General features: G+C 72.0%; 47 protein-coding genes (2 of these 47 running past the window's edge). 21 read left to right on the top strand and 26 right to left on the bottom strand.

What is annotated here, in order from left to right:
• The 3 genes from OHB01_RS22025 to lepA form a co-directional block, all read right to left on the bottom strand.
• On the bottom strand, positions 1-516 hold the 5' portion of the coding sequence (locus tag OHB01_RS22025; RefSeq protein WP_142650586.1) for a hypothetical protein. Its footprint begins 48 nt before the window's first position; the window shows 516 of its 564 coding nt (coding positions 1-516); the start codon lies at positions 514-516; its stop codon lies beyond the left edge, outside the window.
• Between the two features lie 55 nt (positions 517-571).
• A complete protein-coding gene (locus tag OHB01_RS22020) occupies positions 572-1219 on the bottom strand; it encodes an MOSC domain-containing protein (protein WP_142650585.1) in 648 nt (215 codons plus the stop codon).
• A 68-nt stretch (positions 1220-1287) separates the two neighbouring features.
• Complete coding sequence (lepA, locus tag OHB01_RS22015; protein ID WP_261985804.1) at positions 1288-3111, bottom strand: translation elongation factor 4; 1824 nt, start codon at positions 3109-3111, stop codon at positions 1288-1290.
• Between the two features lie 119 nt (positions 3112-3230).
• Here lepA and OHB01_RS22010 point away from each other — a divergent pair, with 119 nt between their 5' ends.
• Both OHB01_RS22010 and rpsT read left to right on the top strand, forming a co-directional pair.
• The gene (locus OHB01_RS22010) at positions 3231-4265 is read left to right on the top strand and encodes a hypothetical protein (RefSeq protein ID WP_328709535.1); all 1035 of its coding nucleotides are present in this window, start codon (positions 3231-3233) and stop codon (positions 4263-4265) included.
• 333 nt (positions 4266-4598) lie between these two features.
• The gene (gene rpsT, locus OHB01_RS22005) at positions 4599-4871 is read left to right on the top strand and encodes a 30S ribosomal protein S20 (RefSeq protein WP_142650582.1); all 273 of its coding nucleotides are present in this window, start codon (positions 4599-4601) and stop codon (positions 4869-4871) included.
• Positions 4872-5193: 322 nt separating this feature from the next.
• Here rpsT and OHB01_RS22000 read toward each other — a convergent pair whose 3' ends face one another.
• Positions 5194-6399: an MFS transporter gene (locus tag OHB01_RS22000; RefSeq protein ID WP_147943526.1), complete on the bottom strand. Its 1206-nt coding sequence runs from the start codon at positions 6397-6399 to the stop codon at positions 5194-5196.
• A gap of 66 nt (positions 6400-6465) precedes the next feature.
• On the opposite strand from OHB01_RS22000, the gene OHB01_RS21995 reads away from it, so the two are divergent.
• Positions 6466-6963 (top strand): MarR family winged helix-turn-helix transcriptional regulator, encoded by a 498-nt coding sequence (locus OHB01_RS21995; protein ID WP_328853913.1) that lies wholly within the window; start codon positions 6466-6468, stop codon positions 6961-6963.
• 182 nt (positions 6964-7145) lie between these two features.
• Here the strand turns inward: OHB01_RS21995 and holA are convergent, their stop codons facing one another.
• The 6 genes from holA to hflX form a co-directional block, all read right to left on the bottom strand.
• The gene (gene holA / locus OHB01_RS21990) at positions 7146-8111 is read right to left on the bottom strand and encodes a DNA polymerase III subunit delta (protein WP_328853912.1); all 966 of its coding nucleotides are present in this window, start codon (positions 8109-8111) and stop codon (positions 7146-7148) included.
• A gap of 63 nt (positions 8112-8174) precedes the next feature.
• On the bottom strand, positions 8175-11123 hold the full coding sequence (locus OHB01_RS21985) for a ComEC/Rec2 family competence protein (RefSeq protein ID WP_328853911.1): 2949 nt from the start codon (positions 11121-11123) through the stop codon (positions 8175-8177).
• Complete coding sequence (locus tag OHB01_RS21980) at positions 11120-12223, bottom strand: ComEA family DNA-binding protein (protein WP_205830834.1); 1104 nt, start codon at positions 12221-12223, stop codon at positions 11120-11122. The genes OHB01_RS21985 and OHB01_RS21980 overlap by 4 nt, the downstream gene beginning before the upstream one ends.
• A gap of 614 nt (positions 12224-12837) precedes the next feature.
• Positions 12838-13692 (bottom strand): DegV family protein, encoded by an 855-nt coding sequence (locus OHB01_RS21975; protein ID WP_142650580.1) that lies wholly within the window; start codon positions 13690-13692, stop codon positions 12838-12840.
• 230 nt (positions 13693-13922) lie between these two features.
• Positions 13923-15131, bottom strand: coding sequence for an imidazolonepropionase (gene hutI / locus OHB01_RS21970; RefSeq protein ID WP_142622131.1), 1209 nt, complete (start codon positions 15129-15131; stop codon positions 13923-13925).
• Between the two features lie 450 nt (positions 15132-15581).
• On the bottom strand, positions 15582-16985 hold the full coding sequence (hflX, locus tag OHB01_RS21965) for a GTPase HflX (protein WP_240971913.1): 1404 nt from the start codon (positions 16983-16985) through the stop codon (positions 15582-15584).
• A gap of 221 nt (positions 16986-17206) precedes the next feature.
• Between hflX and OHB01_RS21960 the strand changes: the two genes are divergently transcribed.
• Positions 17207-18559: an FAD-binding oxidoreductase gene (locus OHB01_RS21960; RefSeq protein ID WP_328709531.1), complete on the top strand. Its 1353-nt coding sequence runs from the start codon at positions 17207-17209 to the stop codon at positions 18557-18559.
• Between the two features lie 9 nt (positions 18560-18568).
• Here the strand turns inward: OHB01_RS21960 and OHB01_RS21955 are convergent, their stop codons facing one another.
• Positions 18569-19249 (bottom strand): DUF4097 family beta strand repeat-containing protein, encoded by a 681-nt coding sequence (locus tag OHB01_RS21955; protein WP_147943528.1) that lies wholly within the window; start codon positions 19247-19249, stop codon positions 18569-18571.
• 146 nt (positions 19250-19395) lie between these two features.
• Between OHB01_RS21955 and aceB the strand changes: the two genes are divergently transcribed.
• The 6 genes from aceB to OHB01_RS21925 are packed head-to-tail and all read left to right on the top strand — an operon-like array spanning position 19396 to position 26136.
• The gene (gene aceB / locus OHB01_RS21950) at positions 19396-20985 is read left to right on the top strand and encodes a malate synthase A (protein WP_142650576.1); all 1590 of its coding nucleotides are present in this window, start codon (positions 19396-19398) and stop codon (positions 20983-20985) included.
• A gap of 24 nt (positions 20986-21009) precedes the next feature.
• Positions 21010-22461, top strand: coding sequence for an FAD-linked oxidase C-terminal domain-containing protein (locus OHB01_RS21945; RefSeq protein ID WP_328853910.1), 1452 nt, complete (start codon positions 21010-21012; stop codon positions 22459-22461).
• Entirely contained in the window at positions 22461-23876 is a 1416-nt protein-coding gene (locus tag OHB01_RS21940) for an FAD-binding oxidoreductase (RefSeq protein ID WP_328853909.1), read from the top strand. The genes OHB01_RS21945 and OHB01_RS21940 overlap by 1 nt, the downstream gene beginning before the upstream one ends.
• Complete coding sequence (locus OHB01_RS21935; RefSeq protein ID WP_328853908.1) at positions 23876-25132, top strand: (Fe-S)-binding protein; 1257 nt, start codon at positions 23876-23878, stop codon at positions 25130-25132. Before OHB01_RS21940 ends, OHB01_RS21935 begins: the two co-directional genes overlap by 1 nt.
• Before the next feature lie 22 nt (positions 25133-25154).
• Complete coding sequence (locus OHB01_RS21930) at positions 25155-25889, top strand: IclR family transcriptional regulator (RefSeq protein ID WP_142650572.1); 735 nt, start codon at positions 25155-25157, stop codon at positions 25887-25889.
• 28 nt (positions 25890-25917) lie between these two features.
• Positions 25918-26136 (top strand): DUF2277 domain-containing protein, encoded by a 219-nt coding sequence (locus OHB01_RS21925; RefSeq protein ID WP_142650571.1) that lies wholly within the window; start codon positions 25918-25920, stop codon positions 26134-26136.
• Between the two features lie 85 nt (positions 26137-26221).
• Here the strand turns inward: OHB01_RS21925 and OHB01_RS21920 are convergent, their stop codons facing one another.
• Positions 26222-27094 carry a hypothetical protein gene (locus tag OHB01_RS21920; protein ID WP_142650570.1) on the bottom strand — a complete coding sequence of 291 codons (873 nt, stop codon included), beginning with the start codon at positions 27092-27094 and terminating at the stop codon, positions 26222-26224.
• On the bottom strand, positions 27091-27804 hold the full coding sequence (locus tag OHB01_RS21915; protein WP_142650569.1) for a M48 family metallopeptidase: 714 nt from the start codon (positions 27802-27804) through the stop codon (positions 27091-27093). The genes OHB01_RS21920 and OHB01_RS21915 overlap by 4 nt, the downstream gene beginning before the upstream one ends.
• Positions 27805-27963: 159 nt before the next feature.
• Here OHB01_RS21915 and OHB01_RS21910 point away from each other — a divergent pair, with 159 nt between their 5' ends.
• The 7 genes from OHB01_RS21910 (at position 27964) to OHB01_RS21880 (ending at position 37573) form a co-directional block, all read left to right on the top strand.
• Positions 27964-28320 (top strand): hypothetical protein, encoded by a 357-nt coding sequence (locus OHB01_RS21910; RefSeq protein ID WP_147943531.1) that lies wholly within the window; start codon positions 27964-27966, stop codon positions 28318-28320.
• A gap of 15 nt (positions 28321-28335) precedes the next feature.
• The gene (locus OHB01_RS21905; RefSeq protein WP_168066348.1) at positions 28336-28494 is read left to right on the top strand and encodes a hypothetical protein; all 159 of its coding nucleotides are present in this window, start codon (positions 28336-28338) and stop codon (positions 28492-28494) included.
• Positions 28495-28735: 241 nt separating this feature from the next.
• Positions 28736-30667, top strand: a complete 1932-nt coding sequence (locus tag OHB01_RS21900) for an FHA domain-containing protein (RefSeq protein ID WP_147943532.1) — start codon at positions 28736-28738, stop codon at positions 30665-30667.
• 461 nt (positions 30668-31128) lie between these two features.
• Complete coding sequence (locus tag OHB01_RS21895; protein WP_328853907.1) at positions 31129-31668, top strand: RNA polymerase sigma factor; 540 nt, start codon at positions 31129-31131, stop codon at positions 31666-31668.
• Entirely contained in the window at positions 31668-32696 is a 1029-nt protein-coding gene (locus OHB01_RS21890) for a CU044_5270 family protein (protein ID WP_328853906.1), read from the top strand. The genes OHB01_RS21895 and OHB01_RS21890 overlap by 1 nt, the downstream gene beginning before the upstream one ends.
• A gap of 366 nt (positions 32697-33062) precedes the next feature.
• On the top strand, positions 33063-34436 hold the full coding sequence (locus OHB01_RS21885) for an SWIM zinc finger family protein (protein WP_328853905.1): 1374 nt from the start codon (positions 33063-33065) through the stop codon (positions 34434-34436).
• Positions 34433-37573, top strand: coding sequence for a hypothetical protein (locus tag OHB01_RS21880; RefSeq protein WP_328853904.1), 3141 nt, complete (start codon positions 34433-34435; stop codon positions 37571-37573). The genes OHB01_RS21885 and OHB01_RS21880 overlap by 4 nt, the downstream gene beginning before the upstream one ends.
• A gap of 140 nt (positions 37574-37713) precedes the next feature.
• On the opposite strand, the gene OHB01_RS21875 is transcribed toward OHB01_RS21880, so the two are convergent.
• The 11 genes from OHB01_RS21875 to OHB01_RS21825 form a co-directional block, all read right to left on the bottom strand.
• Positions 37714-38505, bottom strand: coding sequence for an HNH endonuclease family protein (locus OHB01_RS21875; protein ID WP_261985806.1), 792 nt, complete (start codon positions 38503-38505; stop codon positions 37714-37716).
• 211 nt (positions 38506-38716) lie between these two features.
• Positions 38717-39667, bottom strand: coding sequence for an ABC transporter substrate-binding protein (locus OHB01_RS21870; RefSeq protein ID WP_142650563.1), 951 nt, complete (start codon positions 39665-39667; stop codon positions 38717-38719).
• Positions 39668-39842: 175 nt separating this feature from the next.
• The gene (locus OHB01_RS21865) at positions 39843-40826 is read right to left on the bottom strand and encodes an ABC transporter substrate-binding protein (protein WP_142650562.1); all 984 of its coding nucleotides are present in this window, start codon (positions 40824-40826) and stop codon (positions 39843-39845) included.
• Positions 40823-42760 carry an ABC transporter permease gene (locus OHB01_RS21860; protein ID WP_328853903.1) on the bottom strand — a complete coding sequence of 646 codons (1938 nt, stop codon included), beginning with the start codon at positions 42758-42760 and terminating at the stop codon, positions 40823-40825. The genes OHB01_RS21865 and OHB01_RS21860 overlap by 4 nt, the downstream gene beginning before the upstream one ends.
• Positions 42761-43831: a glycine betaine/L-proline ABC transporter ATP-binding protein gene (locus OHB01_RS21855; RefSeq protein WP_328709523.1), complete on the bottom strand. Its 1071-nt coding sequence runs from the start codon at positions 43829-43831 to the stop codon at positions 42761-42763.
• A 552-nt stretch (positions 43832-44383) separates the two neighbouring features.
• Positions 44384-45145, bottom strand: a complete 762-nt coding sequence (locus tag OHB01_RS21850; protein WP_260617440.1) for an SDR family NAD(P)-dependent oxidoreductase — start codon at positions 45143-45145, stop codon at positions 44384-44386.
• A 57-nt stretch (positions 45146-45202) separates the two neighbouring features.
• Positions 45203-47479 carry a tetratricopeptide repeat protein gene (locus OHB01_RS21845; RefSeq protein ID WP_142650559.1) on the bottom strand — a complete coding sequence of 759 codons (2277 nt, stop codon included), beginning with the start codon at positions 47477-47479 and terminating at the stop codon, positions 45203-45205.
• Positions 47480-47545: 66 nt separating this feature from the next.
• The gene (locus tag OHB01_RS21840; RefSeq protein ID WP_328853902.1) at positions 47546-48313 is read right to left on the bottom strand and encodes an SCO6745 family protein; all 768 of its coding nucleotides are present in this window, start codon (positions 48311-48313) and stop codon (positions 47546-47548) included.
• Positions 48314-48387: 74 nt separating this feature from the next.
• Positions 48388-49200 carry a diaminopimelate epimerase gene (gene dapF / locus OHB01_RS21835; RefSeq protein ID WP_142650557.1) on the bottom strand — a complete coding sequence of 271 codons (813 nt, stop codon included), beginning with the start codon at positions 49198-49200 and terminating at the stop codon, positions 48388-48390.
• A gap of 9 nt (positions 49201-49209) precedes the next feature.
• Positions 49210-50121: a tRNA (adenosine(37)-N6)-dimethylallyltransferase MiaA gene (miaA, locus tag OHB01_RS21830; RefSeq protein ID WP_142650556.1), complete on the bottom strand. Its 912-nt coding sequence runs from the start codon at positions 50119-50121 to the stop codon at positions 49210-49212.
• A 28-nt stretch (positions 50122-50149) separates the two neighbouring features.
• A complete protein-coding gene (locus OHB01_RS21825; protein WP_142650555.1) occupies positions 50150-50683 on the bottom strand; it encodes a methylated-DNA--[protein]-cysteine S-methyltransferase in 534 nt (177 codons plus the stop codon).
• Positions 50684-50725: 42 nt separating this feature from the next.
• Here OHB01_RS21825 and OHB01_RS21820 point away from each other — a divergent pair, with 42 nt between their 5' ends.
• Positions 50726-51421, top strand: coding sequence for a class III extradiol dioxygenase subunit B-like domain-containing protein (locus OHB01_RS21820; RefSeq protein ID WP_328709522.1), 696 nt, complete (start codon positions 50726-50728; stop codon positions 51419-51421).
• Here the strand turns inward: OHB01_RS21820 and OHB01_RS21815 are convergent.
• Complete coding sequence (locus OHB01_RS21815) at positions 51394-52344, bottom strand: ribonuclease Z (protein WP_142650553.1); 951 nt, start codon at positions 52342-52344, stop codon at positions 51394-51396. The genes OHB01_RS21820 and OHB01_RS21815 overlap by 28 nt on opposite strands.
• A gap of 229 nt (positions 52345-52573) precedes the next feature.
• On the opposite strand from OHB01_RS21815, the gene OHB01_RS21810 reads away from it, so the two are divergent.
• The gene (locus OHB01_RS21810; protein ID WP_147943541.1) at positions 52574-53404 is read left to right on the top strand and encodes a hypothetical protein; all 831 of its coding nucleotides are present in this window, start codon (positions 52574-52576) and stop codon (positions 53402-53404) included.
• Between the two features lie 265 nt (positions 53405-53669).
• Here the strand turns inward: OHB01_RS21810 and miaB are convergent, their stop codons facing one another.
• Positions 53670-55190, bottom strand: a complete 1521-nt coding sequence (gene miaB / locus OHB01_RS21805; protein WP_142650551.1) for a tRNA (N6-isopentenyl adenosine(37)-C2)-methylthiotransferase MiaB — start codon at positions 55188-55190, stop codon at positions 53670-53672.
• A 277-nt stretch (positions 55191-55467) separates the two neighbouring features.
• On the opposite strand from miaB, the gene OHB01_RS21800 reads away from it, so the two are divergent.
• Both OHB01_RS21800 and OHB01_RS21795 read left to right on the top strand, forming a co-directional pair.
• A complete protein-coding gene (locus tag OHB01_RS21800; protein ID WP_142650550.1) occupies positions 55468-56883 on the top strand; it encodes a sensor histidine kinase in 1416 nt (471 codons plus the stop codon).
• A 173-nt stretch (positions 56884-57056) separates the two neighbouring features.
• A protein-coding gene (locus OHB01_RS21795) for an amino acid ABC transporter ATP-binding protein (protein ID WP_142650549.1) crosses the window boundary here: on the top strand, positions 57057-57671 show its 5' portion. It continues 141 nt past the right edge of the window; 615 of the gene's 756 nt are visible here — the first part of the coding sequence; its start codon is at positions 57057-57059; its stop codon lies beyond the right edge, outside the window.

Raw genomic sequence — 57671 nt, 5'->3', positions numbered from 1 at the left:
CGGGAGCAGCACGTCGGAGACCTTGTCTCTCTCCGGGTCGTAGTCGTTGACGAGCACGGTGCCCGGGTTGCGCCTGAGCTTGCCCGCGTCGCTGATCTGGAACTCGACATGCGCGGTGGAGAAGGTGTTGTCGCGCGTCCAGCCGTACGCCCGATAGGTGACGTCCGGGTCGAATGAGGGGATCCCCTGATCGGCCCTCCAACCGTTCCCGGGGGCGTCGATCCGGAACGACGCCGTCTCCCCCGCCACCCGGGGAGCCCGATAGGAGGCGTCGTCGATGGCGGGATTGGCCGGCCCGCTCGCGTCAGGGTCGTACGTCTCGGGAGTGGAATCCTCCGAGTACGTGCGGTGGTAGACGGTCACGCCATCCGGCTGCCGCCCGCACCAGGCCAGGACGATGACGAGGTTCCCGTCCCGATCGAGGCCGACACCGGTGATCCCGTTGATGGGGACGGTGCAACCGGTCGCTCCGAAGGCGAGCAGTCCGACCACGAGCAGACCCGCGAGCCGTCTCATACGGCCACGGTAGATCGCTACGCCACCGAGGCCGAGGGCCGCGGGTGTTTCGTGATCAGGTTGCGACGACGCCGCTGCGATCTCCGAGCACGCGCTCGGCGATCCGGTCCCACTTGTCGCTGTGGCCGGGGAGATCGAGGATCCGCAGCATCAGGTCGCGGTCGCCGTGGTAGGCCCGGAACGACTCGGCGATCGTCACGCCGTTCGAAGGCCGGTAGAGCACCTCGATCTCGTCGCCGGCGCCGAGCTCGCCCTGCTCGACCACCCGGAAGTACGCCCCGGTGCGGTTCGCGTCGGTGAAGCGCTTCACCCAGCCGCGCTCGTCCAGCCAGTTGCGGAACACCACGCAGGGGATGCGGGGGGCGGTGACCTCCAGGACGGCCGTGCCGACCCGCCACCGCTCCCCGAGGACCGCGCCGGTCACGTCGGCCCCGGACGTCGTGAGGTTCTCCCCGAACTGGCCGTCACGCAGATCGCGGCCCATGATGGGCTCCCACCAGTCGTAGTCCTCCCGCGCGTACGCGTACACCGCCTGGTCCGGATGGCCGTGGTTGGCGACGTCGGCGCGCTCGTCGCCCGCGAGACCGTTCTCGCGGACGGCGATCCGGCCCTCGATCTTCCGCTTGTCGATCGCGGTGCGCCGCAGGTTGCCGGCCCAGTCGGCGTCCACGGCCCGGCCCACGTTCACAGAGAGGATGCGCATGACCAAACGTTAACCGATGGTCATGTTTCTCCGCGATCGCAATTAAGTTCTGGTCAACAGAGGGACGGCTACTTCTTGTTCTTGTCCGGGGCCTCGGACGAGAGGGCGGCGACGAAGGCCTCCTGCGGGACCTCCACCCGGCCGACCATCTTCATCCGCTTCTTGCCTTCCTTCTGCTTCTCCAGCAGCTTGCGCTTACGGCTGATGTCACCGCCGTAGCACTTGGCGAGGACGTCCTTGCGCATGGCCCGGATGTTCTCCCGGGCGATGACGCGCGCGCCGATCGCGGCCTGGATGGGCACCTCGAACTGCTGCCGCGGGATGAGCTCCTTGAGCTTCTTGGCCATCTCCACGCCGTAGGCGTACGCCTTCTCGCGGTGGACGATCGCGCTGAACGCGTCCACGGTCTCGCCCTGCAGCAGGATGTCCACCTTGACCAGGTCGGCCTCCTGCTCTCCGGACGGCTCGTAGTCGAGCGAGGCGTACCCGCGGGTCTTCGACTTGAGCTGGTCGAAGAAGTCGAAGATGATCTCGCCGAGCGGGAGCGTGTAGCGGATCTCGACCCGGTCCTCCGACAGGTAGTCCATGCCCTGGAGCTGCCCGCGGCGGCCCTGGCACAGTTCCATGATCGCGCCGATGAACTCGGCCGGCGCGAGCACCGTGGCCTTCACCACCGGCTCGAAGATCTGGCCGATCTTCCCGGCCGGGAACTCCGACGGGTTGGTGACGACGTGCTCCTTGCCGTCCTCCATGATCACCCGGTAGATGACGTTGGGCGAGGTCGAGATCAGCGAGAGGTTGAACTCGCGCTCCAGCCGCTCCCGGACGATCTCCATGTGCAGCAGGCCGAGGAAGCCGCAGCGGAAGCCGAAGCCGAGCGCCGCCGAGGTCTCCGGCTCGTACACGAGCGCGGCGTCGTTCAGCCGCAGCTTGTCGAGGGCCTCGCGCAGCTCGGGGTAGTCGTCGCCGTCGATCGGATAGAGCCCGGAGTAGACCATCGGCTTGGGGTGCTCGTAACCGCCCAGGGCCTCGGCGGCGGGCTTGGCCGCGTTGGTGACCGTGTCACCGACGCGGGACTGGCGCACGTCCTTCACACCGGTGATCAGGTAGCCCACCTCGCCGACGCCGAGCCCCCGGTCGGACGGCATGGGCTCGGGCGAGATGACGCCGATCTCCAGCAGCTCGTGCTGCGCGCCGGTGGACATCATCAGCACGCGCTCGCGCTTGGAGAGGTGGCCGTCGACCACCCTGACGTACGTCACGACGCCCCGATAGGTGTCGTACACCGAGTCGAAGATCAGCGCCCGGGCCGGGACGTCGGGCTGCCCCACAGGCGCCGGGACGTGCTCCACGACGTGGTCGAGCAGCTCCTTGACCCCCTCGCCGGTCTTGCCGGACACCCGCAGCACGTCGGAGGGGTCGCAGCCGATGAGGCCCGCGATCTCCTCGGCGTACTTGTCCGGCTGCGCGGCGGGCAGGTCGATCTTGTTGAGCACCGGGATGATGTGGAGGTCGGCGTTCATGGCCAGGTAGAGGTTGGCCAGCGTCTGGGCCTCGATGCCCTGCGCCGCGTCGACCAGCAGGATCGCGCCCTCGCACGCCTCCAGCGACCGGGATACCTCATAGGTGAAGTCCACGTGGCCGGGAGTGTCGATCATGTTGAGGACGTGGCCGTTCCACGGGAGCCGCACGGCCTGCGACTTGATGGTGATGCCCCGCTCCCGCTCGATGTCCATGCGGTCGAGGTATTGCGCGCGCATCGACCTGTCGTCCACCACACCGGTGAGCTGCAGCATCCGGTCGGCGAGTGTCGACTTGCCATGGTCGATATGCGCGATGATGCAGAAGTTGCGGATCAACGCGGGGTCGGTCTGGCCAGGCTGAGTGCGCACCGAGGTCCGTTTCGACAAGATGATTGACTGCTGATCGGGCGGGCCGTCCGCCTCGCCTCGCGCTCGGCGGGCCCTCCCGAGGCTGGCGGACCAGCCACCCTCCATGGTGGCATGTCCGGGTGCTTGCCTTGACCACCAGACGTGTTCTGCGATTAGCCGCCATCGTCGTCGTGGCCGTGCCGCTCACGCTCGGCCTGGCCGGCGCCGCCGCGCTGCGCCTGCAGTACGCCGGCACGCCGGCCGGATGGGCCAGGACCACCGGGCACGACGCCCTGTGGATGGGCCACGCGTGGGTGGACGGCCGCCGCACCGAGGCCGACGTGCGGGCCCTCGCCGTACGGCTGCGCGCGAGCGGGATCAAAGACGTGTACGTCCACAGCGGGCCGTTCAAGTACGACGGGACTCTGCCGCCCGACCGCTACACCAACGCCAGAAATTTCCTGAAATGGTGGCGGAAGAACGTGCCGGACGTGCGGGTGTCCGCCTGGCTCGGCCAGACGGTCAACGACAACGGCAAGCTCCACCTGAGCCTGGCCGACCCGGCGACGCGAGCCCGCGTCGTGGCGGGGGCCCGCGACCTGGCCACCCTCGGGTTCGACGGAATCCATTACGACTTCGAACCGGTCTCCGACGGGGACGGGTCGTTCCTCAGCGTCCTGCGCGAGACCCGGCAGGCCATCGGCACCCGGCTGCTGTCGGTCGCCACGCAGCAGATCGAGCCGCTGACCGGCCTGCGCGCCCCCACCGCCCTGGCGATCGGCCACGACAAATACTGGACGCCGGACTACTTCCGCCAGGTCGTCGGCCTCACCGACCAGGTCGCGATCATGACGTACGACTCATGGACGCCGCTCAACTCCCTCTACGGCGGCTACGTCGCGCGGCAGACCTCGCTCGCCCTCGGCCTGGTGCCGGAGGACAAGACCCTTCTCATCGGGGCTCCGGCGTACCACGACCACGGTGTCTGGTACGGCGACTCGGCCGAGAGCGTCGAGACCGCGGCCGAGGGCGCGCGGCTCGCGCTCAGCGAGCACGGCCCGCGCACCGAGTTCGGCCTGGCCCTGTACGTCGACTTCGCGGCCACGGAGGAGGACTGGACGGAGTACGAGCGGTTCTGGGTGCGCGGCGGCGCCCGAGGGAGCGTGGACTCCTAGGGCAGGCCAGCCTGAGGGATCGCGAACTCGTAGAGCGGCCCGCCCGAGGGAGCGTGGACTCGTAGAGCGGCCCGCCCGAGGGAGCGTGGACTCGTAGAGCGGCCCGCCCGAGGGAGCGTGGACTCGTAGACCGGCCGGCGCGGACTCATAAGGTGGGCGGCCTGATGTGCGGACCGCGGCGGCCCAGCCGCGATAGCATGAGCGGGGCGGCCCTGTCGTCGTTGATTTGAGCGGCGACCCGGGCTGTTGGTATCCTGTCCAACTGCGTGTGGCGCGCCCTCTCACCAGCCCGCGCGCCCCATCCGACCAAGACTTAACACTGAGGCTTTCTTCGTGGCGAACATCAAGTCCCAGATCAAGCGCAACCGGCAGAACGAGAAGCGCCGGCTGCGTAACAAGGCCGTCAAGTCGTCCCTGAAGACCGCGGTCCGCAAGTTCCGCGAGGCTGCCGACCAGGGCAACGTCGACGAGGCCCTCGTCGCGCTCAAGGCCGCGTCCCGTCAGCTCGACAAGGCCGTCAGCAAGGGCGTCATTCACAAGAACCAGGCCGCCAACCGGAAGTCGGCGATCGCCAAGCGCGCCGCCGCTCTGCAGGCCGCCAAGTAGGTCGTACCGACGCGCACGCCGCATCCCCCTCGTGGGGGTGCGGCGTTTTCGCGTACCCCCGCCGGCGTGGCGCGCCCTTGTCGCATGCCCGACGGCGTTCGTATGCCCGACGGCGACTTGGTACGACGTGGGCACCTGCCGGTGTCAGGCCGGCGAAGGCTGCCGGGCCGATAAGGGCCGCCGGCATCAGGCTGGCGAAAGCTGCCGGGCCGATAAGGGTTGCCCGCGTCAGGCCGACAGGAGGCTGCCGGGCCGATGAGGGCCGCCGGCGTCAGGACCCGTAAGGGCTGCCGGGGCGGAAGGCGGGCGACGGCCGCGGATGTCAGGCGGGCATGGGCCGCGCCGCCTTCTCCGTCGTACGCCGCCGGACCTCGGGCAGGGCGAGCACGGCCAGGTTGACCACGGCCACCAGCACCGCCGCCGTGAGCAGTGGTGCCGCGGCGCCGGCCCAGGCGGCGACCGGCGCGGCCGCGGCGAGCCCGAGTGGCCGTGCCGCGAAGGAGATCAGCGCGTCGAGCGAGTCCACCCGGCCGAGGGCCTGCGGCTCCACACGCTGCTGCACCACCGTCTCCCACAGCGGCGTCAGCATCCCCACGCCCAGCATGGCGATCACGTACGCGGCGGTCACGACCACCGCCGGGGCGGGCAACTCCGCGGGGAACGCGAAGGCGGCGAGCGGGCATGCGTAGACCGCCGCGCCGACCGCCGCCACGGCGAGGGGGCGCCGGATCCGCAGCCTGGGGGCCGCGAAGACGCCGAGCACCGTCGCCACCGTTCCCGCCTGCGCGACGACCACCCACACCGACTCCCCGCCCAGGCTGCGTACGGCGATGACCGGACCGAGGGTCAGCAGGATGCCCGCCCCGAGGTGCCAGACGCCGTGCCCGGCCACGCTGATCAGGAACCAGCGGTGCCGCCGCGCCTCGCGCCACCCTTCCCGAAGGTCGTGGAGGAGGTGATCGCGTTCGGACGCCGGCCGCGAAGCCGTGACCAGGCCGCCCAGCGTGATCGCGGATCCGGCGAACAGCATCCCGGTCAGCAGGAAGGACCATCCCGGCCCGAGCCACAGCGTCAGGCCTCCGGCGAGCGCGGGACCGGCGATCTGTGCGACGCCGCTTGCCACTCCCATGTGGGCGTTCACCCGGAGCCGGCGCTCCGCCGGCACCACTCCGATGACCAGCGGTGACACCGCCGGGACGCCGAAGGCCACCGCGGCTCCGGTGAGCGCCGCGAGTCCCGCCATCAGCGCGATAGAGGGATGCCCGAGGAGAAGCAGCGCCCCCAGTGTCATCTGGGCGGCGCAGCGGACCATGTCGGCCACGAGGATCACCCGCCTCGGCGGGAAGCGGTCGGCGAACACTCCGCCGACCGGGAGCAGCAGGAGCATGGGCAGCATCTCGGCGGCGAGGACGACCCCGAGGTCGAGGGCGGAGCCGGTCACCCTGATGACGGCGAGGGTGAGCCCGGTGGGGATGAGGGCGGTGGCGAGCGCCGCGACCGTCCGCCCGGCGACCAGACGTGCAATCATGCGAGGCAAGGTATTTCGCCAGCGAATTTTTCGTCAACGTATTTTTATCTGGCGTAGGATTGCCCCGTGGACGACTCGGTGGACCGGCACATCGCGCGGTGGCGCGGGAAGGCGCCCTTCGACGAACGCGTGGAGGCGATCGTCACGCGCATGCAGTTCCTGGTGAAGCACCTCGCTCAAGCGAAGGACAGTGCGCTCGCCGCGGTGGGCCTGCAGGACTTCGAGTACGAGACCCTGCATTGGCTCGGGGCCCGGGGAGAGGGCGGCCGTGCCACCCCGTCCGAGCTCGCCGCCGAGCTGAAGGTCTCCCCCGCCGGCATGACGGGCCGCCTGGACACCCTGGAGAAGGCGGGGCTCGTCCGGCGCATCCGCAGCGTGGAGGACCGCCGCCGGGTGGACGTGGAGCTGACGAGCGAAGGCCGCGCGATCTGGCTCAAGGCGATGGATCTGCGCGGCGAGGTCGAGGACGCGATGGTGGGCGTTCTGGGGCCGGACGACCAGGAGATCCTCGCGGCGCTGCTCAAGCGAATGCTGCTTCGCGTGGAGAACCCCGGCCACGCCTGACTCGTGGACAGGGAGCGGCGGGCCCCGCCTGGACCAGGCATGGCAGACCGGCTCCCGGGATCAAACCTGGCGACCGGCTCCTGGGCCAGGCGTGGCCGACCGGCTCCCGCGACCGGGCGTGGCGACCGGCCCTGGACGGGCGTCCGGCCCCCTCGGTGACGTCCCGAACCGAGAGGGCGGGATCAGCGCTTGTTCCGGCTGGCCACGATCGTGTGGACAACCTTCTCCAGCGCGTACGCCGGGTCGGTGCCACCACCCTTGACCTGCTCGTCGGCGGTGGCCACGGCCTGGAGGGCGGTGGAGATCCCGTCCGGCCCCCAACCGGACAGCTGGCGCTTCACCCGGTCGATCTTCCATGGCGGCATGCCCACGTGGCTCGCCAACTGGCCGCCGCGCAGGTTGCGGGGCGCCCCGCCCACCTTGGCGAGCGAGCGCAGGCCCCCGGCGAGCGCGCTGACGATCAGCACCGGCGCCACGCCCGTGGCGACGGCCCAGCGGACCTGTTCGAGCGCCTCCCCCAAGCGACCCTCGATGGCCAGGTCGGCGATCGTGAAGCCGCTGACCTCCGCGCGTCCCCGGTAATACTTGGCGACCGCCGCCTCGTCGATGTTCTTGCCCTCGGTGTCGAAAGCGAGCTGATTGCAGGCGGCGGCAAGTTCGCGCAGGTCGCTGCCCACCGCGTCGAGCAGCGCCTGGGCGGCGGCGGGCGAGATCGAGCGGCCCTCCCTGCGTACCTCGGCCTTGATGAAGTCGAGCCGCTCCCCCGCCTTGGTCGGCTTGGCCACGGTGACGACGTCCGCGCCCGCCTTCTTCACCCCGTCTACCAGGGCCTTCCCCTTGGCCCCACCGGCGTGGGCCAGCACCAGCACGGCGTCGTCGGCCGGATGGGCGGTGTATTTCACGATCTCGGCGATGACGTCCTTCGAGAGATCCTGCGCCCCGCGGATCACGATGACCGAGCGGTCACCGAACAACGAGGGGGAAACGAGCCCGGTCAGCTCCCCCGGCTCCACCTTGCTCCCCTGAAGGTCGTGCAGCTCCGCCCCCGGATTCTCGGCGCGTACGGCGGCCACGATGGAGCCGACGGCGCGATCGGCCAGGAACTCCTCGTCGCCGACGACCAGGGTCACAGGTGCTGGGTTCGCCATGTCACGCAGCATGCCACGCCCCGGCGGCCGGGGCACATCCACCGCCACCCCTCCCTCGCCTTCTCACCTGGCTCGCGCTCCTTTGCCCCGTACGACCACCGCGAGGCCGTCGTCAGTGGCGACGACGGCGATGTCCCCGGACAGGTCGGTGCGGTAGGGGCGCATGCCCAGCCAGCGCAGGCGCCGCAGCGTCAGCGGGGCGGGATGCCCATAGTCGTTGACCGCGCCGACGCTGATGAGAGCGGCCCGCGCGCCCGTGGCGGCGAGAAAGGCAGGTGCCTGTCGAGACGAGCCGTGATGAGCGACTTTCAACAGGTCGACCCGTGGCAGGCCGCGCCGCACCAGGGCTTCCTGCGCCTCCGTCTCCAGGTCACCGGCGAGCAGGGCCGTCCCCAGAGCCGGCCCCGATACTGCCCCCTTCATCGGCCCCACCACCGGCCCCGCCACCGGCCCCGCCACCGGCCCCACCATCGGCCCCGCCACCGGCCGCACTCCGGGGGCTGCCGCCTCCGCCGACGCTCCGGGCACTCCAGGCGCTGCGGCTGGGCCGGATGCTGTCGCAGCGCCGGAAGCTGTCGTTGCGCTCTGCGCTCCCGCGGCCCCCTCCGCTGCCGGAGCCTGCACTCCCGCAGCGCCTGGCGCTGTCACTGTGCCCTGTGCTGCGAGCGACCCGCCAGGCGCCGCGGGCGAGCCGCCGGGCGATGTGGACGGTCCGAACCACCGGACCAGCAGCACGACGCTGGCGTTGTTGGACACCGCCCCCTCGCCGGGGCCCTGCGGCCCCACACCGGGCTCGGGGGCGAGCACGGTGATCTCGCTCGGTCCGAACCGCCACCGCATTCCGGGGACGGCCTGCCATTCCGGAATGTGCGCCGCCCTGAGTTGCGCGGAGACCCGTACGGCCTCGCCCTCGGGCACGCGGCTCGGGCTCACGACCACCGCCCCCACCGCCCGGCGGCGCAGCACGCCCGGCAGCCCGCCGACATGGTCGAGATGGGGATGAGTCAGGACCACGAGCGGCACCTGTCGTACTCCGAGAGCACGCAGGCACCGATCGGCGGGGCCCGGCTGCGGCCCGGAGTCGACCACCACGGCCCGGCCGGGACCGGCCGCCAGCGCCAAGGCGTCCCCCTGGCCGACGTCGCAGACGACCAGCAGCCATCCCGGCGGCGGCCAGGGGGACACCACCGGCACGGCCACGAGCACGGCGAGCAGCGCCCCAGCGGAGAGCGCCGCCACCAGGCGTCTTCGCGCACGGCCACGCAGCACGAGCCATCCCGCGACGGCCGCCGCCGCGAGCGCGGCGACGCCCGCCACTCCCCCGAGCCACTCCGCCGAGGCGAACGGAAGGTCCGCCGCCCGCTGCGCCACCGCGATGATCCAGCCGACCGCCCACCCGGCAGGACGCACCAGCAGCCGGGCCAGGTCCATGCTCACCGGAGCGACCACGGCGGCCCCGAACCCCAGCACAGTCGCGGGCGCCACCGCGGGCTCCGCGAGAAGGTTGGCCGGGACCGCCGCCAGATCGAGCCGCCCCGACATCAGCACCAGCAGGGGCGTGACCGCGGCTTGCGCCGCGGCGGACACCGCCAGGGCCTCGGCGAGCAGGCGGGGCACCCGGCGCGCCGTCAGACGGTCGCGCCATCGGGGCGCGAGGATCAGGATGCCGCCGGTCGCGAACACCGACAGCGCGAAGCCCCACTGACGGGCCAGCCCGGGATCGAACACGACCAGCCCCAGCACGGTCGCCGACAGGGCGGCCACACCGTCCCGGGTGCGGCCGGTGCCGAGGGCCACGGCGGCGACGGTTCCCATGACGAGGGCCCGCAGCACGCTCGGCGACGGCCTCGCCACGACCGAGAAAGCGATCATCGCGATGACCGCGACGACGGCCCGGAGTGCCAGGGGCAGGCCGGCGAAGCGCCCGAACACCAGCACAGCACCCGCCACGATCGCCAGATTGGTGCCGGATACGGCGGTGAGGTGGCTCAGGCCCGCCGTCACCAGGTCGAGCCGCACCTCCTCGTCGAGGCGTGACACGTCGCCGACGACCAGGCCGGGCAGCAGCCCGCGCTGGTCGTCCGGCAGCACGCCACTCGCCTCCCGCAGCCCCTCGCGTAGCACCCCGGCCGTACGCTGAACGGCCGAGGGCGTGCCGATCGGCTCGGGCAGCCCCCGGACGAGCATCACGGCCGCGACCGGCTCACCCTGCTCCGCCGGGCTCAACCGCCCGCGCACCCTGACCCGCTGGCTGGGCAGCAGCGGACGCCAGCCGTCGGCCGGACCGAGCAGCACGACGGGCACGTCCACGGCGTACCGCTCCCGAGCGGCCGACACGAGCAGCATCCGGGCCTGGACGACCGCCGTCTCCCGCCGGGACACCCCGCCCTGGTGCGGCCGGATGCGCGGATCGTCGGTGATCTCGGCTTCCGCGGTCACCGAGACGCTCCGGTGGGCCAGGTCCGGCACCGGCCCGGTCGTCACCCGGTGGACCATGAACGCCGTCACCGTGGCCGTGACGGCGGTGGACGCGAGCACCGCAAGGGCGGTCCGGAGCGCGGCCCCCGGCGCTCCCACCAGGTCGGCGAGTCTCCCACCTGCCCGCTTGCCGCGCCGCCCGGCGGTCCACGCAGTCGCCCACATGACCGCGCCCGCGATGGTCGCGGCCAGTGCCACGGCAGCTCCGGCGACGGCGGAGCAGCCGAGCAGCACGAGCGCCGTGAGCCAGGCGGCCACCGCCGGAGCGGCCAGAGCCACCGGACCGGAGACCGCCCGGCCCTGTCCAGCCTCGTCGCGCCCTGCCGGTTCGCTGCCCGGCTCGTCGCCCGGTTCGTCACGCCACGACCCGGAACACCCCGACCCGGCACACCCCGACCCGGCACACCCCGGCAGGTCGCAGCCCCGCCCGGCACACCCCCGCTCAGCGCACCCGGCCTCACTGCAGACCGTCGGGCCGCTGTCCGGCTCGTCGTGGTCCCCGGTCAGGCCGTGAGGGAAGCCGACGGCGGTCACACGGAGACCTTGTCGCGCATCTCGGCGAACTTCCTGTCTCCGATGCCCGGGACCTCCTTCAACTGGTCGACGCTCTGGAAGCCTCCGTGCGCGTTCCGGTAGTCGACGATCCGTTGCGCGATCACGCCGCCGATCCCGGGCAGCGCGTCGAGTTGCTCGGCGGTGGCGGTGTTGAGGTTCACCACGCCCGCTCCGGGCACCATGGTCGATCCAGGGACGGAGGCGGAGTCCGCACCGGCCGCCGCCGGGCTTCCGGCGACGATCTGCTCACCGTCCACCAGACGCCGGGCCAGGTTGATGGCACCCGGTTTCGCGCCCTTCCGCAGACCTCCTGCGGCCTCGATCGCGTCGGCGACCCGCGCGCCGGACGCGAGGACGAACACTCCCGGGTGGCGAACCTTGCCCGTCACATAAACGACGACCCGCGCGGGCGACCCCGGGGTGGTGACCGTGGAAGAACCGGCACCCGCGACATAGGCCGTCGCGCCCGGCCCGCCGTCGGCTCCCGGGCCCGGAGACGCGGGCGTCGCCGAACCAGGCGGCACGTCGCGGCCGGCAGCGGAATCCGCGCCATGATCTGCGGCAGAACCAAGGTCGCGAACCGCGGCGGCCGGAAGCGGCGGGGCGATGGGCTCGGCCACCGGCCTCGACCGCCAGGCCAGGACCCCGGTGACGACCGCGGCGAGCAGCCCGGCGGCCACGAGCACCCGCAGCCCGGGCATGCCCGGATCGAGCCGTGGCAGGGCGCGACCGAGAGCCGCCCGTCCGCGCGTTCTCAGGTCTGGCACGGATGTGCTTGGCACGCCGGAACGTCCTGCCGACCCGTCTGGGCGGCCCGCCCATTGATCTGCGGCCTCCTCGGGCAGGATGAAGGTCTCCTCGCGGTAGGGGCCGTCCTCGGCCTCCGTCGGATGCTCGGGCACGTAGGTCTCCGTACGGACGATGTGGGGAGCGCCGAACGACGGCGGCGGCCCGGGCGGGGACGGCGTCGATCGCAGGCGGGCGGACGGGGGAACCGGATCGAGTGGACGCAGCAGCGCGCGCAGGCGGGACTCGCCGACGACGCCACGCGCGGCCCCAGGAGACTCCTTGCTTCGCACGCCATGGACGGTAGGGACTCGCCGAGACCCCGCTCGTCACCGAACGTGGTTCTGTGGATAACCTGCGAACCCCCGGTCGCCCGTCAAGCTCACCGCCCCACGGCGCAACGCGGCCAACGGCACACCGCAGGTCGGGGCGCCGCACAGGCCTGGAGGCGCGGCGGGGTTGGGACGCGCGCGAGCGGGGTGGGACAGCGCACAACTGCGGAAATGCGGCGCTTGCACGTCCCGAACAGCACCCGTGCACAGCACCGTGCGGCACAACACGTGGCAGGGTACGGACGCAGTCGCAGCACGGCGGCGCGGCGGGGATTGGGAGGAGCGCACGGGCAGGTGGGGTGGGGCAGTGCGCGACTGCGGAGTTGTGGCACTTGCACGGCTCGGCACAGCATCGTGGCCCAGCGTGACTCAGCGCGAAGTGCAGCCCGGCGTGCCCGGCGTGCCCGGCGCGACACGGCGCGGCTCAGCATGGGGCACGACCCAGCGCGGCACGGCTCAGCACAGCACGGCACGGCTCAGCGCGACCCAGCGCGACCCAGGCGCGGCTCAGCGTAAAGCACGACCCAGCGCGCGGCACGGCGCGAAGCGCAGCTCAGGCGGGGCTCAGGCGGGGCTCAGTCCAGGGTGGCGGGGGCGATGGTGACGCCGAGCATGCCGGGGCCGACGTGGGCGCCGAGGACCGGGCCGATTTCGGCCACCCACATCCGTACGAGCCTGGGCAGTCGCGCCGTCAGGCCCTTGGTGAGCGCCTCGGCCCGTTCGGCCGCCATCAGATGCTGCACGGCCACGTCGACGGGCCGGTCCCCGGCCGCCTCGACGGCAAGGTCCTCCAGGCGGGCGAGGGCACGGCTCCCGGTGCGGACCTTCTCCAGGACCCCGATCTCGCCGTCGGCCATCCGCAGCAGCGGTTTGATCGACAGTGCCGATCCCAGGAGGCCGGCCACCCGGCCGATGCGGCCGCCGTGCCGCAGGTAGTCGAGCGTCTCGACGTAGAAGAACGTGCTCGTGGAGGCGGCCCGCCGCCGGGCCACGTCGGCCACCTCGGCGACCGGGGCCCCCGCCGCGGCCGCCCCCGCGGCGGCCAGCGCCGCGAAGCCGAGTCCCATGGCGATCGAGCCGCTGTCGACGACCTCGACCGGCACGGAGGCCTCTCGCGCGGCCAGACGTGCGGAGTCCGCGGTGCCGGACAGCGCGCCGGAGAGATGGACGGAGACGATCGCGGTGGCGCCGTCGGCGGCGGCCCGCTGGTAGGCGTCCGCGAAACGCTCGGGGGCCGGGCGCGAGGTGACGATCGGCGAGCGGGCCTTGAGTGCGTGCGTGAGAAGACCGGCGTCGAACGAGGTAACGTCGTCGATTTCGCGATCACCGAGGATCACTTGTACCGGTACGACGGTGATGTTCCATCTACCGGTCGCCTCGGCGCCGAGGTACGCCGTGGAATCGGTGACGACAGCGACAGATGGTGACATATCGCGAGATTACCCGTGGGTGATCGCCTGGCAAGCTTTTCAGGCAGCTTCAGGCTTTTTCTTGGACCGGCCGGCCTTTTCCTGAACCTTCAGGTCACGCCGACGATCCCGCCCGTCGCTGAACCGGCCCACCACGAAAACCGGCGCGTCGCTGAACCGGTCCTCACCAAAACCGGTCCTCACCAAAACCAGTCCGTCAGCAAAACCGGTCCGTCACAAAATCCCGGCCGTTACTGGACCGGTACGCCGCCCCGCCAGACGCGACGCGGCTTGAGGCCGAACGACCAGGCGAACGCGCCCTCGTGGTCGGCGTCCCACTGGACGATGTCGGCAAGGCGGCCGGGGGCGAGGATGCCACGGTCGGGAGCGCCGAGGACCTGGGCTCCGCCGAGCGTGGCGGCCCGCAGGGCGTCTCCGACGCTCATCCCGAACGCCGCCACCGCGAGGCTGATGACCAGGGACATCGAGGTGATGCCGCAGTGGCCGGGGTTGTGGTCGCTGCCGAGCGCGATCGGGACACCCTGGGCCAGCATCCTGCGCACCGGCGGGAGGTGGCCCACCTGCAGGGCCGCGCCCGGGCAGACGACGGCGGGCACGCCGTACCTCGCCATCAGGGCGACGTCCTCGTCCGAGGCGTGGTGGAGCAGGTCGGCGGAGGCGCAGCCCATCTCGGCCGCGAGCTGGACGGCGCCGCGCCGGTTGTAGGCGCCCGCGTGGATGCGCGGCAGCAGCCCGACGTTGCGGCCGGAGGCCAGCACCCAGCGGGCCTCCTCGGCGGTGAAGTGACCGTCGTCGCAGTAGACGTCGACGCTGTCGGCCCCCGCGCCGGCGGCGTCCGCGCACCAGGAGGCGACGGCCTCGACGTAGTCGCGCTGGCGGCCGAAGTATTCCGGCGGCACCACGTGGGCGGCCAGGAACGTGACGTGGACCCGCGGCATCATCGGCTCTTTTTCGAGCTCGCGCAGCAGCCGCACGTCGGCCAGCTCGCCGTCGCGGGTGAGGTGGTAGCCGGTCTTGGCCTCGACGGTCGTGGTGCCGCCGAGCAGCCACTCGCGCAGCCGCTCGCGGACCCCGTTGCACAGCGTCCAGGGGTCGGTGCCACGGGTCACGGTGACGGTCGAGCCGATGCCGCCGCCCGCCGCCGCGATGGCCGAGGCGCTGGACCCGCCGGACCGCATCGCCATCTCCGCGTAGCGGTTGCCCGCGTACACGGGGTGGGTGTGCGCGTCGATCAGGCCGGGCGTGACGAGCGCGCCGCCGAGGTTCTCCACATGGTCGACGTCGACGATGTCGTCCACGACGCCGGGAACGCTCTGCGGGAGGTCGGCGGCGCGGCCGACCCACGCGATCCGGTCGTTGTGCACCAGGATCGCGGCGTTGCTGCACACATCGTGTCCGGTCCAGAGCCGGCCGATGTTGGTGAGAAGGCGAACGGTCATCCGACCACCTGCCACACACCCCGGGACGACGAACGACCCCCGCCTGCGGGCGCCTGGCCCGCCGGGTCCGCTTCGCGTCCGGACGTCATTGGGGGGTCTCCTGCCTCATCGCGCACCGATGTTGTGCGATGACCCTACCGCCGGGATCTCGAACCCGGGCGATTCAGTTCAGTTACGGTATTTCACAGGTGGGCTTGATGTACAGGGTTAGCGACAGAAACGTACGCCGGTATCATGCGCATCGCCGCGCATCAGTCGTCTCACACGCTGCGGCGAGATCAGGTTCGACGCAACCGATCCGTTGTCCGCGAACGCCTTGAATAGGGTGACCGCACTGCCTGGAGTCATGTCGTTACCCACGCCATAAGGTCCCATTAGGCTTTCCTGATCGTAGCAAGGGCAACCGTCGGCGGGCCACCGACACGCGAAGGTGACCCGCCGTTGAAGGCGTCAGACGGTCTCGACGGGCTTGGCCACCCGGTCGAGCTCGGCGTACAGGTCGGCGAGGACCCGGGCGTGCAGGACCGTGCCGTCGCCGGTGTGCTCCAGTGACAGGACCTCGCCCTCGCTGTGCGCCCGCGCGATCAGGTCGCCCCTGTCGTACGGCACCAGCAGCCTGACCTCGTGGTCGAGGCGGGGCAGCTCCCGCTCGATCACGGCCATGAGCTCGCCGATCCCGGCCCCGGTGCGGGCGGAGACGACGACGCTGTGCCGTTCCTTCATGGTCAGCCGGGTCAGCACGACGGGGTCGGCCGCGTCGGCCTTGTTGACGACCACGATCTCCGGGATGTCCCGCGCGCCCTCGATCTCGGCCAGCACCTCGCGCACGGCCGCGATCTGCGACTCGGGGTCGGGGTGCGAGCCGTCCACCACGTGGAGGATCAGGTCGGCGTCGCCCACTTCCTCCAGCGTCGAGCGGAACGCCTCGACGAGCTGGTGGGGCAGGTGCCGTACGAAACCGACCGTGTCGGCGAGCGTGAACAGGCGGCCGTCGGGGGTGCGGGCCTTGCGCACGGTCGGGTCGAGGGTCGCGAACAGCGCGTCCTCGACCAGCACGCCAGCGCCGGTCAGCCGGTTGAGCAGCGACGACTTGCCGGCGTTGGTGTATCCGGCGATCGCCACGGCGGGCACCTCGCGGGCCTGCCGCCGGTGCCGCTTGGTCTGCCGCGCGGTCGACATCTCCTTGATCTGCCGCCGCAGCTTGGCCATCCGCTCGCGGATCCGCCGCCGGTCCAGCTCGATCTTGGTCTCACCGGGGCCGCGGCCGCCGATGCCGACGCCGCCTGCGGCGCGGCCGCCGACCTGACGGGACAGGTTGCCACCCCAGCCTCGCAGGCGCGGCAGCAGGTATTGCAGCTGCGCCAGCTCGACCTGGGCCTTGCCCTCGCGGCTCTTGGCGTGCTGGGCGAAGATGTCGAGGATCAGCGCGGTCCGGTCGATGACCTTGACCTTCACGATCTCTTCGAGCTGGCGGAGCTGGCCGGGGGTCAGCTCGCCGTCGCAGATCACGGTGTCGGCGCCGCTCGCGGCGACGATGTCGCGCAGCTCGATCGCCTTGCCCGATCCGATGTAGGTGGCGGGGTCGGGCCGGTCGCGACGCTGGATCAGACCCTCCAGCACCTGCGATCCGGCGGTTTCCGCCAGCAGCTTCAGCTCCTGCAGCGAGTTCTCCGCGTCCAGCGCGGTGCCGCCCGCCCAGACGCCGACCAGGACGACCCGCTCCAGCCGCAGCTGCCGGTATTCGACTTCGGTGATGTCTTCGAGCTCTGTCGACAGACCCGCTACGCGGCGGAGCGCCTGGCGCTCTTCCAGTTCGTAATCGCCCACGGCGAGGTCTTCGGGCTCGTTTCGCATATATGTCATCTCTACTAGACAGAACAGTCGGACACCCCGATGCCTTCCCAGGCCCCGGATGCCTCCCGTCGATGGTGACACGACCCCCCGGACGTACGCACTCCCTTATGCGCCCGATTCGCCAGGAGCCGAGCGAATTCCCGATCATCGGCAAACGGGATGTAGCAGGGTTGATCACGAGCGGGGCCGACCGGCGCCCCCGGACGCAGCAGGAGGAGAGCGTGACAACCCTGGGCACCGACCTTCGCCGTACGGTACGCGGCCAGGTCCACGTCCCCGGCGACGACGGCTTCGAGGCCGCGCGACTGCCGTGGAACCGGGCGGTCGACCAGCGCCCGGCCGCGGTCGTGGAGGCCGAGGACGCGGCCGACGCCGCCGCCGTGGTCGGCTTCGCGGGCCGGGCCGGTCTCCCCGTCGCGGTGCAGCCGAGCGGGCACGGCGCCACGACCCGCCTCGACGGGACGATCCTGCTGCGCACCGGACGGCTGCGCGGCGTGGAGGTCCAGCAGGAGCGGCGCACCGCCCGGGTCGAGGCCGGCGTGCAGTGGGGCGAGCTGCTGACCGCCACCGGCAAGCACGGGCTGACCGGCCTGCCCGGCGGCTCCCCCGTCGTCAGTGTCACCGGCTACACCCTCGGCGGCGGGCTCGGCTGGTTCTCCCGCAGGCACGGCTGGGCGGCCGACGCCGTACGCGCCTTCGAGGTGGTCGCCGCCGACGGCACGCAGGCCCGCGTCACCGCCGGATCCGACCCCGAGCTGTTCTGGGCGCTGCGCGGCGGCGGGGGCGACTTCGCGCTGGTCACGGCGATGGAGCTGGACCTGCACCCGGCGCCGCATCTTTACGGCGGGCGCATGCTGTGGCCCGCCGAGCGGGCGCCCGAGGTGCTCGCCGTCTATCGCGAGGTGACCGCGGCGGCGCCCGAGGAGCTGACCGTCTGGTTCGCGATGGTGAAGTTCCCGGCGGCGCCCCACGTGCCCGAGCCGCTGCGCGGGCTCGCCGCGGTCGTGGTGGACGCGACGTTCCTGGGCGGTGAGGAGGAGGGGCGCGGCCTGCTCCGGCGGTTCGAGGACATCCCCGGCGCGCTGAGCGACAGCCGCGCGGCGATGCCCCTGGACGCCCTGGGCGGCATCTGCGCCGAGCCGACGCAGCCGGTGCCCGGCGCGGGCCGCGCCGAGCTGCTGACCGGGCTCGGCGACGCCGTGGCGGACGACCTGCTCTCGGCCGTGGGAGGCATCGCCCCCGTGGGCACTGTGCAGGTGCGTCACCTGGGCGGCGCACTGAGGCGCCCCGCCGACGGCGGCGGGGCGTGCGGGCACATCGCCGAGCCTTACCTGCTGAGCATGGTCGGGCCGGTCCTGTCGCCGGAGGGCGGGCAGGCGCTCACCGCGCGGATGGCGGAGATCGCCCAGGCGATGGCGCCGCACACGAGCGGCCGCAAGCCGTTCACCTACCTGAACGGCGGCGAGACCGCCGCCTCCGCGTTCGACGCGGACACACTGGCCCGGCTGCGCGAGATCAAGCGCCGCCGCGACCCCGGCGGCGTCTTCCGCGCCAACCAGCCGGTGCTCGGATAGCCCGGCCGGCTATGCCTTGTGCACCTCGGCGTCGCCCGATCCGGTCCTGACCGTGATCGTGTGCGGCGCCGAGTCGTCGTCCAGGACCTCGATCCTGCGGTCGCCGCTTCCCGTGGACGCGTTGACGTTGTAGGCGCCGTCCGGCACCCAGAGCCGGCTGTCGCCCGACCCTGTCACGGCCTGTACCTGGTCGGGAACGGCGGTGAACCGCAGCGTGATGTCCCCCGACCCCGTGCGGGTGTTGACCTGCTTGGCGGCGAGCCCCCGCGCGTCGAGGTCGCCCGAGCCGGCGGAGGCGTTCACCTGGCCGGTCAGGTCGCGCAGCGTGATGTCCCCCGAGCCGGTGTCGATCTTCACGGTGAGACCACGCGGCACCTCCACCTTGTAGTCAACCGAGCAGTCGTCGCACTTGTACGCCAGCCTGAGCGTGTCCCCGTCGACGGAGTGGCCGTTCGCGGGCTTGTCCCCGCGCCAGTGCAGGGTCTCGGTGACGTGAACGCCGGTCCTGTCGCTCTCGCTCACCACGACATCGCCCGACGCCGTGTGGGTGTCGAGGACGGCCACCTTGTCCTTCACGTCGTAGGACTCCACGGCCTGCTGCCCGCCGAAGTTGAGTGGCACGTCACACGCCGCGACGGAGAGGCTCAGTCCCAGGACGGCCCCCGCGACGGCCATCGTCTTGTGTCTCATGCCCTAGATCCTCGGGGATGCGTGCGCGCCCTCTCATCGGGGAAGTCCCTCACCATCCCCTGAGCCGTCCCCCGCGTTGACCCCCGGACGTTCCCTGAAGTAGCGTCGATTCCACGATTCAGAACTATTTTTCCGGAAGGTGGAAAATGGCGGAAGACGTCGAGATCAAGGGCCCCATGCTGGACCGGTTCGACGAGATCCTCACCCCCGAGGCCCTCGGCTTCGTGGCCACCTTGCAGCGCGAGTTCGACCCCAGGCGTCAGGAACTGCTCGCTGCACGTCAGGCGCGGCAGGAGGAGCTGTCCGCGGGCGGCATGCTCGACTTCCTGCCCGAGACCGCCCACGTCCGCGCGTCCGAGTGGCGGGTCGCCCCGCCCGCTCCGGGGCTGGAGGACCGCAGGGTCGAGATCACCGGTCCGGTCGACCGCAAGATGACGATCAACGCGCTCAACTCCGGGGCCAAGGTCTGGCTGGCCGACTTCGAGGACGCCAACTCGCCGACCTGGGAGAACACGATCAACGGGCAGCTCAACCTGCGCGACGCCCTCGACCGTACGATCGACTTCGAGGCCGGCGGCAAGACGTACGCGCTGCGGCCGGACGAGGAGCTGGCCACCATCGTGGTGCGCCCGCGCGGCTGGCACCTGCCGGAAAAGCACATCCTGGTGGACGGCGCGCGCATGTCGGGGTCGCTGCTCGACTTCGGCCTCTACTTCTTCCACTGCGCCAAGCGGCAGATCGACAAGGGCCGCGGGCCGTACTTCTACCTGCCGAAGATGGAGTCGCACCTGGAGGCGCGTCTCTGGAACGACGTGTTCGTCCGCGCCCAGGAGCTGCTCGGCATCCCTCGGGGAACGATCCGGGCGACCGTGCTCATCGAGACCTACCCGGCCGCGTTCGAGATGGAGGAGATCCTCTACGAGCTGCGCGAGCACTCGGCGGGCCTCAACGCCGGCCGCTGGGACTACCTGTTCAGCGTCATCAAGAAGTTCCGCACCCGGGGGCGGGAGTTCCTGCTGCCCGAGCGCAACGCGGTGACGATGACCGCGCCGTTCATGCGGGCCTACACCGAGCTGCTGGTGCGCACCTGTCACAAGCGCGGCGCGCACGCGATCGGCGGCATGGCGGCCTTCATCCCCTCGCGCCGCGACCCCGAGGTCAACAAGGTCGCGCTCGAAAAGGTGCGGGCCGACAAGACCCGCGAGTCGGGCGACGGCTTCGACGGCTCCTGGGTGGCCCACCCCGATCTCGTGCCGATCTGCCGCGAGGTGTTCGACGCCGTGCTCGGCGACCGGCCCAACCAGATCGACCGGCTGCGCGAGGACGTCCACGTCACGGCCGAGGACCTGCTGGCGGTCTCCAAGACACCGGGCGAGATCACCGAGGCCGGGCTGCGCAACAACGTGGACGTCGGCCTGCGCTACCTGGCGGCCTGGCTGGGCGGCAACGGCGCCGCGGCGATCCACAACCTGATGGAGGACGCCGCGACCGCCGAGATCTCCCGTTCGCAGGTCTGGCAGTGGATCCACAACGAGATCACACTGGCCGACACCGGCGCGGTGGTGACACGGGAGCTCGTCGAGCGGATCATCGAGGAGGAGCTGGCCGGGATCGCCGCCGAGCCGGGCTACGACGAGAAGCTCTACGCGCAGGCCACGGCGCTGTTCAAGGAGGTCGCCCTTGACGACGACTTCGCGGAGTTCCTCACGCTTCCGGCGTACGAGCGGATGCCGTGACGATGTGAGGGGAAGCGGGAGCCGATGTCCGAGCTCGAACGGCTGACGGCACGGCTGGCGGCCGTGCTCCCGCCGGACGCCGTCATCACCGACCCCGTACGGCTGCGCACCTACGAGTGCGACGGATTGACCGTCCATCGGGCGACCCCCGGTGTGGTCGTGCTGCCGGACGGGGCCGAGCAGGTCGCCGCGGTCGTACGGCTGTGCGGCGAGCACGGCGTGCCGTTCGTCGCCCGCGGGTCGGGCACCGGCCTGTCGGGCGGCGCCCTCCCCCGCACGGACGGCGTGCTGATCGTCACCTCCCGCATGCGGCGGATCGTCGAGATCGACATCCCGAACCGGCGGGCCGTGGTGGAGCCCGGGGTGACGAACCTGGCGATCACCGAGGCGGTGCGCGACCAGGGGTACTACTACGCCCCCGACCCCTCCAGCCAGCAGGTCTGCTCGATCGGCGGCAACGTCGCGGAGAACTCGGGGGGCGCGCACTGCCTCAAATACGGCTTCACGGTCAACCACGTGCTCGCCGCCGAGATCGTCACGCCGGACGGGGACATCGTGGAGCTGTCCGCGATGGACGCCGGCTATGACCTGCTCGGCGCGTTCATCGGCTCGGAGGGCACGCTCGGCATCGCCAGCAAGATCACCGTACGGCTGTCGCGGGCGCCGGAGGCGGTCACGACCCTGCTCGCCGCCTTCACCGGCATCGAGGCGGGCGGGCAGGCCGTGTCGGCGATCATCGCGGCGGGCGTCGTGCCCGCCGCCATCGAAATGATGGACGCGCTGGCGATCGAGGCGGCCGAGGCCGCCGTCGACTGCCGCTACCCCGCGGGGGCGGGAGCCGTACTGGTGGTCGAGCTGGACGGCCCGCGCGCCGAGGTGGAGCACCAGTTCGCGGCCGTGGAGCGGATCTGCCGCGACAGCGGCGCCTTCGAGATCCGGGTGGCCGCCTCCGCCGAGGAGCGGGCGGCCATCTGGAAGGGCCGCAAGTCGGCGTTCGCCGCCGTGGGCCGGATCAGCCCTGCGTACATCGTGCAGGACGGCGTGGTGCCGCGCACCGCGCTGCCGCGCGTGCTCGCGGGGATCGACCGGCTGCAGGAGGAGTTCGGCATCCGGGTGGCGAACGTCTTCCACGCGGGCGACGGCAACCTCCATCCCCTCGTGCTGTTCGACGACTCCGTGCCCGGCGAGGCCGAGCGCGCCGAGATCGTCAGCGGGCGCATCCTCGACCTGTGCATCGAGCACGGCGGGTCGATCACCGGGGAGCACGGCGTCGGCGTGGACAAGGCCCGCTACATGCCCCGGATGTTCACCGGCGACGACCTCGACACCATGCAGCTCGTGCGGTGCGCGTTCGATCCCCGGGGGCTTGCCAACCCCGGCAAGGTCTTCCCCACGCCGCGCCTGTGCGGCGAGGCGCCGGGCGTGCGCAAGGGCGCCCATCCCCTGGTCGAGGCCGGTCTGGCGGAGCAGTTCTGATGAGCGAGCGGGACGTCAGGGACGCGCTGGAGGCGACGGGTGTGGCCGTGCGCGGGGCCGGCGACGAGGACGAGGTGGCGGGCGTTCGGCCGCGCTGGGTGGCGCTGCCCGAGTCGGCCGAGGAGATCGCGGCCGTGATGCGGGTGTGCGCCGCGCACGACCTGGCCGCCGTCGCGACCGGCGGCGGCACCAAGCTGCACTGGGGCGCCCCGCCGCGCCGCTGCGACGTGCTCGTCGACCTGTGCTGCATGAACCGGGTGATGGAGCACGCGGCGGGCGACCTGGTCGTCCGGGCGCAGGCCGGGGTGACCGTGGAGGCGCTCGCGCGCGCTCTCGCCGAGGAGGGGCAGGAGCTCGCGCTCGACGTGCCCGTGCCGGGCACCACGGTCGGCGGACTGCTGGCCACCGGCGTCGCCGGGCCGCGCAGGTTCCGCCACGGCACGGCCCGCGACCTGCTCATCGGCGTCACGGTCGTGCTCGCCGACGGCACGATCGCCAGGTCGGGCGGGAAGGTCGTCAAGAACGTCGCCGGATATGACCTCGGCAAGCTGTTCACCGGCTCGTACGGCACGCTCGGGATCATCGCGGACGCGACGTTCCGCCTCCATCCCCTGCCCGCCGCCCGCGCCTGGGTGACCGCGACCGTCGAACGGCCGGTGACCGTGACCGTCGAGCCCTACGTGTACGAGGGGAAGACGCTGGAGACCACATCCACGGGCGTCGCGGCGTCCCTGCACGCGGCGATCCCGGCGATCACCGAGTCGCCGCTGGAGCCGAGTGCGGTGGAGGTGGACTGGCCCGATGTGGAGGGGCCCTGCACGGTCGCGGTCCTGGTCGAGGGCGCCGCCGCGGCCGAGCGCGCCAAGGCGCTGTGCGGGCTGATGGGCGAGACGGCGGAGGTGACCGAGGAGCCACCACCGTGGTGGGGACTCCTGCCCGAGCCGCCGGCGCCGGACCGGCCACCCGGGGGCACGACGAACGGAGGCACGGGCAGCGAGGGCACGACGAGCGGAGTAGCGGGAGAGGGCACGGGGAGCACCGGCGGCGGGGAGATCCTGCTGGAGGTCAGGAACATCCCCTATCGGCTGGCGGGCAGCTTCGTCGGCCCCTTCGAGGCGGCCCGTGAGGCGGGCGTGCGCGCGTCGGTGCGCGGCTCCCTGGCCGCGAGCGTCCTCCACGTCGCCCTGCCGCCGGACACCGAGCCCGGACGGGTCGCCGCCTTCACGAGCCAGCTGCGCGACCACATGGAGACCGACGGCGAGGGCCGGGTCGTCGTGCTCGCCGTGCCGCCCGAGGCCGGTCGCCGCCTGGACCGGTGGGGGCACGTCGGCGCGCTCCGCCTGATGCAGCGGGTCAAGGAGCGGTTCGACCCCGATCGCCGGCTCTCCCCCGGCCGTTTCCCGGGAGGCATCTGATGGACCCCGAGCTGATCAAGGACTGCGTCCACTGCGGGTTCTGCCTGCCCACCTGCCCGACGTACGTGCTGTGGGGCGAGGAGATGGACTCCCCGCGCGGGCGCATCCACCTCATGGGGCAGCACGTCGAGGGCACGCCGGTCACCGGCGCGATGGCCGGCCACTTCGACGCCTGCCTCGGCTGCATGGCGTGCGTCACCGCGTGCCCGTCCGGTGTGCGGTACGACCGGCTGATCGAGCAGACCCGTTCGGTCGTCGAGCGCGAGCACGTGCGCCGCCCCGACGAGCGCGCGATCCGGGCGCTGGTGTTCGCGTTGTTCCCTTACCGGCGCAGGCTGCGGGCGATGCGGCTGCCCATGCGGCTGATCAGGCGCCTGCAGTCGTTCCTCGAGGAGGTTCACCCCTCCCTCGGCGCGATGGCCGAGCTGGCCCCCGCCGTCCCCCGGCCCGTACGGCTCCCGCCGCTGGTGCGGGCGAGGCGGCGGCGCAGGGCGCGGGTCGGGCTGCTCACCGGATGCGTGCAGGGCGAGTTCTTCCCGCAGGTCAACGCGGCGACGGCCCGGGTGCTCGCGCTGGAGGGCTGCGACGTGGTCATCCCGCCCCGGCAGGGCTGCTGCGGGGCGCTGTCGCTGCACTCGGGCCGCGAGGACGAGGCGAAGAGGTTCGCCCGCCGCACGATCGAGACGTTCGAGCGGGCCGGTGTGGACGCCGTGGTGGTGAACGCGGCGGGCTGCGGATCGAGCATGAAGGACTACGCCGAGGTGCTGGCCGGCGAGCCCGGCTGGGCGGCCCGCGCCGAGGCGCTGCGGACCCGCGACCTGGCGGAGTTCCTGATCGAGCTGGGCCCGGTCGCCGAGCGCCGCCCGCTGCCGCTCACGGTCGCCTACCACGACGCCTGCCATCTGGCCCACGCCCAGGGCGTGCGCGCGCAGCCGCGCGAGCTGCTGCGCGCGATCCCGGAGCTGGAGCTGCGGGAGATCGAGGAGTCCGCGATCTGCTGCGGGTCCGCGGGCACCTACAACCTTCTCCAGCCCGAGGCGGCCAGGGAGCTGGGCGACCGCAAGGCCGAGCGGGTGCTCGCCGCCGGCGCGGACGTGCTGGTGTCGGCCAACCCGGGATGCACGATGCAGATCGCGGCCGCCGTACGCAGGGCGGGCAAGGGGGAGATCCGGGTCGCGCACACGGCCGAGGTGCTCGACGCTTCGCTGCGCGGTCTCGAACCCGGCATCCTGGGATGGTCCCCCCGTCAAGGATGACACCGCCGAGGAGGAGGATGCCGTGAGCGTGCAGAGCGTCGACCGGGCGCTGGACGTGCTGGAGGCACTGTCCGAGCATGGCGGTCAGGCCGGGCTGTCGGAGATCGCCGCCACGACCGGCCTGCCGTACGGGACGATCCACCGGCTGTTACAGACGCTGCTGGCCCGCGGGTACGTCCGGCAGGAGTCCGACCGGCGCTACGCTCTCGGCGGCGCGCTCGTGCGGATCGGCGGCGTGGCCGAGCGGATGCTCGCCGTCTGGGCCGAGCCCTATCTCGCGAGGCTCGTGGAGCTCTCGGGCGAGACCGCCAACCTCGCGGTGCTGGAGGGCGACTACGTCGTCTACGTGGCCCAGGTGCCCTCGCCGCGCAGGCTGCGGATGTTCGCCGAGGTCGGCCGCCGCGTGCTGCCGCACAGCACGGCCGTCGGCAAGGCCCTGCTGGCCGGGCGGGACGACGCGGAGGCGGTGTTCCGGCGCACCGGGCTGCCCCGCCGTACAGACCGGACGATCACGTCGGTCGGCGAGCTGCTGGAGGAGCTCGACCGGGTGCGCGCCCAGGGGTACGCGCTCGACCTGGGCGAGGAGGAGAGCGGGGTCCACTGCATGGCCGTGCCGGTCCACGACGGCGGGCGGGCCTTCGCGGCGATGTCGGTGTCCGGGCCGGCCGAGCGCATCGACGCGATCGACCGCGAGGAGCTGGCCGCGATGCTGCGCAAGGTGGCCGAGGACTTCGGCGCCGCCGTCCTCCACCCCTGACCGGTCGCGGATCGGTCAGTATGGGGTCATGTGCCGAAGCATCAAGACCCTGCGCCCGCCGTTCACCGACGAGGTGACCGAGGAGGACATCCGGGCGGCGGCCCTGCAGTACGTCCGCAAGATCTCCGGCTTCCGCGCGCCCGCCGCGCACAACGCCGAGGCGTTCGACCGCGCGGTCGAGGAGATCGCGCAGGCCAGCACGGCGCTGCTGGCCTCCCTCCAGGTGCGCGGCTCGGCCACCCGATAGCCGGTCAGACGTTCCCTGGCGCCCGGTAACCGCTCCAGCGTTCCCGGCCCGCCCGGTGGTTGCCGCTCGTCCGCCGAGTCACCGCTCAGATGTTCTCCAGCAGGGCGATGAGGTGCTTGCGGCTGTCGTCGTCCAGTTCGTCGCTGCTCCACCGCTCCCGCAGCCGCAGGGTCGCGCCGCCGTAGAGCACGAGTTCGGCGTCGAGCGGGATCCGCTTGCCGATCCGGACGCTCTCGATCTCCTCGAAGGCGACGAACCGGTTCCGCTCGGCCAGGCTCACCGCGGTCGTCGTGCCGAGCAGGTCGCGCATGCGCTGCCGCCCGTTGTCCGACTTGCCGGGGTTCGCGACCAGGACGATCCCGGTGGTCAGCACGAACAGGTCGTGTTCGGCCCCGTCCACCCGCACGTTCGCCAGGCCGCCGACGACGGCGGAACCGAAGGTGCTCGGGGCCGTGTCGGCCGGTGCTGCCCGGCGGATGTCGACGCCGAGCGCGGACAGCTCCGCGAGGGCCGCCCGCAGGCCGTCCGGACTGACCGCGAGCGTCGCGATCTTCCCCAGCGGCAGCTCGTCGCAGCGTACGCCGCGGAAGCGGGCCGGGCCGCTCCAGGAGTGCCACCACCGCGCGACGCCGGACCGCAGCGCGGCGAGCCTGAGCAGGGTCTCCAGCGGCTCGGCGAACAGCGGGCCCACCTCCCGCCGGGTGGCGGTCGGGAAGAAGGGCTGCGCGATCGTCGTGAGCTGCCCGGCCGCGATGGCGTCGATTACGTCGGCCAGCCCCACCGCCGGTTTGCCGGTCGTACGGGCGATCATGCGGAGGATCGCGTCGGCGTCGCGCTGGAGCTGCTCGGCGAGGGCCGTCGCGGTGAGCTCGGGCCAGGTCAGCAGGGTGCGCTCTTCGCTGTCGATCGCCACCTGCTGCAGCGCGCGCCCGGCCTCCGCGATGTTCGCGAGCATCATCGCCGCGGGCCGGGTGTCGAGCGGCGCCGCCGTGCGGGGCGCCGCCGCGAGGGCGGCGAGCCGTTCTGACAGGGGCGGGTGCGTGTCCCATCTGGAGCGCTGTCGTCCGGCTCGCGGGCGCGCAGCTCCTCCAGCTCGTCCCGGCGCGCCTCCACCAGCGCGCCGAACCCGGCGAACAGGTCGGCCGGGGCATATCCGGACTCCCAGCCGAGGCGGACGTACTGGTCCAGGAAGAATTCCCAGGCGGCGGCGAGGACGCGGATCTCGCGCAGCGCACTGACCGCCGCGTCGGCTCCCGCCGCCCGGGCCGAGGCGAGGTCGGCCTCCAGCTCCTGGCGACGCGACCCCGCCCGGTCGACCAGGAGGTAGAGCCGGGCGTACGCGAGGAAGAGCCAGCCCGCCGGGTTGTTCGGCCCGATGCGGTCCAGGGTGTGGGCGATCACCAGCCTGCCCCGGTACGCGGGCACGGACAGGCGGGTGTGGCGTTCGGAGTAGTGCCCGAGCTCGTGCGCGAGCACGGCCCGCATCTGTCCGACCGTCATGGTCTGCAGCAGCGGCAGGCCGACGTAGAGGCGGCGGCGTCCCCCGGAGAGCCCCAGAAAACGCGGCTCCTCCTGCACGGCGGCGTTGACCTCCGCGGTGAGCCAGATCTCCTCGGGCATCCGGGTGCGCGCCTCCGCCGCCAGCTCGCGTACGGTCGCCCACAGCATCGGCGCCCGGTCGGCAGGCAGGAGCAGGCCGCGCGCCTTCTACCTGAACGTCTGCGCGTCGGTACAAGGCGTGCAGGACCGGGCCGACGGATGGATCGCGGCCGAGCGGGAGTCGACGCTGCCGCTCCTGGTGAAAGGCGCGCACGGAGTCAGGTGGGCATGGGAGGCGCGCGGGGCCACGGGGTGGGGCGGGAGGAGACGCTGCGGCGCTTCCACGCGGCGACGAGCCGGCACCCCTGGCACCTGCACACCCACTCCCAGATGCTCCAGTGGCTGTGCGCGAAATGGTTCGGCAGCGAGGAGGAGATGTTCGCCTTCGCCCGGCGGGCCGTGGCGGACGCGCCTCCCGGCAGCCCGCTGGGCGGGCTCGTCGCCGAGGCGCACCTGGAGAAGTGGCTGTCGCTCGACAGGGGCGATGACGATGTGTACATGACGCGTCCCGACGTCAGGGCCGAGTTGCGCGCCGCCGCCGACCGCTCCGTACGGCATCCGGCCTACCGGCGGCGGCCGGGCTGACCGGAGGACCACAACGTGTTCGCCTGCGCCTTCGCCCTGGCCGGCGACCACGTCGCGGCCAAGGAGCGCTTCGAGGCGTTCGGAGATCTGGTGACCGCGATCCCCTGGCGCTATCTCGGCGATCCCGGCGCGATCTGCGGGAGGCTGCGCCGGGACGCGTTCGCGTACGCCTAGGCCACCCGGCAGGGCAACCGGATTCCAAGCGGACGTCAAGTGGCGGGCGGGACAGTGTCCGCATGGGCGTCATCTCCGGTTTCCGCCCGCCCGGCCGGTCCGACGAAGCAGGGCGAAGCGGGACGAAAAGCGCGACGGCGCGCACGGAGGCGATCGCCTGCCCGACTTGGACGCTTTGCAGCGAACAGGAAGCGTGTCACGATAAATGATCACGACGTTTGCGAGGGAGAGGGGGCGGAGCATGCCGCCTGCGATCGTCGGACATGAAGGTCCACTTGCCGGTCAGCGTTTCCCGATCGACGACAAGCCGATCACCTTCGGCCGCAGAGGCGACAACAGTGTGGTGATCACGAGCGAGCGGGCCTCGCGCTTCCACGCGGAGCTGCGCCGCGAGGCCGAGGGCTACGTGCTCCTCGACCGGGGCAGCAGCAACGGGACGCTGGTCAACGGCACGCGTGTCACCAGGCATGTGCTCCAGCCCGGCGACACGATCGCCATCGGAGGGGAGACGTTCCGCTTCGAGGCGTTCGACGACTCCGTGACGGTGCTGAACACCTCTCTGATGCAGCGGTTCCGCCCGTCAGCGCCGGACGTCGAGCCGGAGCAGGTGTTGCACGTCACCGTCTCCGGCGGCGGGCCCGTCGGGCTGGCCTTCGCCCTGCTCCTCGACCACCTCATGGGGCAGCGCGTCACCATCACGATCTACGACGGCCGCTGGACCATGGACGGCTCGCGCGTCGTGTGGAAGAACGCCAGGCAGGGCAACAACCGGCGGCAGCAGGTCGTGACCGTGCAGAGCCGCCAGTATCTGAACCTCCCGGAGGACGTCCAGCAGCGGCTGTTCACCGAGGGGTCCTACAGCGAGATGTGGCCGGCCGGTCCGGACTCCATCCGCGGCTGCGGCCCGCGGAACATCCGGATCGCCCACATCGAGGACACCCTGCTGGAGATGGCGAACGAGAGGTCCGCCCGCATCCGCCTGGTGCCGGAGAAATTCGACATCGCGGAGCGCCAGGACACCGTGGCCAAGGAGCACGTGCTCGCCATCTGCGAGGGAGGACGCTCGCGGACCCGCGAGCACTTCACCGACAGGTTCGGCCGGGCCGACGAATCGATCTTCTCGCTCGACGGCCGCCACCTGCAGGACGTGGTGCTGGGGATCCGGGTGAAGTCCAGCCTGCCCGACCCGGCGATCGTGCTGCTGACCGTGGCGCAGAACCGGTTTCTCCTCAACTCCCTTCGCGGCGAGGGCTTCCTGAACATGCGGCTCACCGACGACGAGGCCGCGGAGGTCGTCGGCATCGACCCCGTACGGCACGTGTTCGAGGAGTGCGTCGCCTCCAGCCCCTGCCTGATGGAGCGCACCCAGGACGGGGACTTCCACTGCTCGACCCACCACACGCTGTTCCTGCCCGCCCTGATCAAGGGATCGGCGCTGTGGAAGCGGGCGCAGGAAGGGCTCGCGCTCTTCGGCATCGCCGACGGCGACGTGAGCGCGGTCACCGCCTTCCGGCTCGACATGGTGCAGCGGCCGCGGTTCACCGCCCGGTTGTTCTCCCCCACCTCCACCACTCCCGGGACGTACGGGTTCCTGCTGGGCGACGCGGCCAACGCGATCCACTTCTGGCCGGGACGGGGCCTCAACAGCGGCCTGGCGTCGGCCATCTCGCTGGCCAGGTCGCTCAACCGCAACTGGCGCGGCAGGCCGTTCCGCGACGCCGACTTCGTACGGCACGAGGCGGCGATGTCGATGCTGCAATATCGGCACAAGAGCCGCGCGTGGAACGCGATGGTGACCACCGACGAGCAGGGGGTCACCCGAGCGATCAAGGACACGATCGTGCAGGGCATCGAGGAGGGCAGCGCCGCCCCGGACCGGGAAGCGGACATCGAAGCCATGATGGAGCGCCTGCGGCAGATCCGCGACCGCCTGTCACCCCGTGTGCCCGGCATGCCCGACGACGCGACGCTCCTGCGGCACCTGAACGCACTGAGCAGCGAGACGTTGCACACCCTGCTGGTGAGCGGAGCCTGGGAGACGCTGACGGTCGGCGGCGAGGAGGTCGACATCGACATCTTCGACCAGCCGGTCGCCGCGGCCTCCGCCGCCGCACCCGAGGGGGCGCTCGTCGCACGGCAGGCGGACGGGCAGAGCGGGCGGCCGGTCGGCTGACGCCGCTGCGCGAAACCCAGCCGCACGAAACCAACTGCGTGGATAACCACTACGCGAAACACGGAACCGGCCCGGGCCGTCCGGCGGAGTAGAGGCGAGAGGCGCGACAGCGCCCACGAAAGGATGGCCTCTATGAACGGACAAAACGGGTAGTGAGGGCGATATCTGGCGATCTGCACTACCCCTCGGTAGCCCCGGCTCACGAACCCGGTGGCTCCCGTGACGGCACCGAGCCAGGTCCCGGAGCCGGTTCCGGAGCCGGTTCCGGAGCTCTGACCCGGCCGTACGACAGCAGGCCGTACCAGGCCGCACTGGACGGGGCCGAACCGCGCGCCGCCGATCCCCCCGCCGCCGGCCCATACAGCGCCCGGCCGCACGATGCCCGGCCGCACGACGCTCGGCCGCACGACGCTCGACCGCATGACACTCGACCGCATGACGGCGAGCCGAGCGACGCGCGGTTGATCGAGGCGTCGCTGACCGCGCCCGAGCGGTTCGCGGGCGTCTTCGACCGGCACGCGGACGAGATCCACGCCTACGCCGGTCGCCGTCTCGGACCCGAGCACGCCGACGACGTGACGGCCGAGACGTTCCTCGTGGCGTTCCGCAAGCGGCACCGCTACGACGCCTCGCGGCCGGACGCCCGGCCCTGGCTGTACGGCATCGCCGCCAACCTCATCTCCGGGCACCGCCGCTCGGAGATCCGGCGGCTGCGGGCGCTCGCCCGCGCGCCGCGCGACGCCGACGAGCGCGGCCTCCACGAGGAGGAACGCGGAGCGGAACGGGCGAGCGCCGCCGTCCTGCGGCCCGCCCTCGCCGCCGCGCTGGCCAGGCTGTCGACCGCCGAACGCGACGTGCTCCTGCTGGTCGCCTGGGCCGACCTCTCCTACGAGGAGGCGGCCGAGGCGCTGAAGATCCCCATCGGCACGGTCCGCTCGCGCCTGCACCGCGTGCGCGCGAAGCTGCGCCGCCATCTCGACCTTCCCGAGGAGAACCTGTGATGACCGACGAGATCGACCTGGTGGCGCGGGAACGGCCCGACGTCGCCCCCTACTCCCTGGCGGCCAAGGCGGCCGTGCGGCGGCGGCTGACCGACCCGGCGAAGCGTCCCGTCCGTCCCCGCCCGCGTCCCTACCTGTTCCTGGCGGGCGGGACGGCGCTGCTCGCCGCGGCGGGCGTCACCGCCGTCATCACGAGCCCGGCGGAGCCGGAGCCCCGGCCGGTGGCGGTGAGCGCCGGGGTCGTGAGCCTGCCGAAGGTGTCGAACATGTCGGCCGAGGAGGTGCTGGGCAAGGCGGCCCGCGCGGTGACCGACCTGTCCCTGCGCGACGACCAGTTCGTCAAGGTCAGCTCCCAGACGATGTACGAGGCCGACGTGGTCGGCGAGGACAAGAAGCAATCTCGTTACCTCTACCGGACGAAGCGGACGATCTGGCTGTCGGCCGACGGCACGAGGGACGGCGCGCTGAAGGTCGAGCATCTGGAGCCCCGGGCGTACCCCGGCTGGCCGATCCCGCCGGAGGCGTACCAGCGGAAGGGCACCGAGTGGATGCGGCTCCCTGCCTGCAACAGCGTGCGGGACACCGCCTACACGAACCTGAAGAAGCTGCCCACCGACCCGGAGGAGATGCGCGCCTACCTGTACGGCCGGCCGCGCGGCGACAACCCGCCCGACACCGGCGCGTGGACGGCCGTCGGCGACCTGCTGCGGGAGACGTACGTGCCGGCACCCCAGCGCAAGGCGCTGTTCAATGCCGCCGCCACGATCCCCGGGGTCACGGTCGACGAGAGTGTCGAGGACGCGGCCGGACGGACCGGCATCGGCGTCGGCCGGGTCTCCGGCGGGGTGCGCCAGGAGATCATCTTCGACCCCTCCAGCTATGAGCTGCTCGGCGAGCGCGGCATCGTCGTGGACGAGAAGGAGGCGAAGGCGCCCGTCGGGAGCCTCGTGGCCTCGACCGCCCAGCTGGAGGTCACGGCCGACGACACCGCGCCGAAGGTGGACGACCCCGCCGCCGGCTGCGACTGACCCCGCACGCCGCTCGATCCCGCGGTGTCGCGAATCGAGCGGCGATGCGGAGCCCGGTAACGCGGATCGCACGGAGCGAGCGGCACAAGGTTCGGGCGGGGTTCGCGCCCCGCACGCCCGGAGTGCCCGGGGGTGCCGGGGGTGCCCCCGCCCATCACCCCACGCACCGCTCTCTCCCGGAGTGACGAGGATCGCGAGGGGTTCGCCCCCACCGCCTTGCGCGCCCGGGCTCCCCCGCCCACCGCCCGGCGCGCGGTGGATGCCCAGGGCCCGGCGGGTGTCCCGGGCGCGGGGGTGTCCCGGGCGCCCGTCCGGGGCGCGCGTCCGGGCGGAGATTTGTCAGTGGTGATCTCTAGCCTCCGGCACATGACAAACGCGACGCAGGCGTATTGCTACGCCGCGCCTTCGATGCTGGTGGACGGGCGTCTCGGGCTCTCGACGTCCGGGGGCAGGGCCCTGAGCGGCCCCGCCGTTGCGCCGAGGTTCTTCAGCGGGGTGGTGACCCAGGCGGCGCCCGCGGCGGCGGCGCTGCTGGGCGTGGCCGACGTGGCCCTCACCCGTTATCACCAGCCGCGTCCGGGGTGGACCCGCGATCCGGTCGTCACGTGCGGCGGCGACCGGCTGCGGCTCGAGTCGTTCTCCGCCTGCGGCGGTGTGTACGCCCGGCTGGACCTGCTCTGGGACGCACTGGACGGCGAGGTGTTCGACCGGGGGACGACCAATGTCGACGTCAACGGCCCGCTGCGGGAGGCGCTGGCCCGCGTGGGCCCGCGCGACCCGCTGCACCTCGGGGTCGGCGCGGACGAGCTCACGGTGACCACACTCGACGGCGCGGTGGTGGAGAAGAAGGTGCCGCTGCCCGAGCGGTGGCTGCGGGGGTTCGCCGAGGTTCAGGTGATCGCGGCGCGGATGGACCTGCGGGCCGAGCTGCCGGGGATGAGCGCGGTGCGGTTCCTGCGGTCCCTGCCCAAGCGGGCGACGGCCGACCTGTGGGTCGCCCCGGCGGGCCGCGATCTGCGCGTCTCGGACCGGCCCGGCCCCGGATCGGTGTGCCTGTCCGGCGTGGGCCGCCTGGCGACGCTGCTGCCCCTGCTGCGCTTCGCCCGGGGCCTCAAGGTGTACGGCCCGGCGTCCCCCGGCGGCCCGGCGTCGAGCGCGTGGGAGCTGGAGCTGCCCGGCATGCGATACACGCTGGTCCTGTCGCCCGAGCGCTGGCGCGGGTTCTCCGGCGAGGGCGCGGTGCTCGCCGACCTCGCCACCGACGAGGCCGAGACCGACGCCGACGTGGTGGGGATGCTGCTCAACTTCGAGCCCGAGGTGGAGATCGGCCTGCTGGCCGACCGCGCCGGGCTGTCGCCGACGCGCGTGCGCGCCGCGCTCACCCAGCTCGGCACGGCCGGGCGCGTCGGCTACGACCTGTCCGACGCGGCGTACTTCCACCGTGAGCTTCCCTATGACCGGGAGCACGTGCGGCACCTCAACCCGCGGCTGACGTCCGCGCGGGCGCTGGTCGCGGCGGGCGCCGTGGAGGTCACGGGTGACACGGCGCGCGTACGGACCGACGGCGGGCTGCGGGAGGTCGGCCTGACCGACGGATCGTGCACCTGCCCCTGGTGGTGGGACCATCGCGGCTCACGCGGGCCGTGCAAACACGTGCTCGCGGCGAGAATCGCCGCGCGATCCGTCACGGACGCCGACATGCGGACGGTCGTGGAGACGAGCCCGGAGGCGGCACGATGAGCGCCTGGCAGGAGGTGCGCGACCTCATCACGGCGCGTGAGACGAAGACGCTGGCCGACCGCGTGATCGCCCTCACCGAGGCCGAGCGCGCCGAGGTGGCGAAGCGGCTGCCGGGCTTCCTCACGGAGATGCGCGACACCGCCATGCAGATGGCCCGCGAGAGCGAGCGGGGTCAGGGCCTCGACGACGAGGACCCCTGGCTCGCCTGGGAGCGCCGCCGCACGGTGCGGGACGCCCTCTCCGAGTTCGGCACGGTCCTGCGGATCGCGGGCGCGGGGACCATCTCGGGGCCCGCCGCCGCGGCGGCGTGGCTGACCCGCCGCGAGCTCTACCCGGAGTGGGCGCCGGCCCCGAGCCAGGCCGAGGTGGTCCGGGTGCTGGTCACCCGCCCGGCCGAGTGGCAGGCCGACGTGGCGGCCCGGCTCGCCCTGAAAATCCGCAGGCCAGGCGACGATCGGATCGCCCCGCTGGTGCTCGCGCTGCTGCGGGCCTCCGGCATCACGCCGCCCGCGCACGACATGCTCGTCGTCGCGTGGCTGACGGGCGAGGCGGCGGACGACGATCCCCTGCTCGGCCCGCTGCTGCCGCGGATCTTCCACGCCGAGGGCGCGGGCCGCGCCCTGCGCGAGGAACGGCTCACGCCGACGCCCACCCGGTGGTTCTCCCTGGTCCAGCGGCTGCTGGAGGCCGGGCGGGTGTCGCGTGCGGAGCTCCTCGACGGCTGCGTGAGCCGGTTTCTGCGCGGGGGCAACGCCGCGGACCTGCGCTTCTTCGTGCGCCTGCACGGACTGGTCGGCCCCACGCCGCAGGAGGCGGCCGAGCGGGCCCGTGGCTACCTGCGGCTGCTCCCCGCCGCCCCCGGTCCGGTCGCCGAGCTGGCCCTCACCCAGATCAACCGCTGCGGCCTCCACGACGACGCCGACGTCCAGGAGGCGATCGAGGCGCTGACCTTCAGGCCCGAGGCCAAGCTCGCCCGCGCCGGCCTGACCCTGCTGGACCGGGAGGTGCGGCGGAGTCCCGCTCGCGCCGGCGAACTCGCTCCCGCGCTCGTCACGGCGTTCGCCCACACGTCCGACGACGAGCGGCGGCGAGCCGTACGGATCGCGCTCAGGCACGCCGCGGCGTTCGGTAGGGACGCCAAGCCGATCGCCGAGGCGGTTCCACTGCTGCCCGCCGATCTCGGCCGGGAGCTCGCCGCGGTGTTCGGCGGCGAGGTCGCGGCCGAGGAGACGCCGGAACCGTTCACCCCCGCGCCGCTGCCCGTCTTCCCCGAGCCCGGCCCGTTCCCCCTGCGGGCCGTGGATTGGGCCACAAGGGCGCCGTACGGGTGGGAGGCGTGCGAGCAGTGGCTCGCCGATTTCGTCGAGCGGGTGGGCAGCGATCGGGCGGCCCTGCGCGAGGCGCTCCTCCCTGCCTTCGGGGACTACTCCCCCCATCTGTACGACATGGAGTGCTGGCTCGATCCGGACGCCTGGATCGCCGCCATGGCGAAGGAGGTGATCACTCCCGGCACCGATCCCGGTGTGCCCGATCCGGAACCCGTCGATCCCTGGGCGGGATCGAGCTTCTCCGTGAGCGTGAGCGCCGTACCGCCCGACGAGCCGGAGGGCCACGATCACGAGCCGGACGGCCATGCCGGACCGGAGGGGCACACCGCACCGGACGACGCTGCCGCACTGGACGACCTTGCCGCACTGGACGACCCTGCCGCACTGGGCAGGCATCCCGCGTTGGACGACCCTGCCGGGCCTGCCTGGCTGGAAAACGAAGGCGACGCGGAAGACGAAGACAGTGCGGAGGGCGAGGCCGCACCGGAGCCGGCCTTCGGCAATCTGCCGGAGCACGTCCGGGAGGAGATCTTCCGCCAGATCCGTGAGCTCGGAGTCTCCGCCGAGCGGGTGGCGGCGATGCGCGACGGCCTGCCCGTGCCTCCCCGCGATCCCGCCGAGCCGGACTTCCGCGTGGGGATCACGTATTTCGGCTTCCGGCCGCTGTTCGGCAAGCCGGAGGAGCCGGACCCCGCGGTGGAGTTCCGCCGCCGCGCCCGGCTGCCGGAGCCCGCGCGCGTCTCCCCGCCGCACATGTTCCTGCTGCACCGGCTCAGCGAGATCTACCGGGCGCTCCGGGATGGGACGCTGCCTCCCGTCCTGCTGGCGACGCCGACGGTGACCACCGGGCACCTCGATCCCGGCGTGCTGGTGGACCGGCTGGAGCTGTGCGCCGCCGCGGGCACGGAGCCGCTGCCCGCCGACCTGCAGCAGGCGTTGCTACGGCTGCCACGGGGGGCGCACCCGGTCGCGGCCGAGCGCGCCGCACGCGTGGGATCGCAGGCGGCGTCGGCCGTCGGCGGCTGGCTTGCCCGGGGCGGCCTGCCCGATCCGGAAGCCGGGGTGAAGTGGGGCTACGTCGAGGGTGCCCATGAGTACCTGTTCGAGGAGCGCGACCCGGTGCACGTCGAGCGGGTGCGGCTGGTGCCGCTGCTGCGAGCGGAGCCGACCGGGCACCCTCTCATCGACGAGTTGCTGCGCGAGCCGTCGAAGTGGTGCTGGGACGATCACGGATACGCCATGGAGTGGTGGCCGTCGATCCTTCCGTCGCACCGCGAGGTCGTCTCCGTCAACTACCTGCCCCACCTGCTCTATCAGTGGAACCATCCAGGGGTCTATCCGCCTCATCTGAAGGGCGTGGCGGACGCCGACGGCCCGATCGGGGACGCGACCTCGCTCATCCTGGCCTACTTCCTGGCCACGAGCCACCCCGGCTCGGTGCCCCTGCTGCTGCGGATGACCAGCCGGGGAGCACTGGACGCCGAGGCGGTCGGCCGTCAGATCGCGCTGCTGATCCGCCGCACCAGGCTCGAGCCCCGTCCGGTGCTCGCGTCGCTGCGGGAGGCCGCGCATAAGGGGGCGCACGAGCAGGTGTGGGAGATCGTGCGGACCCTGTTGCCCGGCCTGCTGCCCTCCACCGGGGAGCGGCCGGCCGTCGCCCACACCGAGGCGGTGAGGTTCGCCGCCGACGTGGCCGTCTGGGTGGGCGCCCGCGGCGAGATCCCGGCGGTGTCGGCGCACGCCGCCACCGGCCGGGCGAGCCGCTTCACCCGGGAGTGCGCGCGCCTGCGCGACCTGCTCGCCGGATGACGGGGCGCTGCCGGAACGATCCGGCCTGAGATCGTCCGTCTTGTCAGAGAAGGAGCGCGGACGTTCCGGCAGCGTGCGGGGCCGATCGTGCGCGCAGACGACGTCCGGCGGATGCGTCGTCTACCGGTGACCGGACCGGCTCACTTGCACTGCTCCAGCATGGCCGCCTTGTCGGCGGAGGTCACCGGCAGGTCGTACTTGAGGGCGACCTGGGCGAACCGCACGACGTAGGAGCAGCGGATGTCGCGGCTGGGCGGCAGCCAGGTGGCCGGCCCCGAGTCGCCCTTGGAGCCGTTGGTGGAGCCGTCGACGGGGATCAGGTTGAGCGGGTCGTTGGCGATCTGCTTGCGCTTGCTCTCGCTCCACCGCGACGCGCCCATCTGCCAGTCGTACGACAGGGGCATGACGTGGTCGATCTGGACCGCCGCCGCCTTCGACTTGGTCCAGTCGATCGTCTTGCCGGTGTAGGGGTCGTACAGGGTCATGGAGACGATGACGCAGTTGGACCCGTCGCGATATTTGACGTCCCGGCCGTCGCGCTTGAGCAGGTCGTTGCGGGTGTCGCAGCCGTTGCGCCCCCAGGGGACGTCGTCCACGTTGTCGGCCCAGGCGTAGCCGAACTTGTCGCGGTCATAGCCGGTCTTCGACCCCCGGCCCTTCGTCGCCACCTTGTCGATCAGCTCGCGGGCCTTCGCCCGGTCCTTGTCCGACGTGATCGGCTTGAGGCCAGGGCCGGTGCCGTCGGGGTTGTCGAGCGGGTTGACGCCACGCTCCGTCCCGGCGTCGCCCTGCGCGCCGCTGCTCGTGCCGCCGCCCTTGCTCGCGAGGTCGCCGTCGAGTTCCGGCATCGGCCCGCAGCCCGCGAGCACGGCCACCGCCATCGAGAGTCCGGTGATCGACACGGCGATCGACCGGGTTCCACGCCCGCCCACAGCCACCCCTAGGTAATGAAATGTCCCCCTCAGATATAGCAAAGTGCAAATAAGTGGCAAAGGAGGCGCGCGCAAGATCTCGGCGCATGACGAGGGGCGTGGCACGCCGTGCGTGCCACGCCCCCTCGACCGGGCCCGATGGAAGGCCCCGTTGTTCAGATGCGGTTGATCAAATGCGGTTGACCGGCTGCCGTGGATCAGATGCGGTGGATCAGGCGGGGATCCAGTCCTGCCAGACGATCTTGTTGGCCTCGACCCACTTGCGGGCGGCGTTCTCGGCGCTCATCTTGTTCACCGCCATGTCGTAGGCCACGGCGTTCTGGTCGTCGTTGGTCCAGACGAAGTTCTTGATCAGTTCGTACGCCTTGCCGCCGGTCTTGGCGAACTTCACGCTGACGACCTTGTCGAGCAGGTACGGCGGATAGTCGCACTTGATCGTCTTGACGTTGGCGTCGCACCCGATGGCGTACGGCGGCAGGTTGATCTTGACGAGCTTGAGCTGGTTGAACAGCCACTGGGGCTCGTAGAAGTACATCAGCAGCGGGGTCTCGTTCTCGGTGGCCTTGCGGGCCGCCGCGATCAGCGCGTCCTCACTGCCGGAGTAGACCACCTTGTAGGGCAGGTTCAGGTTCCTGATCAGCGCCTCGTCGTTGGTGACGAAGGACTTGTCGCCCGCGAGGAACTGGCCGAGACCGTCGCTCTTGTCGGTCTTGAACAGGTCCTTGTACTTGGGCAGGTTGTGCCAGTCCGTGATGTCCGGATATTTCTGGACCATCCACTCCGGGACGTACCACCCGATGACGCCCTTGTTGCCGTTCTCACCCGCGGTGATCGCGACCTTCTTGTCTTCGATGTACTCCTTCTTCAGCTCCGGGTGGCTCCAGTTCTCCAGCACGGCGTCGACCGTGCCCTTCTCGAAGCCCTTCCAGGAGTCCGCCTCGCCGCTCTCGACCTTCTCGACCTTGTAGCCGAGCTCGTGCTCGAGGAGATAGGCGACGACCGCGGCGCTGGCCTCGTAGCCGATCCAGGGGTTGATCGCGAGTCGTACGGTCTTCGTGCCGCTCCCGGCGCCTGCCCCGGCGGCGTCATCCGAACTCCCGCCACTGCAGGCGGTCATGACCAGCGCGAGCGTCAGCACGCCGGCAAGGAGACGGATCCTCATATCTAGCCTCTTTGATTTCGTACGGGCGGGTCGTGCGGGCGCGGAACGCGAACGGCGGGGCCGCGGCGACACCGGCAGAGTATTCCACAACACGCGGGATCGGCCGCGATCGCGGGGATCGCGGCCGACGCGTGCGTTCAGCGCCCGGACGGGCGGAACACCGGCACGACCTGGATCACTTCGGCATCCAGGCCTGCCACTTGGTGGGGTTGGCCTCCACCCACTTCTTGGCCGCGTCCTCGGGCGACATCCCGTTGTTGGTGATGTCGTCCGCGACCGCGTTCTGGTCGTCGTTCGTCCACTGGAAGGCCTTGATCAGCTCGTAAGCCTTGCCGCCGGTGTCGGCGAACTTCTTGCTCACGATCTTGTCGAGGTCGTACGGCGGGTAGTCACAGGCGACCTTCTTGGGGTCGCTGTCACAGCCCTCCGTGTAGGCAGGGAGGTTGACCTTGACCAGCTTGACCTGGTTGAACAGCCACTGCGGCTCGTAGAAGTACATGAGCAGCGGCTTCTTCTGGTCGGTCGCCTGCTTGGCGGCCTTGATCAGCGCGGCCTCGCTGCCCGCGTAGACCACCTTGTAGTCGAGCTTGAGGTTCTTGACCAGCGCCTCGTCGTTGGTGACGAAGGACGGGTCGCCGTCCAGCATCTGGCCCTTGCCGTCCGACTCGGAGGTCTTGAACAGGTCGGCGTACTTGTTCAGGTTCTTCCAGTCGGTGATGTCGGGGTACTTCTCCACCATCCACTCGGGCACGTACCAGCCGATGACGCCCTTGTTGCCGGTGCTGCCCGCCTCGACGGCGACCTGCTTCTCCTCGATGTACTTCTTCTTGAGGTCGGGGTGACCCCAGTTCTCCATGATGACGTCGACGTCACCGGACTCCATGCCCTGCCAGGACGGCTCCTCGGCGAGGGTCACCTTCTCGACCTTGTAGCCGAGCTCGTGCTCCAGCAGGTACGACACCACCGCCGCGTCGGCCTCGTAGCCGACCCAGCCGTTGATGGCCATCTTGACGGTGCCCGCGGAACCCGGAGCGGCCGCGGAGCCCGCGGCGCTCGCGCTCGGCGCCGCCGCGGAGTCGTCCTCTACCTTGGCGCCTCCGCAGGCGGCCACGCCGAGGCCGAGAGCGAGCACCCCTGCGATCAGGCGTAACTTCTTCATGCGTTCCTCTTCTTGTGGGGAGAGCGGCGCCCGTTGGCGCCTTGCGTGATCCGGTCGAGCATGACTCCGAGGAGGACCAGGGCGACGCCGGCGGCGAGGCCCTTTCCGTAGTCCTCCTGCTGCGCGAACCCGGCCACGACGTCGTATCCAAGAGCCCCGGCGCCGACCAGCGCGCCGATGACCACCATCGCCAGCGTCATGACGATGCCCTGGTTCGCCGCGAGCAGCAGCGAACCGCGCGCCATCGGCAGCTGGACCTTCCACAGCAGCTGCCGGTCCGTGGAGCCCGCGGAGCGCGCCGCCTCCACGACGGTCCCGGGGACCGCGCGCAGGCCGTCCTCGACGAGGCGGGCGACCACCGGCACCGCGTAGATGAAGGACGCGGTGATCGCCGTGAATCGGCCGTTGCCGAACAGGGCGACGGCGGGCAGCAGGTAGGAGAACGAGGGCATCGTCTGCGCCGCGTCCAGCAGCGGGCGCAGCCCGGCGGCGAACCACCGCGACCGCGCCGCCGCCACGCCGAGCGCGAGCCCCACGGCGATGGTGATCACCGAGGCGACCAGCACCAACGTCAGCGTCTCCATGGCGTGCTCCCACAGCTGCAGCGCGGCGACGCACAGGAGGCAGGCGGTGGCGACCAGACCGGCCGCCATCCCGCTCACCCGCCAGGCGAACACCAGCACCGCCGCGGTGACCAGCCACCACGGCGCGCTGGTCAGCACGTCCTGCAGCGGGTTGAGCAGGCCGTACGCCACTGCGTCGTTGAGGAAGCCGGTGAAGGTGTACCAGTGCGCCTCGATCCAGTCGACCACGTCGTTGATCGGCCGGACGATCTGCACCTCCCACTGCTCGGGGAAGTCCTGCGCCAGCACGGGGAGCAGGGCGAGCCCCGCCGCCGTCAGGACGGCGAACCCGCCCCAGCGGACGGCCCGCGCCCGGGTGCCGCCCTCGCGCCGCTGCGCCGCCGCCCGCGTCATGCGGTCGAGCACGATGGCGATCAGCACGATGGCGACGCCGGGCACCAGCGCGGCGCCCACGTTGACCCGGGCGAGCGCGCGGAGCAGGTCCTCGCCGAGCCCGGGCGCCGCGATCAGCGCCGTCAGCGGCACCATCGACAGCGCCGCGGCGATGGTCTGGTTGACACCCAGCATGATCGTGTTGAGCGCCAGCGGCAGACGGACCTTGCCCAGTGTCTGCCACCCGGTGGCGCCCAGCGACTCCGACGCCTCCACCGCCACACCGGAGACCCGCTCGATGGCCATCGCGGTGATCCTGATCGCGGGCGGCATCGCGTAGATCATCGTGGCGATCGTCGCCGACGCCGGGCCGATGAGGAACAGCAGCACCATCGGCGACAGGTACGAGAACGTCGGCATGATCTGCATGACGTCGAGCACCGGCGTCACGATCCGCCGTACGCGGGGCGAGCGGCCCGCCCAGATCCCCAGCGGGATGCCGAACAGCAGCGACAGCACCACCGAGGACAGGGTCAGCGCGAGCGTCTCGACGCTCGCCTCCCAGAACCCGAGCACGCCGACGCCGGCGAAACCGGCGAACGAGACGAGCGCGATCCGCCACCCGCCGGCCAGCCAGCCGAGCCCGGCGGCCAGCCCGAGGAGTCCGGGCCAGCCGAGCGCGACCAGGACGGCCTGGATCGCGTCGTAGACTCCGGCCGCGCCCAGGCGGATGTAGTTGACGACGTACAGGAAGATCGGGCTGCTGTTGCGGTTGGCGTCGACCCAGTCGCGGGCGTCGTTGAGCCAGTGGAACAGGGTGGCGTCGTCGTCGTGCGGCAGCACGGCCTTGCCGCGGAAGGCCACGTAGAGGACCACCACCGCGACCACGCCGACGACCGGCGCGACCCACCGCGGCAGGCGCCGGGCCCGCGCCGGGGCCTCAACGGGCGGCGCGACCCGCACAGGCGCGCTCACCATCTACGCCTCCCCACCGGTGGCGCCGGCGGAGGCCCCGGCCACCACGGGCTGGGAGTCCGGCCGCACCGCGCCGAGGAGGTCGACCCGGCTCACCACGCCGACCAGCTCGCCGCCGGAGACGACCCGGATGGGCCGGTCGGACGCCATCGCGGCCGGGACCGCGTCGTGGATGACGGTGTCGGCGGGGAGCTCGGGACCGTCGAGCGGTTCATCGGGCTCGGGGGCACGGCAGATCCAGCGCAGCGACAGCACCTGCGCCCGGGGAACGTCCCGCACGAAGTCGGCCACGTAGTCGTCGGCGGGCGCGCCCACCAGCTCCTCGGGGGTGCCCACCTGCACGATCGCGCCCGCCCGCATGATCGCGATGCGCTCGCCGAGCTTGAGCGCCTCGGACAGGTCGTGGGTGATGAAGACCATCGTCTTGCCGACCTCGCGGTGCAGCCGGATGACCTCGGCCTGCATGTCGCGGCGGATCAGCGGGTCGAGCGCGCTGAACGGCTCGTCGAACAGCAGCACCTCGGGGTCGACGGCGAGCGCCCGGGCGAGGCCCACCCGCTGCTGCATGCCGCCGGAAAGCTGCTCCGGATAGGAGTCCTCGTGGCCTCCCAGCCCGACCAGCGACAGGATGCGCCGGGCCTTCTCGTGCCGCTCGGCCTTTCCGACGCCCTGGATCTCCAGGCCGTAGCCGACGTTGTCCACGACCTTGCGGTGCGGCAGCAGCCCGAAGTGCTGGAAGACCATGCTCACCCGGTGACGGCGGAGCTCCCGCAACTGCTTGGCCGACATGCCGCGCACGTCCTGTCCGTCGATGCGCAGTTCGCCCGCCGTCGGCTCGATCAGCCGGGTGAGACAGCGCACCAGCGTCGACTTGCCGCTGCCGGAAAGGCCCATGACGACGAAGACCTCGCCTGGGCGTACTTCGAAGCTGACGTCCCTGACGGCGGCGGTGCACCCCGTCTTCGCCCGCAGTTGCGCGGGCTCAAGGTCTGCGTCGGGGCTGCCGATGATCCGGTCGGCCTTGGGACCGAAGATCTTCCAGAGCCCGCGAACCTCGATCGCGGCTGTGCCCACTCTGATTCCCCTCACTTGGCGCTCGCCCGCGAGGCGGCGTGGACGCCCGGAAACGCCAAAGCACGGCGCGAGGGCTGCCGCTCGCACGCCGTGAATGAAGAGCGGGGGGCCAACGACTCCTCAGGGCACACGCACAGGCGTTGCGCTAGGCGCAACACGGATCCTGTTTTGACAACAGGTCTGAGGCTAGGGCCCTGCTGCCCCTCTTATGGTGAAAAATGCCACCTAATCTCCATATCGTGACCGTCCAGTGATCTTTTGGTTCGCGGGCCGTACCGGGTTGTGAAGGCGCGGCGGCGCGGCGTGAGGGCCTGCCTCCGGCGCGGCCACGTGCCGTCAGGGCCCGCCCCCGCGCAGGCTCGGCGTGAAGGCCCCGGCGAGGGGCATCGGTGCCGCGCCAGGCTCGGGTCACGAAACGCCGCCCCGCGAGGCGGCGCCCGCGTCGTCACGGACTGCGGACCGAAACCCCGCACGGCGAGGCCGCGCCGACGTCGTCACGGGCTCAGGACCGAAAACGCCGCGCGGCGAGGGGCGGGCGGTGTCACGACGGGCTCAGGTGACGAGGATGCCCCCGTCGACCGGGAGCACGGCCCCGGTGACGTACGAACCGGCGTCAGAGGCGAGGAAGACGGCGGCGGCGACGAGCTCCTCCGGATCGCCGGAGCGCTTCATCAGCACCCGCTGCTCCCGCATGCGGTCGAGATAGCCGCCGGGATACCGCGCGGTCATCTCGGAGTCGAAGAAACCCGGCTCCAGGCAGTTGACCCGGATGCCCCGTCGCGAGGTCCACTGCTGGGCGAGGTCACGGGTGAGCCCGACGACAGCGGCCTTCGACGCGCTGTAGGCCGCCTGCGGCAGCCCGGCCGTGGTCTCGCCGAGCACGCTGCCGATGTTGACGATCGACGAGCCCGGCCGCATGACCCGGGCGCAGGCCTGGGCCATCCAGTAGGTGCCGTTCAGGTTCACGTCGAGCACCCGGCGGAACTCTCCGGGCGCCTCCCGCAGTGCGGGCACGGCCGTGCCGACGCCCGCGTTGTTGATCAGCACGTCGACGCGGCCGAACTCGCCCATGGCCGCGTCGACGAGGGCCTGACACTCCTCGGGGACCGACACGTCGGTCGGGACCGCGAGGCAGCGGCGGCCGGTCTCCTCGACCAGCCGCCGGGTGCGCTCCAGCCCTTCGGGACGGCGGGCCCCGATCACCACGTCGGCGCCCGCCTCCGCCAGACCCCTGGCGAAGGCGACGCCGAGCCCCGCCGAGGCCCCCGTCACGATGGCCACCCTGCCGTCAAGACGGAACCGGTCCAGGATCACGCCGCCTCCTCGCTCACGAATCGAACCGACTCTAGAGCAAGGTTCCGCCGACACGGATCAGAGGCCGTATTCCTTGGAGATCCGCTCGTGCCGCTCGGCCTCGATGCCGACCTCGCGGGCGAGGTCGAGCCACGCGAGCGGGTGGGACCACTGCTCGGTCACGTCGTCGAGAACGGCGTCCAGCTCCGCCGGACGCACGGTGGGCGGGATCGCGATCCAGCCGAACACGCCGGGAAGCTGCTCGCCGGTGGCCGGGTGGGTGACGCGGTAGTTCTCGTCGCTGTAGACCCACATGGGCCAGCCGCGCTCGGCGAGGACCTCGTTGAACTCGGCCCACTCGTCCTCCGACGGCGCCGCGCCGTCGAAGAACCAGCTCGTGTAGCCGCCCGGGCGCAGCATCGTCACCCCGGCGAACGGGATGACGAAGCTCTCGCGCTCCTGCTCGTTCTCCGGGATCGGCTCCAGCGGCCGGGGGTCGATCACGACCACGTCGCCCGCGTTGTATTCCATGCCGCGCGGCTGCGGGATCGCGAGGCGCGCGGTGGCCGGGCCGGTCCGTACGGCGAGCACCTCCCGCTGGCTGCCGTCGGGAGCGGGGAGGATCACCCGGACCAGGTGCCACTCCTCCTCGATCGGGCCCTCTCCCGGCTCGATCGGCATGCCGAGCTTGGCGCCGGCGGCACGAACGGTCGCCCAGTCCTCCACGGCGGTGGACAGCACGATGAGCCGCCAGACGTCCTCCTCCTCGCCCTCACCGGAGTCGAGGAGCGGCTTGAGGATCTCGGCCGCCTTGGAGTTGTCGCCGAGCTGCTGCACCGCGCCCGACCACAGACGGCGCGCCTCCAGGCCGCTTCCGTGGGCGACCGCCTGCTCGGCCTCGGCCGCCGTCTGCTCCCAGCGCTCGCGGGCGCGGTGCAGCCGGGCGAGCGCGAGGTGCGAACGGGTCTCCGGCAGCCGGGCCGCCAGCGTCTCCACCCGCTCGTCCTGCCCGGCCTCGATGAGCAGGCCGGTGAGGTAGGAGATGTCGTCGTCGCCGGCTGCGGCGGGGTCGCCGTCCTCGACGATCGTCTTCCAGTAGAGGTCGGCGCCCACCGGGGCGTAGCCGAGGAAGCCGAGCGTCGTGGTGTGGCGCCGGGTGGCCTCCAGGTCGGTGCCGGACAGCGGCCACAGCCAGCCCACCCACCGCTCGGGGTCGGCGGTGCTGCCGTCGGCGGCGTCGAAGTAGGCGACGAGCTCGTCACGCGGGCCGGGCGGCGCGAGCTCCTTGGCGGCGTCGGCGGCGGCGCGCAGCTCGGCCACCCGCTCGGCCAGGCCCTCGGTGGCGCGGAGACTGGCGATCGCGGCCTCGGCGTAGTCGGCCAGCAGGCGGGCCTGCCACAGGCCCTGCCGCGCGACGGCCAGGTGACCGGCGGTCAGCGCCAGCTCGAACCTGGCGCGGTGGCCGCCCACGCTCTCGAAGTAGGAGATCCACTGTCGCAGGATGCGGCCGAGCTGCCAGGTGTTGGCGATGCCCTCGGTGAGCATGCCGACCGTGCGCGCCCACTCCACCCACTCGCGCGCGTGGTCGCCGATCACGTCGAGGTCGGGCAGCGCTTCGACGGCCTCCGGGATGCGGCCGAGCGTGGCCAGCACCTGCGACTTGAGCAGGGTCTCGCGGCGGCCCTTCGCGACCGGGTCGTCCGGCTTGAAGCCGGTCGAGGCGTCGAGCGCGGCCAGGGCGTCGTCCGCGCGCCCGGCGGCGAGCAGGGCACGCGCGGAGGCGGCGCCCAGCTCCCAGCTCGCCTCTCGGCCCGCTCCGCGCAGGCGCTCGACCGCCGCCTCGGCGTACGCGACGGCCTCGGCCGCCTGGCCGGCGTCGATCAGCGCCGCGACGTACTGCGTGGCCAGGCCGGAGAAGGCGAGGGACTCCGGGCCGACGCCGTCGAGGACGGCGCCCAGGGCGGCGAGCCGGGTCTCGGCATAACCGGGGCCGTCGGTGTTGGCCTGGGTCATCGCCAGGACCTCCACCGCGCCGGGGGCGGCAGGACAGTCGCTGACGTCGTCACGCTGGGCGAAGTCCGCCAGCGCGACGGCGTCCTCGAGCGCCGCCGCGCCGATCGCCCGGTCGCCCACCCGGCCGAGCAGGTGCCAGTAGCGCGCGAAGAACTCCAGCCACGGCTTCTCCAGCGTCTCCGCGTGCTGCGCGATCGCCGGCGCCACGACGTCGAGCTGGGTGAAACGGCCCTCCAGCGCCTGCGCGGGCACGTCACCCAGCGCCATGGCCAGCCCCGTGTTGCCCGCCTCGTGCAGTTCGCGCTGGGTGCCGCCGACCCAGGCCCAGATGTCCACGTCCATGAGCAGTCAGTCTGCCAGGTTGCCGACCATGACCCAAACGAACGCGGCCTTCGGCTCCCCGGCGCGTCAGCGCGCCCGGCCCGCCAGGGACGCCTCCCGGAGCAGGGCGCACAGCTCGGTGAGCTCCGCCGGGCCGAGCACCGCGTACGCGCGGGCGACGAGGTCGTCGGTCAGCGCCTCTGCCCTGGCCCTGCGCTCCACCGCCTCCGCCGACGGCGCGGGGTAGGGCTCGGGCCAGGCGAGGAAGCGGGCGACATCGGTGGTGCGGCCGTAAGGAACGGGGGTCCCGGCGTCGGCGGCGCCCACGAGGGTGGCCTCCAGCGGGCCGAGTCCCTCCGCCACCACGGCCGTCGCATGCCAGGCGCCGCGCAGTTCCCGCACGACGTGCAGCAGGTGTGCCGCGAGGGCGGGCCCGCCGTCGGGCCGCGGCATGGCCCGCCATCCGGCGAACAGCGGCGCGCAGTAGACGTCCGCGCCGTCGGCGACGGTGGCGAGCAGCTCGGCCAGCCGGTCGGCGTTTGCGAAGCCGGCGAGCCTGCGCCGTCCCCAGTCGTGGCAGGCCCCTGCGTAGAGCGCGGCGGCCTCCTCCGCGGGGAGTTTGCGCCCGCCCTCCCACGACTCGCGCACGTGCCCGGCCGGGAAGAAGACGACCGCCGCGAGCACGACGTCGGCGTCCACCTCGCCGAGGACGCCGCACCTGCCCCGGAAGTACATCTCCCGTGGGCCGAGACCGTGCCGCTCGCACAGCGCCTTGACCTCGCGGGAGAGCATGAAGCCCCCGCCGAGGGCCCCGACGACCGCCTTCGTCTCCACCACCGCGTCACGCGCGTCCATGCGCCCTCCTCGGTCCGGTCTCCCAGACTCACGGTGGCGGATCAGAACAAGATTCTGCAAGTCCTCCGGAACGATCAGAGGACGGCGGGCCACTCCCCCGAGGCGACGAGGACGGCCGGGCCGGACAGATAGCTCGTGTCCTCCTCCAGCCTGACGGTGACCGTGCCGCCGAGGACCCGGACCTCCCAGGTGCCGGTGGTCTCCCCGGCGGCATGGGCCGCGGCGACGGCCGTCGCGACCGCGCCGGTGCCGCACGACCGCGTCTCGCCCGCGCCCCGCTCGTGCACCCGCATCGACACCTTGTGGTCGCCCAGCATGTTGAAGATCTCGACGTTGACGCCCTCGGGGTAGACCCCGCGGTCGAAGGCGGGCGCGCGGCCGAGGTCGAACCCCGCCACCGGCTCCTCCACGGCGCACGCCAGGTGGGGGTTGCCCATGTTCACGTTCACGCCGCGGCACTCGCGCCCGTCGACCACCGCGCTGCTGTCCCCCAGCACCCGCGGCATGCCCATGTCCACGGTCACGTCGCCCGTCGCCCCGAGCCGTACGCGCTTGAGGCCCCCGCGGGTGGCGACGGCGAACTCGCCGGGCGCCGCGAGGCCCGCGTCCACGAGATAGCGGGCGAAGACCCGGACGCCGTTGCCGCACATCTCGGCGACGCTGCCGTCGGCGTTGCGGTAGTCCATGAACCACTCGGCCTCGCCGGCCAGCCCGGCCGCCTCGGGACAGAGCTTGGTGCGCACCACGCGCAGCACCCCGTCGGCGCCGATGCCCGCGCGCCGGTCGCACAGCGCCGCGACGTCCACCGGGGACAGGTCGAGCGTGGCGTCGGCGTCCGGCAGGATGACGAAGTCGTTCTCGGTGCCGTGGCCCTTCAGAAACCGCATGGCAGCAGTCTAGGAGGCCTCGGTGATCACGCGGATCGCGCGGTCGGCCAGATCGGGCGCGTCGAACGGCAGCCAGACCACCCGGGGGTCGCGGCGGAACCACGACTCCTGCCGCCGGGCGAACCTGCGCGTGGCGCGCACCGTCTCCTCCCGCGCCTGCTCCTCGGTCCACTCCCCCGAGAGGAAGCGCAGCACCTGCGCGTACCCGAGCGCCCTGCTGGCGGTCCTGCCCTCCGCCAGGCCGCGCGCCGCGAGCGCGCGCACCTCGTCGACGAGCCCGGCCTCCCACATGAGGGCGACCCTGCGTTCGATCCGCTCGTCGAGCACCGGCCGCGGCACCTCGACGCCGATCTGCACGCTGTCATAGACGGCGTCGTACGACGGCATCGTGGCGGAGAACGGCCGCCCGGACAGCTCGATGACCTCCAGCGCCCGGACGATCCTGCGGCCGTTGCTCGGCAGGATGTTCTCCGCGGCCACCGGGTCGAGGCCCTTGAGCCGCTCGTAAAGGGGCGCCGGGCCGGTCGCGGCGAGCTCCTTCTCCAGCCGGGCCCGCACGTCGGGGTCGGTGCCCGGGAACTCCAGGTCGTCGATCGCGGCGCGCACGTAGAGCCCGGATCCGCCCGCCAGCACGGGCGCCCTGCCGCGGGAGCGCAGGTCCTCGATCAGCGGGCGGACGAGCCGCTGGTATTCCGCCACGCTGGCGGTCCGCGTCACCGGCCAGAGGTCCAGCAGGTGGTGGGGGACGCCGCGCCGCTCCCGCATGGTCAGCTTGGCCGTGCCGATGTCCATGCCCTCGTAGAGCTGCATGGAGTCGGTGTTGATCACCTCGCCGTCCAGCCGGAGCGCCAGCTCGACGGCGAGATCTGACTTTCCCGCCGCGGTCGCGCCCACGACGGCGATCACAGGTAGCTGCCCCACACCCTCCAGTGTCCCAGCGGCGGAGAGGTCAGATGTCCCAGTCCAGGGTGGGAGGCAGGTGGCCTTCGAGGGTGAGCAGCCACCGCTTGGACTCCACGCCCTCGCCGCCGCTGAAGCCGCCGAGCCCGTTGCTCGCGACGACCCGGTGGCACGGCACGATGATCGGGATCGGGTTGGCGCCCATGATCGAGCCGATGGCCCGCGCCGGGACCCCCGTGCCGCTGCGCGCCGCCAGCTCCCCGTACGTCACCACCTCGCCGTACGGGACGGTCGCGAACAACGTGCCGAGGACCTGCCGCTGGAGCGGCGACATGAGCCGCCAGTCCACCGGCACGCGGAACTCCTTCAGCTCGCCCCGGAAGTAGGCCGTCAGTTCCTCCCGGGCGGCGGCCGTACGGGCCGGGTCGTCGGCGACGGCCATCCCGAGACGATCGGCGACGCTCTCCCTGAACCGGGGGCCGTCCTGGAAGTGCGTCGCGACGACCCCGTCTTCGGTGACGGCGGCGACCACGTCGCCCACCTTGGCCGGTACGGTCGCGAACGCCACCGTGCTGCTGTCCATGCGTCCCATTCTGCGCGCGCCCGGGCGGGGTAGGGTGATCGGGTGCTGGTCGCCGCTGCCGTCTGCCCGCATCCTCCGCTGCTCGTCCCGCAGGTCGCCGGGGCCGCCGCACCCGAACTCGACGATCTTCGCGCGGCCTGCGCCGCCGCGGTCGGCTCGCTTCTCGACGCCCGCGCCGACGTGCTGGCCGTGGCCGGCGGCGCCGACGCCACCGCGTCCTTCCCCGGCGACGCCGCGGGGACGCTGCGCCCGTGGGGCCCGGACGTACGGGTCGGCCCGGGCGATCCCGTCCTGCCCCTGTCGCTGACGATCGGCCGCTGGCTGCTGGAACAGGCGTCGTCCGGAGGCGACCTGCCCGCGCTGCGGTTCGAGGCGGTCGGGTTCGACGCCCCGCCGGGCGAGTGCGCCGCGCTGGGCCGCCGCCTGGCGGACTCGGCGGGGCGGGTGGCGCTGCTGGTGATGGGCGACGGCTCGGCCAGGCGCACCGAGAAGGCGCCGGGTTACATCCACCCCGGCGCGGTGCCGTACGACGAGGTGATCGCCGCCGCGCTCGCCTCTGGCGACGCCGGCCGCCTGCTGGGCCTCGACCCCGGCGAGGCGCGGGAGCTGTGGGCGGCGGGCCGCGCGGCCCTCCAGGTCCTCGGCGGCGCGGCCCGGACGGCACCCGCCGCCTGCGAGCTGATGTATGACGACGCGCCGTACGGCGTGGGCTACTTCGCCGCCCGCTGGGCCTGGTAGTCCGCGCGCTTCGGCACGGGGACGCGCATGAGGTCGCGCGCCGTCACGACGTCCCCGGCGTAGGACGTGCGCACCTCGTCGACGAAGCGCGGCTCGTCCGCCGTCGTGTAGCGCTCGGAGAAGTGGGTGAGCACCAGCCGCCGCACCCCGCAGGCCGCCGCGATCCGCCCCGCCTGGGCCGCCGTCAGGTGCCCGTACTGCGCGGCCAGCGCGCTCTCGTCCGACAGGAAGGTCGACTCGATCACCAACAGGTCGACGCCGTCGGCCAGGGCGAACGCGCCGTCGCACATCCGGGTGTCCATCACGAAGGCGGCGCTCTGGCCCGGCTTGGGGGCGCTGCACTCGTCGAGCGTGACGGTCGTGCCGTCGGGCAGGGTCAGCGAGCCGTGCCGCTGAAGCTCGCCGATCATCCGTCCGCGCACGCCCCGCCTGGCCAGTTCGCCGGGCAGCATGCGGCGTCCGCCCGGCTCGTCCACGCGATAGCCGTACGACTGGACGGGATGCGACAGCGGCCGCGCGGTCAGCGTCACGGGTCCCGCCGGCCACCGGGTCACCTCGCCGGAGACCGGACGCGGCGCGATCACGTCGGTGTCGGCGAAGGCCGACGCGTTGCGCAGCCTGCCCCAGTACGTCTCGCCGCTCGCGGGGTAGGCCGCCCGCACCTCGTGGGTCACCTTGTCCCTGGCGATCCGCTGGACCACGCCGGGCACTCCCAGGCAGTGGTCGCCGTGGAAGTGCGTGACGCAGATCCAGGTGATGTCGTGCGCGCTCACCCCGGCGTGCAGCATCTGCCGCTGGGTGCCCTCGCCCGGGTCGAACAGGAACCCTTCGCCGTCCCAGCGCAGCAGATAACCGTTGTGGTTGCGGTGACGCGTGGGCACCGCGCTGGAGGTGCCGAGGACGACCAGTTCACGAACGGACACACGGCGATGCTAGGACGTGTCCGGCAACCGCCGCGTGCGGAGGCATCGGTCGTACGCGGCGTTTCTATGGAAATTGCCTCACTCACTAATATCAGGGACATTTTTCGCGACAATGGCCGTCGGCATATTTGGAGTCCCCGGTAATCGGCGGAACCGCCGCGGGAATTCACATGCGGCGGGCAGACTGAGAAATCGGAAACGACTGCCCGCCGCACGGAAGATCACGACCTTGCCGGATTTCTCCCCAACCCCGCGGCACCGCCGCGAAGGTCACCCCGTTCTCGCCCTCACGGGCGTCGTCGGCGTGATCGCCGTCGCCGGGCTCGGCGTCGTGCTGGCCGTCCTGTCCGGTCGGACCCCCGCGCCCCCGCCCGCCCCGCCGGTGGCCGTCGACCTGGGCGCCGCGGCCACACCGGCACGTCCGGTGCCGGGATCGCCCGCCGCCGACCCCTTCTTCCCGTCGGAAACCGCACCGCCCGATCATGCGTCCGAGCTGCCGGAAACGGAACCGGAACGCGCGGCCGGACATCACGACGAGACCGGAGAAGCGGTCACGCGAGACGGCGCGGAGAACAATTCGGGAAACGACCCGAAAAAGGGGCAGCCGGTGAAAAAACAGCCGGTTCGGGAGCCGCGGGCGCATCGACGCGACGCACCACCGCCCGGCCGCGAGATCGAATCGTCACGGTCGTCCCGGCGTCCCGCCCCGGCGGCGCGCCCCTCCTCCGGGTCCCGGACGCCCTCGACGTCCTCGTCGTCACAGGGCGGCGGAGGCGACTCCGCTGACGGCCTGCCCGGGGAGGCGCGGCAGCCGCGACCGGCCCGCATGGCTCCGCAGGACGCCCGGCAGCAGACCGCACGCGGCTCCACGAGCGACGCCACGATGGCCGAGACCACGAAAGCCGGGAACACCGCGTCCAAGAGCGCTGCGTCCAAGAGCGCCGGGGACACGGACCCGTCCGGCGCGGCGAGCACCCGGGTCGAGGACCCCTGCCTGCAGTTCGACGACGAACTGCGGCGCGCCTACTGCTACGACGTCCTGCGCGCCCTCGGCCAGTGAACGTCGTGTGCCCGCGCGATGGCCGGAATCAGCGGCCGGCCCAGCGTCCCGGAGCGTGCCCCGACCCGCGCCCTTGCCCTGACCTGCCCGACGGCCGGCCCAGCATCCGGGAGCGTGACCTGCCCGGCGACCTGGCCCGTGCCTGACCCGCGCCACTGACTCGCCCAGCGGGCCGGCCCACGGCCTGCCCGGTGCTCCGCTCAGCGGCGCGGCCGGTGACCCCCGTTGAACGCCCGGTGACCCGGCCGTCGCCGGACCCGACGCGTCAGACGGCCGAGCAGGCGGACGGCTCGGCGGGCAGCGGAGCGGGACGCCCGATGGTGGGCATTCCCAGGCTGACCGCGTTGCCCCGCTGCGGAGCGGCCTGCCGGGCCTCCCACGCGTCGCCCGCGCGGGTCCGCCGTACGGACAGGACCTTGTCGGCCACCAGGTGGTGCGGCGCGGCATAGGTCACCTCGACCGTGACCATGTCGCCGGGGCGCGCGTCGGCGGCGGCCTCGCCGGCGAGGTGGACGAGGCGGTTGTCGGCCGCCCGGCCGGACAGGCGGCGGGTGGCGTCGTCCTTGCGGCCCTCGCCCTCGGCGACCAGCACCTCCAGGGTGCGGCCGACCTGCTTCTTGTTCTCCTCCCAGGAGATCTCCTCCTGGAGGGCGACCAGGCGCTCGTAGCGCTCCTGGACGACTTCCTTGGGCACCTGGTCCTCCATCGTGGCGGCGGGGGTGCCGGGCCGGATGGAGTATTGGAACGTGAACGCGTTGGCGAAGCGCGACCGCCGTACGACGTCGAGGGTCTGCTGGAAGTCCTCCTCGGTCTCGCCGGGGAAGCCCACGATGATGTCGGTCGAGATCGCGGCGTCCGGCATCGCGGCCCGGACCCGCTCGATGATCCCGAGGTAGCGCTCGGACCGGTATGACCGGCGCATGGCCTTGAGGATGCGGTCGGAGCCGGACTGCAGCGGCATGTGCAACTGGTGCATCACGTTCGGCGTCTCGGCCATGGCGGCGATCACGTCGTCGGTGAAGGCGGCCGGGTGGGGCGAAGTGAAGCGGACCCGCTCCAGGCCCTCGATGTCGCCGCAGGCCCGCAGCAGCTTGCCGAACGCCAGCCGGTCGCCGAACTCCACGCCGTAGGTGTTGACGTTCTGCCCCAGCAGGGTGATCTCCAGGACGCCCTGGTCGACGAGCGTGCGCACCTCGTTGAGGATGTCGCCGGGACGGCGGTCCTTCTCCTTGCCGCGCAGCGACGGCACGATGCAGAACGTGCAGGTGTTGTTGCACCCGACCGAGATCGCCACCCAGGCCGCGTACGCCGACTCGCGGCGGCTCGGCAGCGTGGAGGGGAAGGTCTCCAGGGACTCCTTGATCTCGACCTGGGCCTCTTCGGCGATCCGGGCCCGCTCCAGCAGCACCGGCAGCGACCCGATGTTGTGAGTGCCGAAGACCACGTCCACCCACGGGGCCCGGCGGACGATCTCGCCCTGGTCCTTCTGCGCCAGGCACCCGCCGACCGCGATCTGCATGCCCTTGCGGGCCATCTTGATCGGTCTCAGGTGGCCCAGGTTGCCGTAGAGCCGGTTGTCGGCGTTCTCGCGTACGGCACAGGTGTTGAACACGACGACGTCCGGCGTGTCGCCTTCGGCCGCGCGGACGTATCCGGCGTCCTCCAGCAGCCCGGACAGCCGCTCCGAGTCGTGCACGTTCATCTGGCAGCCGTAGGTCCGCACCTCGTAGGTCCGGGCCGCGCTTTCGGCGCCCTGGGTCGTCGCAGTCTGTGTGGTCGCAGTCATCGCACTACCAGGGTAGGCGCTTCGCCGCCCCTGCCCGTACCCGAACGTCGCACACCCGGCTGCGACGTGACGCATGGCGAGCCCTGCCGGACCATGCCGGGCGCGGACCCAATCGCGGACCCAATCGTGGACACGGAGCCGCCGTCATGACCCCGGCTCGCTTCTTTCATTACCCAGGCTTGTAACAACGGAAAGTTTCGTTTTATTGAGTCATTCATGTCTATGTGGTGCCCTTGTGAGGGCAGAAACCAACGCTCCCCACCGATTGGCCGAAACGATGCCCAACTGGAACCGATCATCCATTCTCGTCCGCAGGACGGTCGGTTACTCCATCGCCGCAGCGCTGGTCTGCACCGGGGTCAGCCTGCTCTTCCTCTTCGTCGTGGGCAGCAAGGACGCCGACATGGCCCGGGACCGGGCCACCGGGGCGTGGGACCGCACGGTGCCCTTGATCAGGGAGGGATACCTCCCCTCCATGCTGCCGGCGGGCCGCGACATCGCGATCCAGGTCCTGAACACGCAGGGACAGGTCGTCGCGTCCACGCCGCAACTCGCGCACAAGCCCCCGATGGCCACCTTCCGCGCGCCCAGCGCGAGCGTGCACGCCGAACGGGTGCTGTGCCCTCCCGCCGGGCTGAAGGACTGCATGACCGTCTTCTCGTACAAGGTCTATCAGCCGGACGGGCCGTGGCTCCTCTACATCGCGGTTCCAACCGTCCCCTGGTTCGGGAACACGGCGGCGTTGTCCTTCGCGATCGGCATGTCCCTGCTCGCGACCGCGATGACGGCGGCCGGGACCTTCCACGTGGTCAAGAGGGACATGACCGCGGTGGACGCCATCCGCACGGAACTGGCGGAGATCACCGCCACCCATCTGCACCGCCGGGTCCCCGTGGCGTGCGACAACCAGGAGGAGATCAACCTCCTGGCCGGAACGGTGAACGACACCCTCGACCGGCTCGAAGGCGCGTACAAGCAACTGCGGCAGTTCACCTCGGACGCCTCGCACGACCTGCGCAGCCCCCTCACCGCCATGCGGACGCAGCTCGAAGACGCCCTCATGCATCCGGACGACACCGACTGGCCGAGGATGGCCGGGGCGGTGCTCACCGGCGTGGACCGGCTCCAGGCGATCGTGACCGACCTGCTGACCCTGGCCAGGCTGGACGCCCGCGCACCGCTCGACCTCAGTGCGACCGACCTCGGCCGGTTGGTCGGCGAGGAGCTCGACCGCCACGACTACCGGATGCGGATCGTGCGGGATCTCCGGCGGAACGTGTTCGTCGACTGCGACCCGCTGCGGATCACCCGCCTCCTGGTCAACCTGCTCGACAACGCCGAACGGCACGCCACCTCGCTGATCACCGTCAGCGTGCGGGCCGACGGGCCGACGGCGACGCTGGAGGTCCTCGACGACGGCGCCGGGATCGCCCCGGAACACCGGGAACGGGTCTTCGACCGCTTCACCCGGCTGGACGCCTCACGCGACCGAGACTCCGGGGGGACCGGGCTGGGGCTGGCGATCGCACGGGAGATCGCGGAAGCGCATCACGGCACGCTGACCATCCAGGACAGCGAAAAGGGAGCACGGTTCGTCCTGCGCCTGCCCGTCCGCGAAGCGCCGCAGACCTCCGGCCGCAGTTCGCACGGCACCGGTCATGCCGGCCTTTTCAGCTTTCCGGTCATTCGGTGAGTTCCCCGTCAGTCGATCAAGCCGCTCTCCGGCCCCGATGAGCCCCGTCCCACCGCCGGCCGCCGGAGCCGTACGGACAAACCGGGAGTGATGTCCTGAGCAGCCGGGATGTGATCTATTCGGTACCGCTCCGTTAGTGACGCGGCGACGTTGACCCCCCTACGTTGTTGACCATGACGGAGATCAGTGGTTCCGACCCGCTTGTCAGACTGGAGGGAGTCAACAAGCATTTCGGTCCCCTGCATGTGCTCAGGGACATCGACCTGAGCGTGGGCCGGGGCGAGGTGGTCGTCGTCATCGGCCCGTCCGGCAGCGGCAAGTCCACGCTGTGCCGGGTGATCAACCGGCTGGAGACTATCGACACCGGGACCATCGTCTTCGACGGGCGGGAGCTGCCCGCGGAGGGCCGGGCCCTGGCCCGCCTGCGGTCCGAGGTCGGGATGGTGTTCCAGTCCTTCAACCTCTTCTCGCACAAGACGATCCTGGAGAACGTCACGCTCGGCCCGACCAGGGTGCGCAAGGTCGCCCGGCAGCAGGCCGAGCAGCGGGGCATGGAACTGCTCGAACGGGTCGGCATCGCCACGCAGGCGGGCAAGTATCCCGCCCAGCTTTCCGGCGGCCAGCAGCAGCGCGCGGCCATCGCCCGCGCGCTGGCGATGGACCCCAAGATGATCCTTTTCGACGAGCCCACCTCGGCCCTCGACCCCGAGATGGTCCAGGAGGTGCTCGACGTGATGACCGGTCTGGCCAAGGACGGCATGACGATGATGGTCGTGACCCACGAGATG

Origin of the sequence: Microbispora hainanensis, from assembly GCF_036186745.1 — a bacterium.
In the GTDB taxonomy this organism is placed as follows: Bacteria; Actinomycetota; Actinomycetes; order Streptosporangiales; family Streptosporangiaceae; genus Microbispora.
The sequence above is the reverse complement of the archived record's forward strand: the minus strand, read 5'-3'. Positions and strand labels throughout refer to the sequence as shown.

What these genes read in the sequence shown, in the direction of transcription:
- OHB01_RS22020 (WP_142650585.1), bottom strand. Translation starts at nt 1,219, where the DNA reads ATGCGCATCCTCTCTGTGAACGTGGGCCGGGCCGTGGACGCCGACTGG.
- OHB01_RS22000 (WP_147943526.1), bottom strand. Translation starts at nt 6,399, where the DNA reads ATGATTGCACGTCTGGTCGCCGGGCGGACGGTCGCGGCGCTCGCCACC.
- holA (WP_328853912.1), bottom strand. Translation starts at nt 8,111, where the DNA reads ATGGCGAACCCAGCACCTGTGACCCTGGTCGTCGGCGACGAGGAGTTC.
- OHB01_RS21975 (WP_142650580.1), bottom strand. Translation starts at nt 13,692, where the DNA reads ATGTCACCATCTGTCGCTGTCGTCACCGATTCCACGGCGTACCTCGGC.
- hutI (WP_142622131.1), bottom strand. Translation starts at nt 15,131, where the DNA reads ATGACCGTTCGCCTTCTCACCAACATCGGCCGGCTCTGGACCGGACAC.
- hflX (WP_240971913.1), bottom strand. Translation starts at nt 16,985, where the DNA reads ATGCGAAACGAGCCCGAAGACCTCGCCGTGGGCGATTACGAACTGGAA.
- OHB01_RS21955 (WP_147943528.1), bottom strand. Translation starts at nt 19,249, where the DNA reads ATGAGACACAAGACGATGGCCGTCGCGGGGGCCGTCCTGGGACTGAGC.
- aceB (WP_142650576.1), top strand. Translation starts at nt 19,396, where the DNA reads ATGGCGGAAGACGTCGAGATCAAGGGCCCCATGCTGGACCGGTTCGAC.
- OHB01_RS21945 (WP_328853910.1), top strand. Translation starts at nt 21,010, where the DNA reads ATGTCCGAGCTCGAACGGCTGACGGCACGGCTGGCGGCCGTGCTCCCG.
- OHB01_RS21940 (WP_328853909.1), top strand. Translation starts at nt 22,461, where the DNA reads ATGAGCGAGCGGGACGTCAGGGACGCGCTGGAGGCGACGGGTGTGGCC.
- OHB01_RS21935 (WP_328853908.1), top strand. Translation starts at nt 23,876, where the DNA reads ATGGACCCCGAGCTGATCAAGGACTGCGTCCACTGCGGGTTCTGCCTG.
- OHB01_RS21925 (WP_142650571.1), top strand. Translation starts at nt 25,918, where the DNA reads ATGTGCCGAAGCATCAAGACCCTGCGCCCGCCGTTCACCGACGAGGTG.
- OHB01_RS21920 (WP_142650570.1), bottom strand. Translation starts at nt 27,094, where the DNA reads ATGATGCTCGCGAACATCGCGGAGGCCGGGCGCGCGCTGCAGCAGGTG.
- OHB01_RS21915 (WP_142650569.1), bottom strand. Translation starts at nt 27,804, where the DNA reads ATGCTGTGGGCGACCGTACGCGAGCTGGCGGCGGAGGCGCGCACCCGG.
- OHB01_RS21910 (WP_147943531.1), top strand. Translation starts at nt 27,964, where the DNA reads ATGGGAGGCGCGCGGGGCCACGGGGTGGGGCGGGAGGAGACGCTGCGG.
- OHB01_RS21900 (WP_147943532.1), top strand. Translation starts at nt 28,736, where the DNA reads ATGCCGCCTGCGATCGTCGGACATGAAGGTCCACTTGCCGGTCAGCGT.
- OHB01_RS21890 (WP_328853906.1), top strand. Translation starts at nt 31,668, where the DNA reads ATGACCGACGAGATCGACCTGGTGGCGCGGGAACGGCCCGACGTCGCC.
- OHB01_RS21885 (WP_328853905.1), top strand. Translation starts at nt 33,063, where the DNA reads ATGACAAACGCGACGCAGGCGTATTGCTACGCCGCGCCTTCGATGCTG.
- OHB01_RS21880 (WP_328853904.1), top strand. Translation starts at nt 34,433, where the DNA reads ATGAGCGCCTGGCAGGAGGTGCGCGACCTCATCACGGCGCGTGAGACG.
- OHB01_RS21870 (WP_142650563.1), bottom strand. Translation starts at nt 39,667, where the DNA reads ATGAGGATCCGTCTCCTTGCCGGCGTGCTGACGCTCGCGCTGGTCATG.
- OHB01_RS21865 (WP_142650562.1), bottom strand. Translation starts at nt 40,826, where the DNA reads ATGAAGAAGTTACGCCTGATCGCAGGGGTGCTCGCTCTCGGCCTCGGC.
- OHB01_RS21860 (WP_328853903.1), bottom strand. Translation starts at nt 42,760, where the DNA reads ATGGTGAGCGCGCCTGTGCGGGTCGCGCCGCCCGTTGAGGCCCCGGCG.
- OHB01_RS21845 (WP_142650559.1), bottom strand. Translation starts at nt 47,479, where the DNA reads ATGGACGTGGACATCTGGGCCTGGGTCGGCGGCACCCAGCGCGAACTG.
- OHB01_RS21840 (WP_328853902.1), bottom strand. Translation starts at nt 48,313, where the DNA reads ATGGACGCGCGTGACGCGGTGGTGGAGACGAAGGCGGTCGTCGGGGCC.
- dapF (WP_142650557.1), bottom strand. Translation starts at nt 49,200, where the DNA reads ATGCGGTTTCTGAAGGGCCACGGCACCGAGAACGACTTCGTCATCCTG.
- OHB01_RS21825 (WP_142650555.1), bottom strand. Translation starts at nt 50,683, where the DNA reads ATGGACAGCAGCACGGTGGCGTTCGCGACCGTACCGGCCAAGGTGGGC.
- miaB (WP_142650551.1), bottom strand. Translation starts at nt 55,190, where the DNA reads ATGACTGCGACCACACAGACTGCGACGACCCAGGGCGCCGAAAGCGCG.
- OHB01_RS21800 (WP_142650550.1), top strand. Translation starts at nt 55,468, where the DNA reads ATGCCCAACTGGAACCGATCATCCATTCTCGTCCGCAGGACGGTCGGT.